This window comes from Sorangiineae bacterium MSr11954 (assembly GCA_037157815.1).
GTDB lineage: Bacteria > Myxococcota_A > Polyangia > Polyangiales > Polyangiaceae > Pendulispora > Pendulispora albinea.
In genome coordinates, this window is record CP089984.1 from 7,195,001 (window position 1) to 7,252,671 (window position 57,671).

General features: G+C 66.4%; 51 protein-coding genes (1 of these 51 cut by a window edge). 20 read left to right on the top strand and 31 right to left on the bottom strand.

What is annotated here, in order from left to right:
- The first annotated feature begins 366 nt into the window (after positions 1-366).
- Entirely contained in the window at positions 367-630 is a 264-nt protein-coding gene (locus LZC94_27870) for a hypothetical protein (protein WXB11664.1), read from the top strand.
- On the top strand, positions 627-989 hold the full coding sequence (locus LZC94_27875) for a nuclear transport factor 2 family protein (GenBank protein WXB11665.1): 363 nt from the start codon (positions 627-629) through the stop codon (positions 987-989). Before LZC94_27870 ends, LZC94_27875 begins: the two co-directional genes overlap by 4 nt.
- Before the next feature lie 19 nt (positions 990-1,008).
- Here LZC94_27875 and LZC94_27880 read toward each other — a convergent pair whose 3' ends face one another.
- Positions 1,009-1,464, bottom strand: a complete 456-nt coding sequence (locus tag LZC94_27880; GenBank protein ID WXB11666.1) for a nuclear transport factor 2 family protein — start codon at positions 1,462-1,464, stop codon at positions 1,009-1,011.
- A 169-nt stretch (positions 1,465-1,633) separates the two neighbouring features.
- Complete coding sequence (locus LZC94_27885; GenBank protein WXB11667.1) at positions 1,634-2,185, bottom strand: N-acetyltransferase; 552 nt, start codon at positions 2,183-2,185, stop codon at positions 1,634-1,636.
- Between the two features lie 507 nt (positions 2,186-2,692).
- Between LZC94_27885 and LZC94_27890 the strand changes: the two genes are divergently transcribed.
- From LZC94_27890 to LZC94_27900, 3 genes are all read left to right on the top strand, one after another.
- Complete coding sequence (locus LZC94_27890; GenBank protein WXB11668.1) at positions 2,693-4,387, top strand: hypothetical protein; 1,695 nt, start codon at positions 2,693-2,695, stop codon at positions 4,385-4,387.
- Positions 4,388-4,608: 221 nt separating this feature from the next.
- Positions 4,609-5,325, top strand: a complete 717-nt coding sequence (locus LZC94_27895) for a hypothetical protein (GenBank protein ID WXB11669.1) — start codon at positions 4,609-4,611, stop codon at positions 5,323-5,325.
- Entirely contained in the window at positions 5,322-6,005 is a 684-nt protein-coding gene (locus LZC94_27900) for a hypothetical protein (GenBank protein ID WXB11670.1), read from the top strand. The genes LZC94_27895 and LZC94_27900 overlap by 4 nt, the downstream gene beginning before the upstream one ends.
- A 10-nt stretch (positions 6,006-6,015) precedes the next feature.
- Here the strand turns inward: LZC94_27900 and LZC94_27905 are convergent, their stop codons facing one another.
- The 3 genes from LZC94_27905 to LZC94_27915 all read right to left on the bottom strand — a co-directional run bounded on the left by LZC94_27905 (position 6,016) and on the right by LZC94_27915 (position 9,171).
- Positions 6,016-7,389, bottom strand: a complete 1,374-nt coding sequence (locus LZC94_27905) for a sugar porter family MFS transporter (GenBank protein WXB11671.1) — start codon at positions 7,387-7,389, stop codon at positions 6,016-6,018.
- Positions 7,386-7,685, bottom strand: coding sequence for a hypothetical protein (locus LZC94_27910; protein WXB11672.1), 300 nt, complete (start codon positions 7,683-7,685; stop codon positions 7,386-7,388). The genes LZC94_27905 and LZC94_27910 overlap by 4 nt, the downstream gene beginning before the upstream one ends.
- Positions 7,686-8,775: 1,090 nt before the next feature.
- A complete protein-coding gene (locus LZC94_27915; protein WXB11673.1) occupies positions 8,776-9,171 on the bottom strand; it encodes a VOC family protein in 396 nt (131 codons plus the stop codon).
- Positions 9,172-9,197: 26 nt separating this feature from the next.
- On the opposite strand from LZC94_27915, the gene LZC94_27920 reads away from it, so the two are divergent.
- The 3 genes from LZC94_27920 (at position 9,198) to LZC94_27930 (ending at position 10,635) form a co-directional block, all read left to right on the top strand.
- On the top strand, positions 9,198-9,614 hold the full coding sequence (locus LZC94_27920; protein ID WXB11674.1) for a nucleotidyltransferase domain-containing protein: 417 nt from the start codon (positions 9,198-9,200) through the stop codon (positions 9,612-9,614).
- Between the two features lie 79 nt (positions 9,615-9,693).
- A complete protein-coding gene (locus tag LZC94_27925) occupies positions 9,694-9,876 on the top strand; it encodes a hypothetical protein (protein WXB11675.1) in 183 nt (60 codons plus the stop codon).
- A gap of 384 nt (positions 9,877-10,260) precedes the next feature.
- Positions 10,261-10,635 carry a nucleotidyltransferase domain-containing protein gene (locus LZC94_27930; GenBank protein WXB11676.1) on the top strand — a complete coding sequence of 125 codons (375 nt, stop codon included), beginning with the start codon at positions 10,261-10,263 and terminating at the stop codon, positions 10,633-10,635.
- Positions 10,636-10,657: 22 nt separating this feature from the next.
- On the opposite strand, the gene LZC94_27935 is transcribed toward LZC94_27930, so the two are convergent.
- The gene (locus LZC94_27935; GenBank protein ID WXB11677.1) at positions 10,658-11,734 is read right to left on the bottom strand and encodes a serine/threonine protein kinase; all 1,077 of its coding nucleotides are present in this window, start codon (positions 11,732-11,734) and stop codon (positions 10,658-10,660) included.
- An 806-nt stretch (positions 11,735-12,540) separates the two neighbouring features.
- On the opposite strand from LZC94_27935, the gene LZC94_27940 reads away from it, so the two are divergent.
- The 3 genes from LZC94_27940 (at position 12,541) to LZC94_27950 (ending at position 15,869) form a co-directional block, all read left to right on the top strand.
- The gene (locus LZC94_27940) at positions 12,541-13,245 is read left to right on the top strand and encodes a hypothetical protein (protein WXB11678.1); all 705 of its coding nucleotides are present in this window, start codon (positions 12,541-12,543) and stop codon (positions 13,243-13,245) included.
- Between the two features lie 12 nt (positions 13,246-13,257).
- Positions 13,258-14,262: a hypothetical protein gene (locus LZC94_27945; protein WXB11679.1), complete on the top strand. Its 1,005-nt coding sequence runs from the start codon at positions 13,258-13,260 to the stop codon at positions 14,260-14,262.
- 1,214 nt (positions 14,263-15,476) lie between these two features.
- Entirely contained in the window at positions 15,477-15,869 is a 393-nt protein-coding gene (locus LZC94_27950) for a hypothetical protein (GenBank protein WXB11680.1), read from the top strand.
- Positions 15,870-16,083: 214 nt separating this feature from the next.
- On the opposite strand, the gene LZC94_27955 is transcribed toward LZC94_27950, so the two are convergent.
- The 4 genes from LZC94_27955 to LZC94_27970 all read right to left on the bottom strand — a co-directional run bounded on the left by LZC94_27955 (position 16,084) and on the right by LZC94_27970 (position 20,670).
- Positions 16,084-16,560 carry an energy transducer TonB gene (locus LZC94_27955; GenBank protein ID WXB11681.1) on the bottom strand — a complete coding sequence of 159 codons (477 nt, stop codon included), beginning with the start codon at positions 16,558-16,560 and terminating at the stop codon, positions 16,084-16,086.
- Positions 16,561-16,710: 150 nt separating this feature from the next.
- Complete coding sequence (locus tag LZC94_27960) at positions 16,711-18,186, bottom strand: hypothetical protein (protein ID WXB20378.1); 1,476 nt, start codon at positions 18,184-18,186, stop codon at positions 16,711-16,713.
- A gap of 21 nt (positions 18,187-18,207) precedes the next feature.
- Positions 18,208-19,284, bottom strand: coding sequence for a hypothetical protein (locus LZC94_27965; protein ID WXB11682.1), 1,077 nt, complete (start codon positions 19,282-19,284; stop codon positions 18,208-18,210).
- Between the two features lie 114 nt (positions 19,285-19,398).
- A complete protein-coding gene (locus tag LZC94_27970; protein ID WXB11683.1) occupies positions 19,399-20,670 on the bottom strand; it encodes a hypothetical protein in 1,272 nt (423 codons plus the stop codon).
- A 139-nt stretch (positions 20,671-20,809) separates the two neighbouring features.
- Here LZC94_27970 and LZC94_27975 point away from each other — a divergent pair, with 139 nt between their 5' ends.
- Both LZC94_27975 and LZC94_27980 read left to right on the top strand, forming a co-directional pair.
- On the top strand, positions 20,810-21,667 hold the full coding sequence (locus tag LZC94_27975; protein WXB11684.1) for a nucleotidyltransferase family protein: 858 nt from the start codon (positions 20,810-20,812) through the stop codon (positions 21,665-21,667).
- A 334-nt stretch (positions 21,668-22,001) separates the two neighbouring features.
- Positions 22,002-23,312, top strand: coding sequence for a UDP-glucose/GDP-mannose dehydrogenase family protein (locus LZC94_27980; GenBank protein ID WXB11685.1), 1,311 nt, complete (start codon positions 22,002-22,004; stop codon positions 23,310-23,312).
- A gap of 99 nt (positions 23,313-23,411) precedes the next feature.
- Here LZC94_27980 and LZC94_27985 read toward each other — a convergent pair whose 3' ends face one another.
- Positions 23,412-24,821 (bottom strand): undecaprenyl/decaprenyl-phosphate alpha-N-acetylglucosaminyl 1-phosphate transferase, encoded by a 1,410-nt coding sequence (locus tag LZC94_27985; protein WXB11686.1) that lies wholly within the window; start codon positions 24,819-24,821, stop codon positions 23,412-23,414.
- Positions 24,822-24,970: 149 nt separating this feature from the next.
- On the bottom strand, positions 24,971-26,248 hold the full coding sequence (locus tag LZC94_27990; GenBank protein ID WXB11687.1) for a glycosyltransferase family 4 protein: 1,278 nt from the start codon (positions 26,246-26,248) through the stop codon (positions 24,971-24,973).
- Positions 26,249-26,494: 246 nt separating this feature from the next.
- Between LZC94_27990 and LZC94_27995 the strand changes: the two genes are divergently transcribed.
- Positions 26,495-27,670 (top strand): acyltransferase, encoded by a 1,176-nt coding sequence (locus tag LZC94_27995; protein WXB11688.1) that lies wholly within the window; start codon positions 26,495-26,497, stop codon positions 27,668-27,670.
- 61 nt (positions 27,671-27,731) lie between these two features.
- Here the strand turns inward: LZC94_27995 and LZC94_28000 are convergent, their stop codons facing one another.
- Genes LZC94_28000 through LZC94_28010 form a run of 3 tightly spaced genes read right to left on the bottom strand, consistent with a single transcriptional unit; the run spans position 27,732 to position 30,730 of the window.
- Positions 27,732-28,697 carry an SDR family oxidoreductase gene (locus LZC94_28000; GenBank protein ID WXB11689.1) on the bottom strand — a complete coding sequence of 322 codons (966 nt, stop codon included), beginning with the start codon at positions 28,695-28,697 and terminating at the stop codon, positions 27,732-27,734.
- A gap of 38 nt (positions 28,698-28,735) precedes the next feature.
- Positions 28,736-29,413, bottom strand: a complete 678-nt coding sequence (locus LZC94_28005) for a hypothetical protein (protein WXB11690.1) — start codon at positions 29,411-29,413, stop codon at positions 28,736-28,738.
- 51 nt (positions 29,414-29,464) lie between these two features.
- Positions 29,465-30,730: an oligosaccharide flippase family protein gene (locus LZC94_28010; GenBank protein WXB11691.1), complete on the bottom strand. Its 1,266-nt coding sequence runs from the start codon at positions 30,728-30,730 to the stop codon at positions 29,465-29,467.
- Positions 30,731-30,929: 199 nt separating this feature from the next.
- Here LZC94_28010 and LZC94_28015 point away from each other — a divergent pair, with 199 nt between their 5' ends.
- From LZC94_28015 to LZC94_28030, 4 genes are read left to right on the top strand one after another with little or no spacing between them, the layout of a single operon-like run.
- Positions 30,930-32,228, top strand: a complete 1,299-nt coding sequence (locus LZC94_28015; protein WXB11692.1) for a glycosyltransferase family 4 protein — start codon at positions 30,930-30,932, stop codon at positions 32,226-32,228.
- An 11-nt stretch (positions 32,229-32,239) separates the two neighbouring features.
- Positions 32,240-33,232 carry a GDP-mannose 4,6-dehydratase gene (gene gmd, locus LZC94_28020; GenBank protein ID WXB11693.1) on the top strand — a complete coding sequence of 331 codons (993 nt, stop codon included), beginning with the start codon at positions 32,240-32,242 and terminating at the stop codon, positions 33,230-33,232.
- A 43-nt stretch (positions 33,233-33,275) separates the two neighbouring features.
- Positions 33,276-34,220 carry a GDP-mannose 4,6-dehydratase gene (locus LZC94_28025; protein ID WXB11694.1) on the top strand — a complete coding sequence of 315 codons (945 nt, stop codon included), beginning with the start codon at positions 33,276-33,278 and terminating at the stop codon, positions 34,218-34,220.
- Positions 34,221-34,241: 21 nt separating this feature from the next.
- Positions 34,242-35,441, top strand: coding sequence for a glycosyltransferase family 4 protein (locus LZC94_28030; protein ID WXB11695.1), 1,200 nt, complete (start codon positions 34,242-34,244; stop codon positions 35,439-35,441).
- Positions 35,442-35,767: 326 nt separating this feature from the next.
- On the opposite strand, the gene LZC94_28035 is transcribed toward LZC94_28030, so the two are convergent.
- The 3 genes from LZC94_28035 to LZC94_28045 form a co-directional block, all read right to left on the bottom strand.
- Positions 35,768-36,943, bottom strand: coding sequence for a glycosyltransferase (locus LZC94_28035; protein ID WXB11696.1), 1,176 nt, complete (start codon positions 36,941-36,943; stop codon positions 35,768-35,770).
- Positions 36,944-36,963: 20 nt separating this feature from the next.
- Positions 36,964-37,941, bottom strand: coding sequence for an FkbM family methyltransferase (locus tag LZC94_28040; GenBank protein WXB11697.1), 978 nt, complete (start codon positions 37,939-37,941; stop codon positions 36,964-36,966).
- A gap of 70 nt (positions 37,942-38,011) precedes the next feature.
- Positions 38,012-39,433 (bottom strand): hypothetical protein, encoded by a 1,422-nt coding sequence (locus LZC94_28045; GenBank protein WXB11698.1) that lies wholly within the window; start codon positions 39,431-39,433, stop codon positions 38,012-38,014.
- Between the two features lie 261 nt (positions 39,434-39,694).
- Between LZC94_28045 and LZC94_28050 the strand changes: the two genes are divergently transcribed.
- Together LZC94_28050 and LZC94_28055 are read left to right on the top strand one after the other, a co-directional pair.
- Entirely contained in the window at positions 39,695-41,938 is a 2,244-nt protein-coding gene (locus tag LZC94_28050) for a polysaccharide biosynthesis tyrosine autokinase (GenBank protein WXB11699.1), read from the top strand.
- 60 nt (positions 41,939-41,998) lie between these two features.
- Positions 41,999-43,180 carry a glycosyltransferase family 4 protein gene (locus LZC94_28055; protein WXB11700.1) on the top strand — a complete coding sequence of 394 codons (1,182 nt, stop codon included), beginning with the start codon at positions 41,999-42,001 and terminating at the stop codon, positions 43,178-43,180.
- On the opposite strand, the gene LZC94_28060 is transcribed toward LZC94_28055, so the two are convergent.
- From LZC94_28060 to LZC94_28120, 13 genes are all read right to left on the bottom strand, one after another.
- A complete protein-coding gene (locus LZC94_28060; protein ID WXB11701.1) occupies positions 43,141-45,663 on the bottom strand; it encodes an O-antigen ligase family protein in 2,523 nt (840 codons plus the stop codon). The two genes, LZC94_28055 and LZC94_28060, sit on opposite strands and share 40 nt — an antisense overlap.
- A gap of 94 nt (positions 45,664-45,757) precedes the next feature.
- On the bottom strand, positions 45,758-47,032 hold the full coding sequence (locus tag LZC94_28065; protein WXB11702.1) for a glycosyltransferase: 1,275 nt from the start codon (positions 47,030-47,032) through the stop codon (positions 45,758-45,760).
- A 114-nt stretch (positions 47,033-47,146) separates the two neighbouring features.
- Positions 47,147-48,646: a carbohydrate-binding family 9-like protein gene (locus LZC94_28070; GenBank protein ID WXB11703.1), complete on the bottom strand. Its 1,500-nt coding sequence runs from the start codon at positions 48,644-48,646 to the stop codon at positions 47,147-47,149.
- Between the two features lie 46 nt (positions 48,647-48,692).
- On the bottom strand, positions 48,693-50,351 hold the full coding sequence (gene ffh / locus LZC94_28075) for a signal recognition particle protein (GenBank protein WXB11704.1): 1,659 nt from the start codon (positions 50,349-50,351) through the stop codon (positions 48,693-48,695).
- A 71-nt stretch (positions 50,352-50,422) separates the two neighbouring features.
- Positions 50,423-51,406: an AAA family ATPase gene (locus LZC94_28080; protein WXB11705.1), complete on the bottom strand. Its 984-nt coding sequence runs from the start codon at positions 51,404-51,406 to the stop codon at positions 50,423-50,425.
- Positions 51,403-51,846, bottom strand: coding sequence for a hypothetical protein (locus LZC94_28085; GenBank protein WXB11706.1), 444 nt, complete (start codon positions 51,844-51,846; stop codon positions 51,403-51,405). Before LZC94_28085 ends, LZC94_28080 begins: the two co-directional genes overlap by 4 nt.
- 3 nt (positions 51,847-51,849) lie before the next feature.
- Positions 51,850-51,987: a hypothetical protein gene (locus LZC94_28090; protein ID WXB11707.1), complete on the bottom strand. Its 138-nt coding sequence runs from the start codon at positions 51,985-51,987 to the stop codon at positions 51,850-51,852.
- 157 nt (positions 51,988-52,144) lie between these two features.
- The gene (locus LZC94_28095) at positions 52,145-52,750 is read right to left on the bottom strand and encodes a class I SAM-dependent methyltransferase (GenBank protein ID WXB11708.1); all 606 of its coding nucleotides are present in this window, start codon (positions 52,748-52,750) and stop codon (positions 52,145-52,147) included.
- 114 nt (positions 52,751-52,864) lie between these two features.
- Positions 52,865-54,073 (bottom strand): methyltransferase domain-containing protein, encoded by a 1,209-nt coding sequence (locus tag LZC94_28100; GenBank protein WXB11709.1) that lies wholly within the window; start codon positions 54,071-54,073, stop codon positions 52,865-52,867.
- 315 nt (positions 54,074-54,388) lie between these two features.
- A complete protein-coding gene (locus tag LZC94_28105; protein WXB11710.1) occupies positions 54,389-54,847 on the bottom strand; it encodes a hypothetical protein in 459 nt (152 codons plus the stop codon).
- Positions 54,840-55,541, bottom strand: a complete 702-nt coding sequence (locus LZC94_28110) for a hypothetical protein (GenBank protein WXB11711.1) — start codon at positions 55,539-55,541, stop codon at positions 54,840-54,842. The genes LZC94_28105 and LZC94_28110 overlap by 8 nt, the downstream gene beginning before the upstream one ends.
- 3 nt (positions 55,542-55,544) lie before the next feature.
- Complete coding sequence (locus LZC94_28115; protein WXB11712.1) at positions 55,545-57,059, bottom strand: NAD(P)-binding protein; 1,515 nt, start codon at positions 57,057-57,059, stop codon at positions 55,545-55,547.
- Positions 57,060-57,065: 6 nt separating this feature from the next.
- Positions 57,066-57,671 carry the 3' portion of a mechanosensitive ion channel family protein gene (locus LZC94_28120; GenBank protein ID WXB11713.1) on the bottom strand. 549 nt of this gene lie beyond the right edge of the window, so 606 of the gene's 1,155 nt are visible here — the last part of the coding sequence; its start codon lies off the right edge, out of view — the gene reads right to left on this strand; it ends in the stop codon at positions 57,066-57,068.

A 57,671-nucleotide genomic window follows, 5' to 3' on the forward strand; every position in this document is an offset into this window, starting at 1 on the left:
ACAAGGATGCAGTGCGCATCACGTCGACGTGCGAGTCGGTGGGGTCGCGCCTTTTACTTCGAGTGCGCGCGCATCGAGAAACATTTCTGCTTCTTTTTTGCGCCCCGTCGTCGTCGGGGAGGCGACTTCTACCCGCGGCCCCCCGACCTTGCAAGGCCTTGGTGATCTTTTTTTCGTCGAGGTGCTTTTAACGGTCGCGTCCGGCAATGCGCGCAGCCAAAATCGGCGCGAATCGTTCTGCAGCGAGCGCGACGATCGCATCCGCGGGGCGTTGGGCTGCGCGATCCCACGGCGTGTGCGCGTCACCATTGCCGGCGTCGGGGCCATCGTCACGCCGCACGTAGGTAGAGGGATCTCGCCGAGACGATGGTGGCCGACTCCAAGGAGAGGACCCGCGCCGGCCATCTTCTGCACGGTGCCGATCCGCTCCTGCACGATGGCGAGCGCGCGGGTCGCCGCTTCGGTGCCGCCTCGGGGAGAATGGGCAGCGCGCTCGGCGCCGAGACCACCGTCGGAGTCGACGAGGAAATCGCCGGGCGCCATGGGGAGCGCCGGGTGCGCCAATCGGTCGCGCATCCCTTGCGGTGGACGGGCGGTGTCTCCATACGAAGGTTCGGAGGAAGTCCATGAATACGCGGGATATCGCCATTCGATTCACGGAGCTGTGTCGTGCACTCAAGCTGGAGGAGGCCGCCGAGGAGTTCTGGTCCGATGACGTGGTCAGCATCGAGCCGCCCATGATGGGCGATATGGCGCGCCTCGAGGGCCGCGAAGCCGTCGCAGCCAAAGGCAAGTGGTGGGCCGAGAACCACGAGGTCCATGCCTTCCGGGTCGAGGGGCCGTTCATCAACGGCGACGAGTTCGCGATCCGCTTCGAGATGGATGTCACGCCGCGGGGCAAGTCGCGCGTGGTCACCACCGAGATTGCGCTCTACACCGTCCGGGGCGGAAAGATCGTCGAGGAGAAGTATTACTACGGAGAGGGCTGACATTCACGCCGCAGGGGGATCAACGCGGCGGTGAGCAGGCCTCGGCGATGGCGGCCGTGTCCCAGTAGAAGGGGCGGACCTCGACGATGCGGTCGCCCTTCATGGTGACGATCTGCAGGATCGGGAACTCCAACTCCTTGCCGGTGGCGCGCGCGCGGGCGCGGATCCGGTTGTCCACGACCACACGGTCGCCGTCGACGAGGAAGTCCTGCCGGAGGATTTCGAAGGACTGCCACGTCTCCGTGAACGCGGCGAAGAAGCGCTCCATGCCGAGATGGCCACGCCATGTGCCCCGGTACGGTAGGCCCTCGGCTTGGTGCAGCTCCACTTCGGGATCCAGGCACGCGGCCATACCCTCGAAGCTGGCGTTGCCCACGCCGCCTGCGACCATGTAGGCGACTTCGGCGGCAAAGAATCGTTCGAGCACGGAGAGAGGATGGGAGGGACCGGGGGATGCGGCGGTGTCTCGTTTCATCGAACGCAACGTGCATTCATGCGGCGCGCGCGGCACTCCGTTTCTTGCTCGACGCAGGCGAAGGTGACGGCGGGCCCGGCGAAGGAGGACGCGGGCATCGCCGTCGCGAGGCGCGCGCACGGTACAAAGCGCGCACGGTACAAAGCGCGCACGTTACAAAGCGCGCACGTTACAAAGAGAGCGGCGGCGCGGGGCTGCGCCCGCACTTGGCGCAGGGGTGCCCGGAGGCGAGGCGAAAGCCGCAGAAGCACACCCAGGCTCTTTGGCGCGCCGGGTTTCCCATGACGAGGGCGTGATCGGGCACGTCGCGCGTGACCACGCTGCCGGCAGCGACCATGGCGTGCGCCCCGATGGTGACGCCGCAGACGATGGTCGCGTTGGCCCCGAGCGAGGCGCCTCGCCGTACGAGGGTGCGCGTCAGGGTCCAACCGTCGTCGGCGGAGCCGCGGGGGACGCGGTCGTTGGTGAATGCGATGTGGGGGCCGATGAAGACGTCGTCCTCGATGGTGACACCTTCGCAGATGACGGTGTAGGCCTTCACCAGGACTCGATTGCCGACGACGGCACCTTTGTCGATGATCGAAAAGTCGTAAAGCTTGCAGTCGGTGCCCACGCGGGCGCCCGGCATGACGTGCGCAAAGGCAAATACGCGGGTGCGGGCGCCGATGTCTTCGGACTCGCAGAGCGCGGTCGAGTGGACGAAAACCGAAGGATCGCGCATCCGAGCAGGTGATCCTGCACGGCCGCGCGCAGAGGCGCCACTCATTTATGAAGCTGCGCATTTTATGAAGCCATGCATCGATGCTTCGTCTTTCCACGATGGCGCGCGTCGATCACCCGAACCGTGTCGTTCGATGACGCCTGCGCACGGCTCGAAGCGCGCAACGACGACCCCGAGCCGCCCCACATTGTGGACACGAGTATCCGAGACGTCGCGTCATGGGGCTGCGTCAATAAGGCTCGGCTCATAAATTAGTGCCACCGCCGGCGCAGACGATGATAACCGTATCGGCGTCGTTCCGGATGGGTGGAGTTGCAGCCGTGCGCGGATTGGCACGCTGCGAGTGCGCTTGCGGAATGCCTGCTTGCGACGAGCCGAGTTGCAACGCCGTTTCCCGGTCGACTTCCTCATGACGTGGTCGAGAGCTACGGGCGCATCACCAGCTGCCGCGCGCAGCCAATCGCAGCCCAGGCGCGAAGCTTGGGACAACTAGAAAGCGGGTGAATCATGCGTTTCACGGTAAAAGCGGAAAAAGCAGAAACTGCAAAAGCTGCCATCGAGAAGAATTCGCGTGCCATCGCGTCCTCCCTGAAGTGGACGACCCTTCCCTTTCTCGCCGCGTATGCGCTCATCGGCTGTGCCGAGCCGGAGCAAGACGCGGCGCTCGAGGAATCATCGCTGCCGGCGGGCGAAATCGCCCAGAACGAGGGCGCGCTCGACCTCGCCGACGTCCCCTACAACGATCCTCTTCAATACAGCGACAGCCCCACCGCCAGCTTGAGTCGGAGCGTGGAGGCGGCCGCCGTCACGCATCGCACGTGGCAAGTGGACGGCCGGACGCAAGCCTACACGGCCACCACCGGCCACTTGACGGCGTTCAATCGCAGGACCAACAAGGCGGATGCGTCGTTCTTTTATATCGGCTACACGGCCGACGGGCCGGACGGAAAGCCCGATCCCGCGCGCCCCGTCACCTTCGTCTACAACGGGGGGCCGGGCTCCAGCACCGTGTGGCTGCTCATGAGCTCCTTCGGCCCCAAACGCAACTTGACGAACTTCCCTCAGCCGACGCCGGCACCGAGCCAAAATCGAATGATCGACAATCCCGAGTCGATCCTGGCAAAGACGGATTTGGTGTTCGTGAACGCGGTGGGCACCGCCTACTCGGAGGCCATCGCGCCCAACACCAATCGGACCTTCTGGGGTGTGGACGCCGACGCGAACGTCTTCGCCCAGTTCATCGATCGGTATTTGACGGTCAACGGCCGCAGGAGCTCTCCCAAGTTCCTACTCGGCGAATCCTACGGGACGCTCCGCTCGGGGGCGCTCTCGTTGATCCTCCAGAACATGGGGGTCCACCTGAACGGAATCACGTTGCACTCGTCGATTCTCGACTACGGCACGTCGGGGAACATCGACGGGCTCTTGCCGACTTACGGCGCTACGGCGTGGTACCACCAAAAGGCGGCCGAGCCTTACAAGTCGATGAACATCCGCGACTACGTGGCGTTCCTGCGGACGTACACGTCCCAAACGTTCCAGCCGGCATACATCAAGCTGCGAAATGGCACCTTGCCGGACAGCGAGCGCCGCACCATCTGCGCCGATCTCCAGGACATGACCGGCATCGCCTCGCAGCGGTGGTACGACGGGCGGTTCGAGATCAGCAACTTCCGCTCGACGTTGATCTCCGGAAGAGTGGTGGGAAGGCTCGACTCGCGCGTGGTGGGCAGCAGCGGGGATCCGTCGGACGCGGCCAACAGCAACACGCCGCTGATGTTTCCTCCGTATTTGAAGGATGACTTGAAGTACGGGACGAGCTCTCCGTTCCGCGCCATGTCCAACGCGATCAGCTACTGGAACTGGTCGCACAACGGCTCCACCGATCCCGACGTCACCGTCGATCTGGCGGAGACGATGAAGAAGAATCCGGACATGAAGGTGTTCTCGGTGAACGGCTACTACGATGTGGCCACCCCCTTCTACCAGGCGGAGCTCGACTTGGCCGGTATGCCGATCACGCCGGACCTGCGTAAGAATATTTCCTACGCGTTTTACACGTCGGGGCATATGGTTTATCTGGACAATTCGCAAAGGACGCTCCAGAGGAACGACTTTTTCACGTTCTACGATCACGCCATGTCCGATCCGGCGCTGCTGCGCAGGGTGACCGAGCGTCAGCTCTTGGTGGCGGGTTTGTAGACCGAAGCCGGGGTTCGGTCGCCGGGGCGGGGTCGCGGGTGCGCGCGCGATCCCGCCTTTTTTGCGTTTGCGGCGGGCGAGCCGTGCGCCGTAGGACGCGTCGGAGCGCGCCGCGGGGTGCCGTTCGCGCGGGTTCTCGCGCTTTTTTGGCGCCCTGCCATGAACGGCATGATCGATCCAGTAGGAACTTCGTGCGCGCCGTATTAGAGACGCTCGGGCCCATGTCTGCACTCAAAGGATCGCTCACCTACGCTCGCTTCTTCGTCGACGGAGAGCTCCCGGACGACTTTCGCGAGCGCTTCATGCGCACCATCCGCCTGCGGTCGATGAAGCCGCTCGAGCCGGACGAAGACGACTTGGAGCGCTCGGGGTGGTGCCGCATCGGAGAGGCGTTCGAGACGGATCTCCACTATGAAGATGTATTCTACAATGAATACATCAACCTGGGATTTCGCACGGATCGCTGGGTGGTGCCGGGACCGATGCTGCGGTCCAAGATGCGCGAGGCGGAGGCCACCTACCTGGCCAAGAAGGGGCGCGAGCGGATCTCGCGCAAGGAGCGCAACGAGCTGAAGGAGCTCATCTCGCGCAAGCTGCGGCGGCAGATCTCGCCCACCATGCGCATGGCGGATCTCTCGTGGTCCACGGTCGATGGGATCGTGCGCTTCTTCACGCACGCGCCAAAGACGGCGGGGTTGATGAGCGAGCTCTTTTACCGGACCTTCGGGCTGAAGCTGGTGCCGGAGTCGCCGTACACGCTGGCGGCGCGCCTGGGTTTGTCGAAGGCGCAAGAGGCCCAGTGGCAGGCACTGGCGATGACGAGCCTCGAGGAAGGCTCCGCCCATGGGGAAAAGGGCCCGAGCGGGCTGGCGAGACCGGCGGGGCGCGATGAGGACGAGCGAGACGAGGACGGCGAGCTGGAACGGGTGAGCGCATGAGCACGGGAATGCAGTTGGTCGACCGCATCGAGAAGCGGCGCTTCGTCGGGCGCGATTTTTTGCTGTGGCTATGGTTCGAGTCGGAGCTGTTCGAGGGCACCTTGGCCACCAAGGAGCACGGCGAGTTCGGGCTCTGGATCGAGCGGCAGATCACGTTCTCCGCCGGCAAGACGGAGACGACGCGCATCAAGGGCAGCTACCCGGCCGGCACGCGCGAGGCCAAAGAGGCGCTGCTTCGAGGGAAGATGCCCGACGCGGCGGGGCTGCACATCTCGTGGCACGAGCACCAGGCCGCGCTGGTGTTCAAGGCGGAGCAGATGGCGCTCTCGGGGCTCTCGCTGCCCACGGTGCTCGGCAAAGAGGGCGAAGACGGGGCCGATCCGGCCATCCCCGTGCCCCGCGCGCCGCGCAAACGCAAGACGTCGCGCGAGCAAGAGGAGATCGCCGAGAGCGACGAATCGCACGAGTCGTTCTACGAGCGCATGCGGCTGACGCGCGAGGTGGAAGAGATCCTCGAGGCGCTGTACCGCGATTTTCTCGCGCTGCGCCTGGGCGCCGCGTGGGACGATTTCGTCTTCCCCGCGCTCTCGGCGTGGACGGATCCCGATGCCGACGTCGACGCCGAGACGTACCGGGCGGCGCGCACGCGTGCGCTGTCGACGCGCAAGGGCTCGCGCTGAGACCCTGCGATCAGCCGTTGACCTGCCACGACGTTCGGATCTCTTCGAGGGAGCGGCCCGACGTTTCGGGGGCGCGCAGGGCGATGAAGGTGAGGGCGACCAGCGCCATGGCCGTGAAGAAGGCGAAGACGAACGCCATGCCCAGCGCGCTGGCCGCCCAGAGGAAGGCGTCCGCCACCACCAGGTTCGCGAGCAGCGCGCTCACCAACATGACCGAGGCGCCGATGGCGCGCAGCCGCACGGGGAACGCTTCGGACGAGTAGACCCACACCACGGAGCCAAAGCCGCCGTTGAAGGCGCAGGTAAAAACGAGGACGGCGGCGAAGCCGGTCCAGGAGCCCGCGCCGCGCGAGCCGCCGCCGAGCCCGAACACCAGCGAAAGGACCAGGGCGCCGGCGGCCATGAAGGCGAGCCCGGACAAGAGCGTGATCCGCCGTCCGAGGCGATCGACGATGGAGAGCGACGCGATCGTGGCCAGCACCGCGCAGAACTGGACGATGGACGGCAGGGCGAGCGATTGCCCGGGCGCGCGAAAGCCCAATTCGGTGAAGATGATGGGGCTATAATAAGTAATCGCGTTGATGCCGGTGATCTGGGCGAAGACGCCGAGGCATACGACGAAGACGGTGGCGCGGCGGTAGGCCGGGCGCACCATGTCGGCGAGCCCCCTGCCCGTCTCGATGCACGCCTCGCGCTCGATCTCGGCGATTTGCAGCTCGAGATCCGCCTCCGGATCCGTGCGCGTGAGGACGCGCTTCGCCTCGTCGAGGTGGCCATTCAGGATCAACCAGCGGGGGCTCTCGGGCAGGACCATCAAGCAGCCCAAGACGATGATGGCGGGGATAGCCGCCAATCCGAGCATGATCCGCCAATGATCGCCGAAGGATAAGAAATAGTTCACCAGGTAGGTGATGAAGATGCCGCCCACGGTCGCGACTTGATAAAGCGCGACGAAGCGGCCGCGCAGGCGGGCCGGCGAGATCTCGGCGACGAAGAGCGGCGCCGAGACCATGGAGACGCCGATGGTGGCGCCGAGCACGAGGCGGACGACGTCGAGCATGACGACGTTCGGGGAGATCGCCTGCAGGAGCGCGACGACGGCGTAGCTGGCGGCGATGGCGATCATCGTCCATCGCCGGCCCAGGGTGTCGTTCAGTTTGCCGGCCGCCAGCGCGCCGGGGATTTGGCTCGAGACGATGACCCCGTTGACCCACCCCGCCTCGAGCTCCGACAAGCCGAACTCGCGCACGATGCTCGGAAGCGCCCCCGCCACGCTGCCGAGATCGTAGCCAAAGATGATCCCAATCGCGCCCCCGGCGAAGGCGACGAGCACGCTCTCGGGCGAAGCGCGGCCTCCGGTCGCGCGGGATGCATGCGCCATCATGGCTCGACCCGAACCTCCCCGCCCGCGGCGCGCGGCACCGGGTCGGACGCGCGCACCACGGCGGGGTCGACGAGCACCGCGTCGGCGCCCGTTTGCATGGCTTGCACCGGGTGGGTCATCGCGTGAATCCGGCGCTCGACGATGACCGGGACGTTCGCACGGTCGATGGCTCTCTGCATGGCCCGCTCGTCCTCGATCCCGCGGGCGCTCCCCACGGGCGACGCCATGCGCCAAGCCAGGGGCGTCCCGTCCGGCGAGAGCACGATGCGGCGGTGCGCGCGATTGAACGTGAGCATGAATACGGCACAGCCGATGGCTGTCACGGCGTCGCCAATTGGGGACGCCGATTCGTATAGTTCGATGCCGAGGATGAGCCTCGATCGAAACGATTTGGATTTGATTACGTGCCAGGGCGAATCGGAGCGGGAGCTTTCGGTGTCCATGGGATAAGACCTTTCGACGTATTCCCCAAAGTGCCGCTCGGCATTCAGAGCTTCAGGCCATTCCAATCGACCGCATCGCCCCGCGGCCACGGTCGGCGTCCGCGGCGATGGGCCGAATAAACATCACCTCGTCCGCCGTGGCGACACTTTCCACATCTCGTCATTCCGGGGGTGCCGCGCTTTGGCATCGATTCGAAGCCAACCATTTTCCACTTCACGACGACGATGTCGCCTTCACGACGATGCATGGCGGCTCCCCACGGTAAATGAAAAGACGGGCGCTCCGTGCGAGGAACGTCGAGACGACTCAACATTGCTGGCGGAATCTCAATTCGACCAGAGGTAATTTCACACCGCCGTGCCGCTCCATTCGAAAGAAATCGCGCCAGATGCTGAACGCCTCGACGGGATGTCGGACGTCACGCGGTGTCGTTGCGACGGGTCGTCGAGGGCGTGGTCGACGAAACCACGCACAAGAGGCGACACGGTCTTCCGAACGATCCGGCCTGCGCGGAGCGCCCGAGCTAAGGCGCGGCGCCGTATGGGCGCGTGGTGAATTCGATGGAGACGTCGTGTTCGGATCGAGCAGGTAAACTCCGAACGATCCGGGCCTACGAAGCGCCCGAGCTAAGGAGCGGCGCCGTACGGGCGCGTGATGAATTCGATGGAGACGTCGTGTTCGGATCGAGCAGGTAAACTCCGAACGATCCGGGCCTGCGCGGAGCGCCCGAGCTAAGGCGCGGCGCCGTATGGGCGCGTGGTGAATTCGATGGAGACGTCTTGTTCGGATCGAGCAGGTAAACTCCGAACGATTCGGGCCTGCGCGGAGCGCCCAAGCCAAGGCGCGGCGCCGTACGGGCGCGTGATGAATTCGATGGAGACGTCGTGTTCGGATCGAGCAGGGTAAACTCCGAACGATCCGGGCCTGTACGAAGCGCCCGAGCTAAGGCGCGGCGCCGTACGGGCGCGTGATGAACTCGATGGAGACGGTCTTGCCCGGGTCGAGCAAGTAAACTCCGCGGCCGCCGTAGTTGTGGTTGATTTTGCCCTCGTGGCGCATCATCGGGTCGGCCCAATAGCGGAGGGAGCGCTCGGAGATGCGTGCGAAAATAGCATCGAACTCCGCGTCGGTGACGAGGAACGCCAGGTGCGACATATTGATCGCGGCGGGAGGGATCATCCCGCTGGCGAAGTCGATGCCGACGCGATTGGAGCTCGTCACCTGCGTAAAGGGACCCCAGTCCAGAGGGGGTTCGGCGCCAAGCAGCTCGCTGAGGAAGCGGGCGGTGGCATGGCGGTCGTGACAGTGGACGATGATGTGGTTCAACTCGTTCGCCATGGTTCTTGGTTGTAGCATGGCGCCCGATGGATCGAAGGCTCCGCTCCCTCGAACATTTGGATGCGCGCACAGTGCAGCTTCCGCACGGGACGGAGGTGGTGACGCGGGTGGAGCGCCCGCTCGGTGAAAAGCGTGTGCCGCAAGGTACGGTGGGGCGCGTGGCGCGATTCGAGGGCGACGTGATCGATGTCGCGATCATGGGAATCGGTGTGGTGCGCGATGCGCGCTCCGAGCTCTCGGCGCGCCGGGTGGGGCAGGCGCTCGTTGCGCAACGCCGCGCAGACGCCTGGGAAGCGCTGCGTCCATGCGTGATGCTCGACGCGACGGTGGGCTCGCGCGTGTGGGGCCTCGCCGATGAAACGTCGGACGAAGATCACCGTGGCGTGTTTGCGCTTCCGTTCACACGGACGATTGGGCTCGTTGCGTCGCCGAGGATCGCGTGAGCGCCGATGGAGCGCGACGTAATGGGCCGCGGGCAAAGCCATCCGACAAGCGCTCCGCGCCGCCCCAAACACCTTGGAGATGCGGTTCGTCCCGAGCGCGCGTCCGTGCGATCCCATCGGGCAAAGGCTGCTCGAGGAGCGCGACGCGTTCGCATCGGTGGAGATTTACGGCACCTTCGGGAGGTATGCGCTCGGGCAGCTCCGGCGGCTCGAACAAGGGCTTCGGCGGGCGGAGCATCGCGCCGTGGTGCTCGATTGTTGAGGGCCGATCCGAACCGCGACGTGGACGAGGTGGCGAAGCGCTTGGCGCGGATCTCGACGTGCGCCATGCCGACCGAGGCCGACGGGGGTCCATGCGGCCAAGGAGTACGTCAACCAGCTCTATCGCTCTTGCACGATCAGGGGCTGCTCGACGCCAATGAGTTTTCGGCCCTCGTCCGTTTCGCGCGCGCCCGCTCGACGAACTTCGATCTGCCCCGCGAGGTGCGCTCGAAGAACGCGTACAACCTCGTTCGCCTGATCGCCACCGCGACCGGATGGCTGCGCGAGGGGAGCCCCGTGTTCGAGGCCAGGGGCCCGCTTCGCGAGCGCCTCATGGCCATCAAGGTCGCGCACGCGTCTCCTCGTTGGCGGAGCTGCGGCCATCGTGAGCCGCTCGCTGAGCCGGCGCGTGCATCGTCACTACCGCGGGTTCGCGCAAAATCAGCTTCGCTTCGCGCAGAAGGAGCCGACCGCGAAAAAGCTGTTGTATGTCCTGCGCACGGCGCTTACCGGCATCCATCTGATCGCGACCGGCGAGCTCGAAGCCGATCTCACGCGGCTGATGGACCGCTACGGACTGGCCGACGCGGCCGCGCTCCTCGAGCGCAACGCGCCGGCGAGCGGGTGTCGCTCGATCCGGAGCTCCTCGATGCGTGGCAGCCGCGGATCGACGAGCTTTTTCGTGCGCTGGATGCGGCGCACGGCACCAACGCGCTGCCCGAGGAACCTCCGAACGCGGCGGAGGTTCGGGCGTGGCTGATGGCGGCGAGGCGGGCGCGGTTTTAGGGCGCCGCGGGGAGCGACGCGCTCACTCTACGCCAGGCGTGTGGAATGGCCGTTTCGCCGGGTTGTAAGGCGAGGTGGCCGGGAGGGCGATCGTGATGTGCGTTGGGGGGGACGCCTTCGCGCGTCAACCGTTCGCGGATGCCTTCCAGCGCATCGAGGATCGCGTCCGTCGACGGACGGTCCGCGGGGCTTTTGCTCAGCGCGCGAAGCAGGATGTCCTCGAGCTCCGGGGGTGCATCGGGACGAAAGCGCGAGGCCGCCGACTCGGCTGTAGGCGTTTGCCGGATGCCCGCCGGCGCTATGAATTGGTGCGCGCACGCGTAACCTCGGAGGTCCGCGGCAACGAAAGGGCCGCGCCAGAGCGCCAGCTCGTAAACGACGAGGGCGAGCGCGTAGTTATCGCCGGCTTCATTCGCCGCGTTGCCTGGGACGAAGCTCTCGGGTGATCCGAACCGGGCCGTTCCCGTGCCGAGGAGCAGTTTATCGCCAGCGCGCGCCGAAATGCCGCAATCGATCAATTTAACGAGCCGGGATCCATCCTCACGCTGGTGCAAAAAGATGTTGCTCGGCTTGATATCGCGATGAATGAAGCCCCTACGGTGCACCGCTTGCACCGCGCGCGCGCAAAGCAGGGACAGGTCGACGACCGTTCTCCACGGCAAGAGCTCGCGCTGTTGCCTTTGGAGCCGGATGATCCTTTCGAAGGTGGTTCCCTGGAGGCGCTCCATCGAATAATACGGCAGATCCAGCTCGTGCCATTTGCCTTGGACCTCGGCCGAAACCCAGATTGTGCCCCCCTGGAAAATCCGCGGAACGAAGTCGTTGTCGACGGCGAGCGTCGCGGCGGTCACCCGTTCGCGCCGCATCAGCTCGCAGAGGTCCAATGCGGGGCAGAAGCGCGGGTGCAGGCCGGGGAGAATGGTCTTCAAGCAGCAGTCGCGCTCTCCTTCCCTGTCCCAGACGCAGAACACATGGCCCATGCCGCCGACTTCGACCCCCTCCTTCACGACGAGGCGTCCATCGATCACGGTGCCGGGGGCAAATGGAAATTCGAGGAGCTCGCGTGTCGTCATGGGTGAGCGCTCGCGAAGATGCGACCATGGTTTCGGTCCTCGCACCGGGCGTCAAGTCACGATTGTGCCCCGGTACTGAAACAGCAAACGGGATGCCATTGGTCGCATTTTTGCTCGTTTACGCAGTCGGCGCGGTTGTGGTGAGCCATCGCGCGAATCGAGCAGTGATGTCGCTCCGCGTACCATGCGGCTTGCGCGCATATGTTGTTCGGAAGACTCGGGGGCTAAGTACACCAAATATTTGCAGATGTCGGACGAGCATTTCGTTTTGGGTGCGCCCGCCGTGACGTGGATGGCTGGATTGGTGCGGGCGCCCCGCGCAAATGGCGTTACCGTCTGAATTGAAATACGTGCGGCGCGAACAGGCGCGCATTGACCGAATGAAAGGTGCCAAGGTGCCAAGGTGCCAAGGTGCCAAGGTGCCGAGGATGCGGAACACGCGTTCGAGTCCTCTTGCGATGGCAGATAGACACGCTCGCGATATGGCTGAGAGGGACGCCTTCTGAAGCACGATTTCGTTGGATTATCCTTCATTGAAATCGAATGGCCGCGTCGAAAATGGCGGTAGCACGAGCCGTTTTGACTCTTGTCGCTGTGCGCCAAGTCCATGCACCGGCAATACGCAAGTCACGAGCGGCGTGTGGCCGCATGTCGAAATGGGTGCGCCGGAAGCGAATAAATTAAGTACATATTTTGACCTCCAAAGCCGAGCTAAGCGCCACCATCCTTTGCAAACTAGCGACACAAATATCGCGTAATGAGTAGCGCCACCAACTCGAGCAGCGTAATAAACGGATGCGAGAGCCATGGCGAAGAACACGACGAACTCGGACAGCTCCGGCGGCGGGGTCGAAGGTGACCCGTTTCGGCCTGGCCTACCGGAGTCACTCACACCATGGAGCGATTACCCTGCGAGGCCCGAGGGCACTGCGTTGGGATTCGTGGATGGCCGGCGTGCGCCGTCGGTGGATGATCGGACACCGCCGCCCATCGCGGACGATCAGGTCGCGTATGCGCGACAGCCGAACATCGTGGGGCATTCGCCGATTGCGCCGCCCCCTTCCTCGGATCGTGCCAATGGCAGCACGGGGTTCGACCCCACGAAGACCGATCCATCGCTGCGGCGCGTAACGCGCGGGCGCCGGCTGGGCGCATTCATCCTGGGCGCGGGGCTCGTGCTCCTGGGGGTCGCGGTGGCGCGCGCGCTGGGTGCGGGATCGCCGGGCGAGAGCCCAACTCCGGTGGCGGCATCGCCCATTGTTGCGAAGGCGGCGCCCGCGCCCGTCGCGAGTGCACCGCTGCCGCGTGCTCAGGGAGTTGGGAGCGCGGATCCAACATCCTCGTCGCAAGAGGACCCCACGACACCGACGCTCGAGTCACCGGGCACATCGAAGCCTCCACCCGCCGCCGCCTCCGCACCTCTTGCGCTGCCCGTGCCCCGGCGCGAACGGCGCGAGGACCTACCGGCCCGCGATCCCGACCTGATCAAACCGAAGCCTTACGATCCTTAGGAGCGTTGACCGATGCTAGGACGCTGCATCCTCTCCATGGCGCTCGCCGCGTCGTTGTTCGCAACACCGGCGTACGCCGACGATTCACGGGCGATGGCCGAATCGCAGAAGAGCCTCGCGACCGGCATCAAACAGTACAAGAACGGCGATCGGGAGGGTGCGGCCATCTCTTTTGCACAGTCATTCGCAGCGTGGCCCTCCGGCGAAGCACTGCGCCGGCTCGCGATCGCGGAGTTCGAGCTCGATCGGCCGGTGGAAGCGCTCAAGCACTTCCGAATGTACGCGCTGGACCGAAACGCCGACGTCGACTTCGTAAAGACGAAGCTGCCGGCGTACCTGGAGCAATCGCGCGCCAGGGTCGGACATCTGCGGGTCCTTGCGGCGCCGGAGGCCATCGTGACCGTCGACAACCGGCGGGTGCAGGAGCGCGGCGAGGATGGCGTCGTCGATGTCGTGCCGGGCGAACATGTGGTGGCGATTCGCGGGCAAGATCCGAGCACCGCGCGATCCGTGCGCGTCGAGGCGACGCGGACCGTCGAGGTCGATCTCCGTCCGAGCCCGGCGACGGGCTCACGCGGCGCGGAGTCGATGTCGACGGCGCGAACGTCCGCGGGTGGCGGGCCCTCGCCGGCGAACGCGGTGGGAAGCGAGAAGATGGCGTGGCCGCCGCCCGTCATGACCATCGCGTTCGCGGGCGTTTCGGCGGTGGCGCTCGGCGTCGGGATTGGCTTTGGCCTCGCGGCGAACGGCAAAGATTCGGAGCGCGAGGAGTTCAGCGCTTCGCACCCGGGGGCGTGCCCCGCGGGCCCGTCGTGCACCGAGTTGCGCGATATGACGTCATCGCAGAATCGAAGCGCGACGATTTCGGATGTCGCGCTGGGGACGGCTGCCGTGGCCGCGGTCGGGGCGGCGGCCTCCTGGTTTTTCTTTCCGAGGGAGAGGGTCTCTCCAAGTACGGCGATGGTTCCGGCGGTCCATCGCGGTGGGGCGGGGATTTCGCTGACGCGGACTTTTTGAGGGGGTACACCATGGTACGGGACATTTCTTGTCTGGTTACGCTTCTTGTGGGGAGCTCGGCCCTCGCCGGCAGTTGCGCGCCGCACGGGGGGGACTGCGATTTCAATGCGTGTGGCTCCGACCTCGTCGATAGGGGTTCCACGTTCGATGGAGGGTCCACGTTCGATGGAGGGTCGGCGTTTGATGGGGGGCGCGATGCAGCGGTTATCCTCCCGCAGGGGTGTGACATGGGCAAGGAGCCGCAGGAAGCGCCGGTGTGTGTGGACGATCGGGTCGGGATCTTTGTTTCGCCGAATGGCGACGATAATGCGCCAGGAACCAAGGCACGGCCCGTCAAGAGCATCGCCAGAGCGCTCGATATCCGAGGAGCAAAGCCGCGCATTTACGTCTGCGAAGGACGCTATGAAGGCCCTGTCGACGTCAGGTCGATACCGGCAAATGGCGGGATCTTCGGCGGATGGGCGTGTGGAGATTGGAGCTTCAATGGGAAGCGAGCGAGGATCACCGCCGCTCCTGACGTGATACCGCTACGGATACGCAATGTTGGGTCCATTACGGTTGCGGACGTCGACGTGAGCGCCCGGAATGCATCGGTCAACGGCGGTTCTAGCGTCGCTGGCGTGATCGCGAATAGTGCGGTCGCGCTCAGGAGGACATCGTTTACCGCGGGGACAGGTCAGGATGGAAGCGATGGGGCGATAATCCGTGAGCGGTTTCAGCCGCCGATGGCGGTCAATGGAATTCCCGGTACCGGGGCGCCTGGCGCGAAGGCGGGCGAGGCGAAGACGAACGATGCATGTACGAGCACGGGGGGAGCCGGCGGGGCACCGGCCCCCGACGGGAAAGCGGGCGCGGACGGCACGCCCAAGTATCCCGAGTCCGTACCGTGGGATGCCACCGGCACGGGTGGAACGGTTGCGCAATGTTCCCAGTCAACAGGTGGATTATCTGGGTCGCATGCTCCTGGCGGTGCTTTCGGGGCAAGCGCGACAACGTTCGGCACCATGAGCGACGTGGGCTTTGCGTCGGCTTCGGGAGACCCCGGCAAGCTGGGAGGCGTTGGGCAGGGCGGTGGTGGTGGAGCGAGCACCGACGAGTACGGGGGCGGCGGTGGTGGCGCCCCTGGAGGATGCCCCGGAGCAGGCGGCGCGGGCGGCGCCGGGGGGGGCGCGAGCATCGCGCTCGGATTGGTGAATGCACAAGTGACGATCCAAATGAGCACGTTCACAGCAAAAGAGGCCGGCCGCGGCGGAAACGGTGGCGTGGGACAAATCGGGCAGTCTGGTGGAAATGGCGGAGGAAACAGCAGCTCTTCTGCCTGCAACGGCGGCAAAGGCGGGGCAGGAGGCTCCGGCGGCGGCGGCGGCGGCGGCGCAGGCGGAATTTCCATCGGCATCCTTTGGATCGACACACCACCTACCCTAGATGGAACACTGGTGCCCGATGCACCAACCTACAAAGGTTTTACCGTCTCAGGATCCGCTGCCGCTGGCGGCCGGCCGGGTACAGGTGGTGCCGCGGTGCTGGCGTCACAGCCTTCGCTAGCGGGCAAGACGGGAACAGACAACGGTAAACTCGGTGTATCATATGCGATCGCCAAGTTGTGATGATGTGCGCAAGGTGCCCTCTCCCGAGGGCGCGGAGTGACAACCGACGGTGCGTGCAATGAGACACGTGCGGAGGTTGGCACGAGCACCCGAGTTGGAGGGGGCAAGCCGAGCGAAGCGAGGCGCAGGGGAGGCAGCATTTCTTCATTCTTCTCTCGCTGACACCTGTGCTCCGGGCCTACTCCCAAGGTCCGGAGCGCGCACAGTGACGCGTTTACCGTGATTCGCGAGGGGACGTCTTCGTCTCCTCGCTCGGTGCAGGCAGCGGGTGAACGGGAGCAGCGCGCACTCCGTCTCCAACGATATGAAACGTAAACGTATAGCCGGTCTTCACGGGACGGCCGTTCATGAGCACCGGATGGTAGTGATGGTTCTCCAGCACCTTCACGGCTTCGACGGTGGCTTGCTCGCACCCCACGATGGGCGGGGTGATAGGGATGCACCCCGAGACGTTGCCGTCGACGTCGAGCGTGCAGTGAAAGCTGACGATACCGGAGCTGCCTGGCGCAATGCAGGGGCTGCCGTCCTCGCGCGAGAAGGTTGGATCCGTGCCCGAGATCCGTATGGGCCGCGTGAGCCCGCGCGCGTTGTAAGACTCGCCGTAGTCGCGCGGCCGCACGGGCGTGGGGCTGCTGCTGCACGCGAGGGTGATCAAGGCCAGGAGCAGGATCAAGGTGCGTTGCGGGTTCATCGCTTACTCGTCATCGAATGCGCGCTTGATGCCTCCATGGAACGCGACATGGAATAACGATAAAAGAGCGCCCCTTGGAGCTCGGCGGAAAGCGGAATGCAGAAGGGGCCCGGCGACTCCCACCGCCCGCCTCCCCTTCCTTCATAGCCGCTACTGCACCTGCAACTCGGCCTGCGCCACCCCTGCCACACCGTCATTCCCAGCGCCACCTGGCCCGAGCGCGCCGGCAGTCCCAAACCTGGCCTGCCCCCGCGTCGCATCATCCAACGTTGGCCGGCCTTCCTTCCAAACGACATCGACGGAAAGACCGCCCGCCCCACCGGCCCCACCGCCGCCGTCTCCCCCGCCACCGCCGCTTCCACCATTGCAACCATTGCCGCTCGGGTCGGCGACTCCGCGATTGCCGCCGGTTGACACCCCGAGATGTTGTCCGGCCGCGCCTTTACCCCCGGCGCCACCATTTGCGACAATTAGCTCACTGCCAACGAGGGTCACGGAAGACTGATACGAAGCCAACGCGATGCTCGAGCCTCCCGCTTGGCCGCCGGGGCCTCCCGTTCCGCCGCATGCACCGGCGCCGCCACCGCCTCCGGTGCCAGTCGTGCCACCGCCGCCACCACCACCGCCCTGGCCCGGTGAACCGTGCTGCCCCTTGCCTCCGGATTGTCCGCTCCAACCCGACGTAGCAAGCGTTCCGACCGATGAAATGCGTGGCGCGTTGTCGCCGGCAAGACCGTTCGCTCCGTTGCCACCACTCGCACCGCCCTTGCACGTTGCAGCTGTTCCCGCCGCACCCGCGCCGGGGCTACCCGCGATGATCGGGAGACCACGAGCGCCGTCCCCATCGCGATCGCCACCCTTCCCGCCGGTGCTCGTCAGGCCATCCTGGCAGCTCACCGTCCTTGGCTCGCCACCGGCTGCGGCGGTGCCGCCCTTGCCTTGAAGCTCGCCGGAGGACAACGGTGGAAACGGCACGAGCGTCCCATTCGCCCCGTTCGCCCCCTTGCCCGCAACAAACTTCACCCTCTCGAACCGCACATCCGTGCTCGCATTCACGAACACCGCAACGCTCGATACCCCTGGATCCGCCGCGTCCTGCGACGACAGCTCCAAATCCTCCACCGTCAGCCGATTCACCCCATTCAAGCTCAGGGCCGTGCCCCCCGCCCCACCCAAAATCTTCGCGCGCTCGCCGGTGTAGCCCCACCCGTCACAAACGAACCCGCCATAGAGCTCGAACCCGCTCTGCGACGCGGTCAGCTCCAATTTTTCGCCGTACTCGCCCGCGCATACGTGCAGACGGAATCGCTGTTTCGTCAGCGCCTCGATACCGCGCTTCACCGTTTTGAACGGATTGTCTTTCGAGCCGTTGCCGGTGTCGTCATGGCCCTTTGCGGATGACACGAAGATGCCAATCGTGTCCGAAATGCATTCCGGCTTCTTCTCCTTTGGCTTCGTGTTCGGGGCACAACCCTGGGGCCACGTCACGGAGGCGTCGCCGCCGGCGTCGAAGGGCTCGCCGCAGGTGGCCGTGAAGGCACAATCCGAGGAGCCGCAGCCCTGGGCTAGAATCGCGGTTCCCAATACCGCATGGGTGATCAGTGCTGCGCACAGCCACGTTCGCATAAGCCTCTCCGTTCCTCGTACTCAAAAGCTACCGACGTAACCGACACCGCCCATGCCCGGGGACACGAGGGGCACGACGCGCCCCGTCGTGCGCTCGGATGAGCGGGTGCGCGAGGGATCTTCGCGCGGGGGCGGACGCCACAAGAAGAAGACGGTGGTCGCGGCTGCGGCGACGACGCCCGCGCCAATGAAGGAGACGGTGGCCCACTTGCGATCGTTGTCGTAGGTGTCGGCCAGCGAGCGAAGCTGGGCGCAGGGGTCGCTGCTGATGCCCGTGCAGGCGCTGGAGCCGCCAGGGGGGAAGTCCCTGCCGCTGCGGATGTTGTCGGCGTCGCTGCTGCGCGCTTCGCCGTGGACGAGGAGGCCCACGCCGATGCCGGCGCCGATCAAGGCCACGCCGTACATCGAGACCAGGGTGATGGTTCGTGCGCTGGACGATCCCGGTTGATCCGGAGGAGGACCTTGGCGCTTGCCTTCGCCGCCCGCGACCGGGTCGGAGGCGCCAAAGCGGACGGGGGCCACCTCGCCAGGACCGACCTTGACGGTTTGACGCATGATCCCGTGGTCGGTGTAGGCCTCGAGGGTGTGCTCGCCCGCCGGGACGTCGATGGTGTCGGTGAAGGGCGCGGTGCCGATCGCGCGGCCTTCGATGAAGAGACGGGCGCCGGCCGGGGCGCTCACCTCGATGTGCCCGCAGCGGACGAAGGCCTCCGTGTACTTCTTTTGAACTTGGGCCACCTGATCGGCGTCCATGCCCGCGGCGGCAGGCCCCGAGGCGCGGACGCTCTGCAGAAACTCGCGCAGGTGGGTCGCGGAGTCGACGAAGCGGCCGAGCTCGAACTCCACGAGGCCCAGGTTCTTCGGGCAGTTGATGGTGCGGTGGACGGCGCAGGCTTGAGAGAACTTCAGGTGGGCTTCGCTGAAGCGGCGCTGGCCGAAGAGGGCTTTGCCCTCCTCGAACCGCTGCTCGGCTTCGCGCAGGGCGGCAGGGCTAGCAAGGTCCGTGGTAGGGCTTTGCGCCGACGCGATCGAAGGGAAAAGAAGCAGGCCCGCGAGGGCGGTAAGCAACGACGTGGGACGCGAGGGAGGACGACGCACGGTCGCCATCTTGATGGATCTGGCCACCCCGGATCGATCGAAATCTTTCCCGGCGGTCCGTCGCTCGGGGGGTCTGCCCGGCCCCTGCGGCGGGGTGAGCCGTCGGGGATATCGTCAGTGGCCCGTCAGAAGCTTGTCCTCCGCCGAAGGCGAAGGTGAGGCGGAGGGCGCGGGCGTGGGCTCCGCCGGTTTGCTCGCCTTCGATGGACGCGGACCATCGTCGAGCGGGTTCGCCTCGAGGCCCGACGTATCCTCGGCGTTGCGCGGGCGCGTGCGCGCGGCGCCGGGACGCGGTCGCACCGTCAACGAGGCCTTGGTGGACGTGGCGGGGTCCGGGGCAGCCGGCATCACCACCGTGGGGGTCGAGGTGATGGCTTGCGATGTCTCGTCGGCCGCGGCCGCAGCGGCACCCGCCTGCGCGGAGTGCGCACCGCCCGTTGCCACCGCGCCCGCGGCGGCGGTGACGACCGGCGCCGCGGGTGACGACGACGGCGCCGGCGATGCGGCGACGGACGCGGACTTGGGGGCGCTCGGAGGGGCCTGCGTGGATCGCGCCACGAAGAAGGCGCCGAGAAGCAGGCACGTCAGGACCATCAAGCCGCCCAGGAGCGGCGTGCGGTTGCGCGCGAGGCCCGCGGGGACCAACGAGCCGGTGCGCGGTGGCTTGGACTTCGCGGCGCGCAGCGCCTCTTGCACGTCGCCCGTTCCGGTGTGGACGGGGCCTTGGCCGGTGAGCGAAGGGAGCGGCGCGCGCCTCGGGCGCTCGGCTTCGTCTTTTTGCCGCCGGCGCTCGGACTTCTTTCGCGGGAGCGAGGCTTCGAACGGCAGACCGTCAATCAACTCGTCGATCGAGTCGTTGGTGTCGTTGTGGTGGTTGCGGGATTCTTCCTCTTTCACGCGCTGCCGAAACCCCGATTCGTCGGGGGCCATCGCCGGTGCGATGCCCGCGAGCAAGAGGTTCGAGTCGAGCTCGCGCTGCGCGGAGCGAACGGCTTCTTCGCGCGCGAGGGCGGCGGGCATGTCTTGCGTGACGGCATCCTTCGGGCTCTTGGCGGACGACTTCGACGGGGTCGACGAGACGATCTTGGACTCGGGCTGCTCGCTCGGGGGCGAGATCTCCACGGAGACCTCCACCGAGCGCTCTTCGGGTTTGACGTTTGCCACGGTTTCGCCGATCAGAAAATTGGGATTCGTTCGGTCGATGCGCGGCGCACCGGAAACATTCAACGAGCCTCGCGTCGAGCCCGGCGCGCGCTCGCCCCAGCGCGCAGGAAAGCTCGGATCCGTCTCGTCCACTTCTTCTTCGGCGAGCTCGAGCGGGCTTTCGTCCGACCGCGCGAGGGCCGTCGGGGACTCGAGCTTGCGGCCGTTCTCGTCTTGTTTCATCGGCTTATGGTTTAATTAGCTACCTCAGTTCGAAGCATTTCGCTCTCCTGTCGGAGCCTCGGCTGCGAAATTGCACCCACATTACACACACGCCACGCACACGTGCCATGGTAGCGACCCACCAACGCGAGCCCCCGCCATGCGCCCCGACGTAGCCGAACGCGCGGCCGTATGGTCGAAACACCACCACGCCCGCGGCGTGCTTCGTCGCGTACTGGAAGTGTGCAGTGTGGCGGGCATAAAGGCGCTGCCGGTAAAAGGCGTGCTCACGGCCCACCGGCTCTATCGCGACCCCAGCGATCGTCCCATTCACGACATCGACCTTCGCGTTCGACCGCGCGATCTCGGTCCCCTCCTGCAAGCCGGCACCGACGCGGGATTCCAGGTCCTGGAGGTGTCGCGCGCCGCGCACAATCTGGCGTTCGGCGTCGACGGGCTCATGGTCGAATTCGAGGCGCATATCGGGCCGCGCGGCTTATGCGACTTGCAGGTCGAAACCCTGTTGGGGCGCGCGATCGCGTGCGAGGATCCTTACGGCTTTCCCCACTTGGAGCCGGAGCTCCACGATCACGTGCTGCTCCTCGCCATCAACGCCTACAAAGACAAGCTGGTGGAGGCCTTCCCCTGGGCCGTCCGCGATCTCGAGCTCGCCGGCGCGCGGGACGATTTCGACCCATGGCGGTTCGCCCAGCTGGCGCGCGCGAGCGGGGTGGCGGCGCTCGTATGGCTCGTCGCCGATTGGCTCGCGACCACGCGCGGGCACGAGGGCTGGGCGCGCGTCAGGACCGCGCTCGACGACGCGCCGAGGGCGCGCTACCGCGCGATGATGCGGCGGGCTTTGATCGATCCGGGCTCGCTCGAGGGGCCGCTGCGGCGCTTGGTGACGCGCGCGTTGGTGCGCGCGGCCTCGGACCGGGCATCGTCGCAGCTCACGGCGGTGGGCGTGACGCTGGCGTGGGCGGTGGAGGGCAAGGTTCGAGCGCTCGCGGGCAGGTGAAGGGTTGCCGCTCGTCGCCATATCGGCCTCGATGCGGAGTGTCGACCGGCGGCGGTGCCGGAGTCATGACCAGCCTCGGTGCGGAGTCATGAGCGACCCGTGCGGATCCGACCAAGAGCTGAGACGGGTTTGAACGGGAGCGCATCGGCGGGCCACTGAGGAAGCGCTTGGAATCGTTCGTTTACTCCACTCTTCGCGGGCGGGGCACATCCGTGGCGAGCGCGCCTGCCGAAAGGATACGGCGGCAGCGGACCGAGCCGGGGTCTACGGCTTGCGGTCCAGGCGGGGCCATTGTAGGAAAACGGGCTGTACTCTTCTGAAAGGACGCTTTTCGATGCGTATTTGCATGGTGGGAACGGGCTATGTGGGGCTCGTGAGCGGCGCCGGATTCGCCGAGATGGGAAACGATGTCGTATGTGTCGATATCGATAAGGCGAAGGTCGAGCGGCTGCGTCAGGGCGAGGTTCCCATCTTCGAGCCGGGCCTCGATGAGCTCATCGCGCGCAACGTGAAAGCGGGCCGCCTCACGTTCTCGGACGATACGGCCGCCTCGGTCGCGTCCGCGCAGGTCGTCTTCGTGGGCGTGGGCACCCCGCCGCGCAGCGATGGCGGCGCCGATCTGAGCGCCGTCGACAAGGTCGCCGAGACGGTGGCCGCCAACGTGAAGCAGGAGACGATCCTGGTGCTCAAGAGCACCGTCCCCGTCGGCACCAACGCCCGCGCGCGGCGCATCGTGGCCAAGGCCGCGCACCCGATTCACGTCGTGTCGAACCCGGAGTTTCTCAAGGAGGGCGAGGCGGTCAACGACTTCCTCCGCCCCGATCGCGTGGTGCTCGGGTGTGACTCGGACGATACGTTCGCGCGCGACATCATGGCGCGCCTCTATCACCCGGTGTGCCTCGACAAGGACCGCATCATCTGGATGGCGCCGGCCAGCGCCGAGCTCACCAAGTACGTGTCGAACACCATGCTCGCCATGCGCATCTCGTTCATCAACGAGGTCGCCACCCTGTGCGAGAAGGTCGGCGCCGACATCCACGAGGTCCGCCATGGCGTCGGCAGCGACGTGCGCATCGGGCCCAAGTTCCTCTACGCGGGCCCCGGCTACGGCGGCTCGTGCTTCCCGAAGGACGTGCAGGCGCTCGTGCAAACGGGGCGCGAGCACGGGGTGGAGATCGATCTCGCCGTCTCCACGCACCGCGTGAACGAGCGGCAGAAGGGGCTGCTCCCGCGCAAGCTCAAGACGCACATGGATGGCGACATCCGCGGCAAGCGCGTGGCCATCTGGGGGCTCACCTTCAAGCCGCGCACCGACGACGTGCGCGAGTCGGCCGCCCTCACCCTCATCGACGTGCTGCTCACCGAGGGCGCCCAGATCGTCGCCCACGATCCCGAGGGCATGCCGAAGATCCGCGAGATCTACGGTGACCGCGTGCAGCTGGTCGAGGACGCCTACGAGGCCGCGCGCGGGGCCGATGCCCTGGTGCTCCTCACCGAGTGGCGCCAGTACCAGAACCCCGACTTCGACAAGCTGAAGTCGCTCATGAAGAGGCCCCTGCTCCTCGATGGACGAAACATCTGGTCCACCTACGGGCTGCGCGGCCAGGGCTTCCACTACGAAGGCGTCGGCGTCCGCAGCGAATAAGCCGCGCCACTTCGCACATCTGCAGCACGTTGCGCCGGCGCTCGCCGGCGCAGCTGTTTCGAGGACCTACGAACCTCGCGCTTACGAACGAACCGCGAGCTACGAAACGGTTCGCAGTCGCCCCGACGCCGTAGCGGCCCGCGCCCGCGCCGTTCGCTGCAGGCGAACCTCGATGGCGTCGGCCACGAGCTGGAGCAGGATCTCCGTCTGCGGCCCCACCACCCCATCGGCGCTGTCCACATAGAACTCCAGCTCGACGGACGCCGACGTGGCGTCGATCAAGCCGAACTTCGTGGAGGCCGCCTCGCGAAGCCCTGCGTGCGCCGTGGTCTCCCATCGAAAGCCCGGCATGCGCGCGCCCGAGGTCGAGCGCACCTCCACCGCGAGCATCCCGTACTCCTCGGCGAACCGCTGGAGCACCTTGGGCAGCTCGTCGAGGTTCGTATGGCCGATGCGCACCAGGATGTCGGGCACGGCGCGGCGCAGCCGCTCGACCAGGGGATCGACGCGGAGCTGCGAGGCCATGCGCGCGTTGATGGTGCCCACGAAGCGGACGGCGCCAAAAACGACGGTGGTCAGAACCAGCATGGCGACGCCGATTTGCCACGAGCGCCCGAAGTGAACGAGCAGCGCCAGCACCGTGAACGAGCCGCTGATCGCGTAGAGGACGAGCACCGCCCGCCGGTGCGTGAGCCCGAGATCGAGCAGGCGGTGGTGGATGTGCCCGCGATCGGCCACGAAGATCGAGCGGCGCAGCACGAAGCGCCGCACGATCGCGAAGAGCATGTCCATGATGGGCAGCCCCAGCGCGATGAGCGGCACCACGATGGCGATGAGGGTCGGCGTCTTTTGCGTCCCCGCCCCCAGCAGTGAAATGGCCGCGAGGGCAAAGCCGAGGAACATGCTCCCCGAATCGCCCATGAAAATCTTGGCCGGGTTGAAGTTGTAGAAGAGGAACCCGAAGATGGCGCCGCCCAAGGCCACGGAGAGAAGCGCGATCGATACGTTGCCGCCCATGAAGGCGACGGTCACATTGGTGACGCACGCAAAGAACGCGACGCCCGCCGCCAGCCCATCGAGCCCGTCGATCAGGTTGAGCGCGTTCACGATGCCGCAGAACCAAAGGACGGTGAGCGGAAATGCCATCCACCCGAACGAGATGACCCCGATCCAGGGCAGATCCATCATCTCGATGCGCAGACCGCTCGCATAGGCCAGGGCCGCCGCGGCCATCTGAAGAGCCAGCTTCCACTTGGCCGCCACGCCGATGATGTCATCGCAAAGGCCAAGGCCCGCGATGATGAGCGACCCCACGACCAAGCCCCCCACGATCCGGGGCTGCAAGAACAAGATGCGCGCACTCTGGGTGTCCAGCGCATAAAGAGCCACCAGTGGGACGAAAAATCCCAGCACGATGGCCATTCCCCCCAGCCGCGGGATGCGGCGGGTGTGCACTCGGCGTGCCGTTGGTTCGTCGACCGCACCGACCGCGAGGGCCAGGCGTCTCACCAGCGGAGTGAGCAGGGCTGCGACAATGGTCGCGAGGAAAAAAGCAAGGAGTGCGCTGAACATCCGTTGGTCCGCAAGGGTGATACAGCGTGACGGCCTGGGAACCTACCACACCGCTCGCTGTTGGTGGCGCGGTGCTTCACGACCATTCATTGGAAAATCTTTGTGAGGCGGGGTCTTTTCAAACCCGTCACCGAGCCGTAACGGGTGAACAGATCCGAATAGATCGCCAGCAGCTCGGCACCCAGGCGCTCACGTGAAAAACGAGACTCTGCCGTAAGGCGCGCGGCCTGGCCGAGCTTTTGCCGCAACGACGCATCTTCGGCGAGGCGCGCGATGCTCTCCGCCAAGCGCGCCGCATCCCCCGGTGGTGCGCCGACGCCATCGACGCCGTCCCGATAAAGCTCGGCCGCACCGCCCGCATGGCTGACAATCACGGGGCGTGCCGTGGCCATGGCCTCGACGATGATCATTCCAAATGGCTCGGGACGCGTGCTCGCGTGCACGACCATATCGAGCGCGCGATAGACGCTCTGGGGATGCTCCTGGAATGGAACGAAGGCCACGCGCGATGCAATGCCCCGCGCCTCGGCGAGCGCGCGAAGCTCCTCGTTCGAATATTGCCCGTGGTTGCCGGTGGCATATACGGGGCCGCCAATGATGTAAAAGCGGATGGGCGGAAGGTCGGTGCGCTCCGCGAGCCGCGCGATGGCGTCGAGAAAAACCTCGTGCCCCTTCCAGCGCGCGTACGTGGCAATGAGCCCGACCCGAAGCGCGCCGGGGCCGAGCCGGTCGAGCGGCTCCATGCCGGCCCATGCATCGAGCGGCGCGCGAGGACCGTCGGGGGAAAACGTGGCCTCGTCGATGCCGTTGTACATGACGCGCACCTCGAGCTCGGGCGCGAGCTTTCGCGTGTCCTCGGCCACCGCGCGCGAGTTGGCGATCGCCAGATCGGCCCGGCGCTGGCCAAGGCGAAAGAAGCGCGCGGAGACGGGGCGGGCGCCGAGGAAGTCGTGGACGTGCCACACCAGCGGCACCGCGCGCGGGCGAACGGCCGCCGCGAGCAGGTGCATCTTGATGCCGTGCGTATGGATGACGCTGGGCTCGAATGTCCGAATGACCTTGCGAAGGCGCGACGCGTAGGCCGCGAGCTCCTTGGCGCCGCGGGCCATGCGCAGTCGCACAAAGGGCGAAGCCGAGCCGAGGTGGCTGTCGCCAAGGCCGGCCAGCCGATCCGGAAGAGGCACCACGTGCACCTCGGCGCCGTGGGCGCGCACGGCGTCGACGAGCGGCCCGGGGGCACCGACGACCAGACCGACGTGCACCTCGGGTGCCAGCGCTCGAACCGAGGCGATCAAATCGAGGAGCACGCGCTCGGCGCCGCCGAGGATCGCACCGGGATTCAAGAAAAGGATGCGAAGCGGCATCTCACGCCATCGGCGAGCATCCGCGCACACGGATACGGCGCGCATGGTTCGAGTTCATTCGACGGCGGCGGGGGATCATCGCGACCCGTTGTATAGCAAGGTTTCGTCGGCGGGATCCACCCCTCGAACCGACCGGCGCGGCCCGGCCGGCGTGCTATATCGACGCTCCAGAACCCTCATATGCACGAGAACACGCTAAGTGGGCACCCGGTCGAAGAGCCAAGCGGATCGCGTTTTCACGCATTCTTGGAAAAATTCTCCCGCCGCACCAACGGCGGTCGCTTCATTCCCGAGATCGACGGCCTTCGCTTCATCGCCATCGCGCTGGTCGTGGTCTATCACGCCGAGATTTACACTCGCGTAAAGCTCGGTACGGCTCCGTCCAATGCGCTCGGCCAGCTGGTGGCGCGCCTGACGGCGCACGGCGGGTTCGGGGTCGCGTTCTTCTTCGTGATCAGCGGATTCATTCTGGGGCTCCCCTTCGCCAAGCACCATTTGCACGGCTCGTCGCCCGTACGGCTGAAGCCGTATTTTTTGCGGCGGCTCACCCGATTGGAGCCTCCTTATATTCTGTCTTTGATCTTCTGCTACCTCGGTATCGTCCTGCTCAAATCGGGTGGGCCGGTGGAGCTGCGGCACTTGGTGGCCAGCATCTTCTATCTCCACAATCCCATCTACGGCCCCGAGGGTGTCGTCAACCCGGTGGCCTGGTCGCTGGAGGTCGAGGTGCAGTTCTACCTGCTGGTGCCTCTCTTGGCGCGCGTTTATGCCATTCGGCAAACGTGGCTGCGCCGGAGCGTCTTCGCCTGGCTCGCGGTGACCGTCCCGTGCCTGCAGCTCTTTCCCTTCGCCGACCCTGCGTGGGTGGGCGGCTCGATTGTAAACTACTTGCAATACTTCATTGCCGGCCTCGTCCTGGCCGATATCTACACGGTCGACTGGCGCGAGGCGCCGCGCGCCCACCCTGTGTGGGACGTGGTTTGGATCGCCGGCTGGTGCTTTCTGGGCGCGCTGACCGAGCACACCCCGCTGGCCAAGCTCTCGTACCCGGTGGTGACGTTCGTGCTCTACATCGCGGCGTTTCGCGGGACCGTGGTGCGGACGATCCTCCGCTCGCCCCTGCTCACCGCCATCGGCGGCATGTGCTACACGATTTACCTGCTGCACTACCCGCTCATCTCGATCGTCGGGCGCGTCACCGCGCGGCTGGCCGTGCGCGGCGCGTACCTGACGACCCTCGCGGTGCAGCTCCCGATTTACGTCGGCGCGATCCTGTTCGTGAGCGCGCTGTACTTCCGCGCGATCGAGCAGCCTTGCATGCGCAGCGATTGGCCGTCCCGGCTGAAGGACCGTATCTTGGCGATGTTTGGGCTGGGGCCCGAGAGCTCTTCGTCGCGGGCGGTCCCACCCGACCTGGGCTAGCGCGCCCGGCGAGCGTACTTGGCGAGCGTACTTGGCTAGCGCGCTCGGCTAGCGTGCCCGGCTAGCGTGAGCGACGGCGGGCGATGCGGCCCTCGAAGTCGTCGTACGTTCGCCGGATGCCGTCCTCGAGCGACACCTTGGGCTGAAGGCCGAGGTACTTCTTCGCCTTGGTGATATCCGGGCAGCGGCGCTTGGGATCGTCGGCCGGCAGCGGATGGCGCACGAGCTCCAGGTTCTTGCCGGACACCTTCATGACGATTTGCGCGAGCTCGGCCACCGTGCACTCCTTGGGGTTGCCGATGTTGATGGGCGGATCGAACTCGGACACCGTGCCCGCCGCGAAGAGCCCCTCGAGCAGGTCGGACACGTAGCAGAACGAGCGCGTCTGCGATCCGTCGCCGTAGAGGGTGATGGGCTTGTCCTCGAGCACCTGGGTGATGAAATTCGAGACGACGCGACCATCGTTCAAGGCCATGCGCGGGCCGTAGGTGTTGAAGATGCGAACGATGCGCACGTCGGCCCCATGGGTGCGGCGCGCATCCATGAGAATCGTCTCGGCGACCCGCTTGCCCTCGTCGTAGCAGGCGCGCTCGCCGGCGCAGTTGACATTGCCCCAGTACTCTTCCTTCTGCGGGTGCTCCAGCGGATCGCCGTACACCTCGGAGGTGCTGGCGTGCACGATGCGGCAACGGCTGCGCCGCGTGTGCTCGACCAGCCGGATCGCGCCCAGCGCGCTGGTGGTCACCGTGGCGTACGGGTCCGCCTGGTAGTGCACGGGCGAGGCCGGGCACGCCATGTTGAAGATGATCTCGGCGTAGGCCGGCAACGGCTCGCGCACGTCGCCGATCTCCAGGTGAAAGTGCGGATCGCGCCGGGCGTTCTCCAGGTTCGTCAGATCGCCCGTCATGAGGTTGTCGAGCCCCACGACCTCGTAACCCTCTGCCAACAAACGATCGACCAAGTGCGAGCCGATGAACCCGGCGGCACCTGTGACCAGTACGGTTTGACGGATGGAACCTAGACCCATGGCACGCTCCTACGAAGCAAAGATCCGACTGTTTTACATCAGTGCGAGTGGCCCGTCACCCTGCGCATGACGGAGGAGACCAAATCCTTCGCAGGTTCGGCGGCCTCGAAGAGCGCGCGTTTCGCCCGGCGCACGGGCGATGGACTGAAAATCGGACGCAGGCGCCGGACGGCGTCGGGGGTGCCGAGGAAGACGATGTGGCTCGCGCGGTCGGCCACGCTGAAGCCCGATCCGAGGGCCAGAAGCTCATCCGGTGTCCACTCCCCGATATGGGCTTCGTGCTCGTTCTCGAACGTCGTTCCCTGGTGGCCGATGTCCTTGGGGACGGACACGACCACGTTCTTTGCACGCGCGAGCAGCGCCCGCAGCAACGCCTCGCCGTCCTTCTTCTCGAAGTGCTCGAGCACGTCGATGAGCAGCGCGAGATCGTAGGTTCGCTCGAGCTTGTTGGGCACCACGTCGAGTGCGTTCCCGATGTACACCTCGTCGTAAACGTACTTGTGCACGGGGGTCAGATACTCGGGAAAGACCTCCACGCCATCGATGCGCCGCGTGAAGCTCCGATAGTCTTCGCGACCGTCCCACAGCTCCAAATACTCGCGGCAGAGGAGGCCGTATTTGCCGAAGCCCACTCCAATGTCCAAAACCGACATGGGATTGAGCTGGACGACGATATCGATGATCTTCGTGAGTTGATGATGTTGGCTGGTAGGCATGGAAGTTCGGCTCCTGGCGGAAGCTAGCACACTGGCCCGCGGCGGGCCGACTCAGACGAATTTCTCGCGCCGCATGCCCCACCACAGCGCAATGTAGATGACGACGAGGCCCAAGACATTCATGACCAACGTGGCGCCCACGGCCCCCGCGGCGCCCCAGCGCGGGATCCACAGGAGATCGAGCGCCAGGTCGACCGCGAGCTGCGCGAGGTTCAAAAACGCCAAAAGACGGGTCCAGCCCCAGGCGTACACCACGATGCCCACGGGGTTGACGAGGAGCATGATGGTGTTCGACACGATCTGCAGCCGGATGAGCGACGAGATGCCCGCGTAGTGCGGACCGGCGAGCCAGATGAGGACCGGCGGCGCCAGCCAGCACGCCAGGGAGGTGACGGCCAGGAACGGCACGACGAACAGCTTCATGCGCCCCAAGTAGAACTCGAACTCGCTGCGATCTTTGGCCGCGCTGAGCCGGGGCATCAAGGTGGTCTGGAGCGCCACGGCCGCGAATTGGAGCGGCAATGTCAAGCGCGACGCGGCGGCGAAGGAGCTGAGCGTCTCGTTCGCGTGGTAGTAGGCCAGCACGTGCGAGTCGATGTTGCTCGTGACATTGGTCGTGAAGAACGACAGGAGGAGCCACCCGTTGTAGCTCTTCATCTCCCGGATCAAGCCGGGATCCAGGGGCGCGCGCGGCTCGGTGCCCCCGCGGGTTCGCGTATCGACCACGCAGAAGCCGATGAAGGCGGCCGTCACCAGGAGGTAGATGGCCACCGTCTGCGGGAGCCCGAGGACGCCCAATGGAATGGCGACGGCCACGCAGAGCAGTCGGGCCGCGTTGGAGCCGACTTGCGTGATGACATAGCGGTTGAAGTCCTGGCGCGCGCGGTAATCGCTCTGAAAGAACGTGAAGACGCACATCAGAAACCCCGTGAGCACCGCGGCCCGAAAATAAGGCGTGAAGGGCGGGCGATGGTACAGGTGCTGCGAGACGAAGGAGCCCGCGGCGGCGGCGAGCAGCCCCACCCCGGCGGAGGCGACGAGCGTCTTGCGAAGGAGGTACGAGCGGAGCGCGTCGAACTGCGGAGCCCCTAGGAATTTGGCCCCGAACCGAACGAACGTCTCGATCCATCCCATGTGCATGAAGCCCATGAGGAGCAGCTGCGTGGAGAGGAACAGAGAAAATAGTCCGTACTCGTCGACACTCAAACAACGCAGCAAAAGAACATTGATGCCAAAGCCGGCGGCGGCCGTGGCAATTTGACCGAAGAAGACCAGCTGCGTGTGCCGCCCCGTCTTGGTCCTGAGCGCGGCCCTCATGGCTGAAAGAGCCGTGGCGACACGTAACATGGCGCCCCCGTCTAACATTCTTCAACATGAAAGTGGTAGCCTCCGCGCCCGTCCATGTGTTTCCGTGCGGGCGTCCGTCGATTCTTTTGGGCGGCTGAACACGGCGCGGTGAACGCGCATCCAAGGGGCTCGAGGTGATCCGCGAGCGCGATGCGATGGAGAGAGTAAGTTGGGCTGGCTAGACGCAACGGAGGAACGAGACACCCGCGGGCTCGGAGGCCTTGCCAAGCGCGCTCTGCGCCAAGCCAAGGGCGCCGCTCGAACCCGCGCGCGCGTACGGCCGGCCGACCCGGCCGAGCGTTCGTGGCATATCGTCGTGGGCGAGTACCCGCCCATGCGCGGTGGCGTTTCCGACTATACGCGCGAGCTCGCGTGCGCGCTGGCCAAGGCGGGCGACGAGGTCCACGTGTGGGCGCCCGCCGCGCGCGGGCCGTTGGTGGAGGATCCGGGCGTGGTGCTCCATCCGCTGGTGGATGGCTTTGGCCCCAAGGGCATGGTGGCGCTCGCGCGGGGCCTCGGCGCGCCCGATCCAAAGAAGCGCCTGCTCGTTCAATACGTGGCGCAGTCGTTTGGCTACAAAGGTCTGAACCTCCCCTTCTGCCTCGCGCTGGCGAGCCGTCGCGAAGATTTCTCCGTGATGTTTCACGAGGTGGCGCACCCCTTCGAACGGGGCCAGCCGCTGCGGCACAAAGTGCTCGCGGGGGTCACCCATGCAATGGCCGCCGTGCTGGCCTATCGCGCCAATCGGATCTTCGTCTCCACCTCCACGTGGGACGAATACCTTCGCGCCTTCGTCCCCGGCGTGCAGCGCGCGCGATGGCTCCCCGTTCCATCGGGCATCCCGCGCGACCCTTCGCCGAGCCGGATCGCGGAGGTTCGCGCGGCCGTGTCGGAGGGTGGACGGTTCGGCATCGTCGGTCACTTCGGCACCTACGGCTCGGTGATCGTGCCGCTGCTCGAGCAATCGTTGCTCGCGTTGTTCGCCCGCCATGCCACGTGCAAAGCCTTGCTCGCGGGCGGACGAGGGATTGAATTTGCCGAGCAGCTGTCGAAAAAACATCCCTCGATGCGATCGCGCATCGTCGCCATCGGGCACCAGCCGGGCGAGGAAGCGGCGGCCCATTTGGCCGCGTGCGATGTGGCGATCCAGCCCTACCCCGATGGCATCACCAGCCGGCGCACCACCGCCATGGCGCACCTCGCGCTGGGCGTTCCGCTCGTCGCCAACGAGGGCACGTACTCGGAGTCGATCTGGCGCGACGAGCTCGCCGTGGAGCTCGTCCGCGGCGCGACGGCCGAGGCGATGGGTCAAATGGCCGATCGCGCGTGCGCGCTGCTCGCCGATCCGGGCCGCGCAAAAGCGCTCGGCGCGCGGGGCCTCGGCCTTTACGACCGTCTTTTTGCTCTGGAAAGAACCGTGGAGATATTACGAAGCCAAGCTCCCTTCGAACGGCGGACTGGCGTATAGAGGCAAACGCGATGAAGCGACGGGCACTCATTACCGGCATCACGGGTCAAGACGGCAGCTACCTGGCCGAGTTCCTTCTGGCGAAGGGCTACGAAGTTCACGGCATGGTGCGGCGTTCGTCCGAAGAAAAATTCGAGCGCATCGCCCACATTCGGGATCGAATCACCTTGCATCAGGGCGATCTGCTGGACCAGTTCTCACTGGCATCGCTCTTGCGCATCATCGATCCGCAGGAGGTCTACAATCTGGCGGCGCAGTCGTTCGTTCCCACCAGCTGGAATCAGCCGGTGCTGACGGGCGAGTTCACCGCGCTGGGCGTCACCAAAGTGCTGGAGGCCATCCGCCACACGGCACCCGGCGCGCGCTTCTACCAGGCGTCGTCGTCCGAGATGTTCGGCCGGGTCCTCGAGACCCCGCAGACGGAGCAGACGCCGTTCTACCCGCGCTCGCCGTATGGCGTGGCCAAGGCCTACGGCCACTTCATCACCATCAACTACCGCGAGTCGTTCGGGCTCTTCGCCTCGAGCGGCATCCTCTTCAACCACGAGTCCCCCCGCCGCGGGCTGGAGTTCGTGACCCGCAAGGTCACCCACGGCGCGGCGCGCATCAAGCTCGGGCTCGAGCGCGGTCCGGTTGCAAAGCTGGGCCTCGGCAACCTCGACGCGCGCCGGGATTGGGGCTTCGCCGGCGACTATGTCGAGGCCATGTGGCTGATGCTGCAGCAGGAGAAGGCGGACGACTACGTCATCGCCACCAACGAGACGCACACCGTTCAAGAGCTGGTGGAGATCGCCTTTGCGCGCGTGGGGCTCGATTGGAAAGAGCACGTCACGATCGATCCGGCGTTCATCCGGCCGGCGGAGGTCGATCTGCTCATCGGAGATCCGAGCAAGGCGAAGAAGAAGCTCGGCTGGCAGCCGAAGGTGGGCTTCCGCGAGCTGGTGCACATGATGGTCGACGCCGACCTCGAACGGTTGAAGCGTCTTCCGGAAGCGAGCCTCTGAGAGACTCCCCAAGAAAGCGACTAGGCACGGAGAGGCTACGTCGATGCGCGTTCTCGTCACCGGTGCAGATGGATTCGTAGGGAAGCACCTCGGGCGGCATCTGCGCGCGGGGGGCGACGAGGTGCTCGAGGTGCGCGGGCCCGATCCAGGTGCGCCACCTGCCGCGGGCGGCGCCGGCGCGCAGGGCCTGGAGGCCCTCGATGTGCTCGACGCGGCGGCGGTCGCGCGGGTGGTCCGCGCGGGCGCACCGGAGGGGATCATCCACCTGGCGGGGTGGAGCTCGGTGGCGCAGAGCCACGTCGATCCGGGCAAGGCGTTTGCCGTCAATGCGCTGGGCACCGTGCACCTGCTCGAGGCGGTGCGAAAGCATGCGCCCAACGCGCGGGTGCTCCTCGTTTCGTCCGGGGAGGTGTACGGCAACGCGGCGGGCGAGGGCCCGGCCAGCGAGCGAACCGAGGTGGCCCCGGTGAGCCCGTACGCCGTGTCGAAGCTGGCGGCGGAGCTCGCGGGCAGCCAGTATTTTCGGAGCTACGGGGTCGAGGTCCTCTGCGCGCGTCCGTTCAACCACCTGGGCGCGGGGCAGGCCGCGCACTTCGTGGTCCCTTCGTTTGCGCGGCAGCTCCAGGCCATTCGCCGCGGCGAAGCGCACGCGCGGCTCGAGGTCGGCAACCTGGAGCCGGTGCGCGATTTCTCCCACGTGACGGACGTGGTGGAGGCGTACCGGCTGCTGCTTCGCTCCGGGATCGCCGGCGAGGTGTACAACATCGCGAGCGGCGCCGGGCGGACCATCCGCAGCATCGTCGACGAGCTCGGGGCGCTGCTCGGGCTGGCGGTGGAGCCCACGGTGGTGCCCGAGCGCTTTCGCCCGGCCGAGATCCAGAGCCTCGTGGGCGATCCAAGCAAGCTCCGCGCGCTCGGCTGGGCGCCGCGCCACACGGTGACAGAAGCCCTCCGCGACGTGCTCCTCGAGGTCGCCGCGGTCGCGTAGGCGCCGGAAAACGAGATGCCCATGCACGTGGTCTTCGATGCACGACAGCTCGCGCAGCCCGCGCTGCGCGGCGCCGATCGTTATCTCCTGGGGCTCGCCGGCGCGCTGGTGCGCCGGGGGGTGCGCGTATCCTTGGCGTATGTCGAGGGCTCCCCCCCGAATCGTGCGCACGATCCCGCGCTCTTTTCGCGCTTCGAGGAGCTCCCCATCGCGGGCCCCAACGGACCGCGCTGGGAGCAGCTCGCCGTGCCGCGGGCGCTCGCGCGCGTGGGGGCGGACATTTACCATCCGCCGAGCGAATACGGGGTGCCGATGCTGGCGCCTTGCCCGGTGGTCTTCGCCATTCATAGCGCCACCGTCCACAGCTACCGCGATCTGGTCGCGCGCGGCCTTCTGCAGGGCACCACCAACGATTACATCGACGATGGCTCCCGCCTTCGGGCGCGCGCGCGCCACTATGTCGACGCGCAGCCCTACTGGGCCGACCGCATCGTGGCCCCCTCGGAGTTCGCGCGCGAGGAGATCGTGCGCTACATGAAGGTCGATCCCGCGGCCGTCACCACCACGCCGCTGGCCACGAGCGAGGCCTTCCGCGCCCCCGTCTCGCCGCGCCAGGAGGAGACGCTCGCCCGCCTTGGCGTGCGGCGCCCGTACGTGCTGTATGTCGGGGGCTACGAGCGCCACAAGAACGTGGCCGGCGTGCTCGGCACGTACGGGAAGCTGCGGCAAACGCACCCCGAGCTCGCGCTGGTGCTCGTGGGAACGGGCCGCGTCCCGGAGGCGACCCAGCGCGACGCCACGGCGCTCGGTGCTATCTGCCTCTCGGACGTGACCCACGATCTGGTGGACCTCTACGACGGCGCGTCCGTCTTTCTCTCGATGTCGTGGCGCGAGACGTTCGGTCTGCCGAGCCTCGAGGCGATGACCCGCGGCGTGCCCGCGGTGGTGAGCGGCTGGGGCGCCAGCCCCGAGGTCGTCGGCGACGCGGGCCTCCTGGTCGATCCCCGCCGCGAGGACGAAGCCGCGGCCGCCGTGCGCACCATCTTGGCGGAGCGGCCCGCATTTTCGTCGCGCGCACGCGAGCGCGCCAAGCGCTTCTCCTGGGATGCCACCGCCGCGATCACCCTCGACGTGTACACGGAGGCGCGCGCGCTCACGCGCCGCAGGCCCAAACGGGTGCAGCGCTGGATGGCACACCTCGCGTCGCGCGACGCGCATTGAGTCGCGCCACCCGCGCAGTCGCAACTCGCGTCGCGCGGCGACGCGCATCGAGTCGCGACACCCGCGCAGTCGCGACTCGCGTTGAGCGGCGACGCGCATCGAGTCGCGACGCGCCCGCCGTCTGCGCGCATTGAGTCGCGACGCGCCCGCCGTCTGCGCGCATTGAGTCGCGACGCGCCCGCCGTCTGCGCACATGAGTCGCGACGCGCCCGCAGTCTGCGCACATGAGTCGCTACGCGCGCGCCGTCATGCGCGCATCATGGCTACGCGCCCGCCGTCTGCGCGCATTGCGTCGCGACGCGCGCGCCGTCATGCGCGCATCATGGCTACGCGCCCGCCGTCATGCGCGCATAGATCGCTTCGATTTCGTCGACGGTGCGCGACGGTCCGCAATACGTCTCGAGCAACCGGCGCGCCGATTCCCGCTGCGCGTTCTGGCGCGCGGGTGACGCGAGCAGCGCCACGGTGCGCTCGATGAGCGCCTCGTCGTCGTCGGCGATGGCGGCGTGCACCCCATCCACGGCGGCCAACCCCTCCACCCCCTCGGTGGTCGTGACCACCGGGATGCCGTAGCCCATGGCCTCCAGCACCTTCATCTTCATGCCGCTCCCCCGGCTGGGCGCGTAGAGAAGAACGGACGCGCGCTCGAAGTACGGCCGCGTGCTCGGCACGTTCTCCTCGATGTTGACGCGATCCATCCCCACGTAGCGGCCGAGAACGCGCTTGGCCTCCCAGCCCACGATGTCGACCTGCGCATCGGGCACCCGCCGGGAGATCTCCGGCCAGAGCCGCTCGAGCAGACGGATCGCCGCCGACGACGAGGGATGCCAGCCCATGCTCCCCGTCAAAAGGATCCGCGGCGCCTCTCCGCGCTTCTCCGCCGGGACGTAGTCGTACAGGCTGGCGTCGATGCCAAAGGGCACCGTGTCCACCACCGACCGAGGATTGAGCCGCTCGATCTCGGTCGCGATCCGCGATGAGCACGAGCGAAAGCGACGAAAGGTCCGCACCAGCCGGCGCTCCGCCCAAAAATTGAGCTGCCGCCGGCTCCACGCGCGCGGATCCCGATCGCGGATCTCGGCTTGATCGATGAATGAGAAATAGTGGACGTTCACCAACGTCTTCTCGACGTGCTTCAAGGCCAGCCAGGCCGCCCAAAGCTGCTCGAGGTGGATGACGTCGCAACCCCGGGCCACCTCGGCCTCGAAATCGAAGGCGAGCTCCTCGCTCCACATATACGAGTAAGGCCGCCTCAATGTATCGAGCTTGGCGCGCGCGCCGCCCCGCTCCGGGAATCCATACAGACGAAGATCGTATCGATCGGAGGGGAAATACTCGCGCGTCCGGCCGAAGTCGGCCGGGTTGCTGCAACACGCAAACGCCGTGACCCGGTGACCGCGGCGAACGAGCTCCCGCAGGAGAACGTAATACCAACGCCCCGCGGCGTTGCCGAGGGGCAGCGGGGGCTCGATCATGGCCATGACGATTCGGAGACCGGACATGCTGGCGGCGCCGATGCTTATCACGAGGCTGGGAACATGGAGACGCCCTTCCGCACGAACACGAAGTGCTCCCAGTTGCGCTCGCCTCGAACGTGCTGCTCTTCGAATCGTGGAACGGCGCGCAGGAACTCGTCCTTCCACGTCATGCGATAATAGTCGGGGGTCTTGTCGACCCAGCGGCCGCCCGTGTCGAAGGGCGGGAGCTGGTGCACCTCGTAGTGAACGAGGAGCCCGTTGAGGATGCCCAGGATCTTCTCCATGCGCTCGGGCGTATCGAACGCCCAGGGATGAAGCTCGAGCAAAATGCGCTCGTACGCGCCCTCGGCGATCCCCTCTTGCATGCCTTGGAGGACCGCGCCCTCGGCGCCCTCCACGTCGATCTTCACCAGGCTGATCTTGGAGAGGCCGCGCTCTCTTCGGAAGATGTCCAGGGTCGTCGAGGGGACGTCGATGAGCTCCGAGCCCAGATCCTTCGCAGGGCCTCCGGCCTCGCCGGGCACGAACTGAATGCGCGAAAAGATGGTGAAGCCTTCGCGCGGCTTCTCGAATTTCACCGTCCCCCGCGCGTCGCACACGGCCTCGGCGATGGGATCGACGTTGATGCCCGGGTTGAGCGCGATGTTGCGCAAAAGCCACGCGTGGTTGCGCGGATCGGGCTCGAAGGCGAACGTCCGGAGGCGGCGGTTGGAATAGCGATCGGCGAGCATCGGGAAATAACCGAACTCCGCGCCGACGTCGATGAACGCGCCGCTGGCGTTCTCGCAATAGCGGCGAAACCAGACGGTGGTCTCGCGCTCGTAGAAACCACAATAAGCAACCATGATCGACGCCAGATCACCCGGGCGGACCTCGAATCGCCCGCCGGTGAAGTTGACGATATAAGGTGCTTTCGGCTCGAACAATTTACCGAGCCAATGATAAGCCTGATACCGGCGTACGGGTAACGATGAACAGAATCGACGCAAAAGCTCCGCACGCAGGTTGACGGTCTGCTCCATCTATCGCGCTCCTCCCTTCCCCCTGACGCAAAACGATTCGAGACGATAAAACGACGAAACCGCTATTGGGTCAAGCTGGGCCAGGAGAATTTACGGTTGGCGCATTGCGCTCGATGCGCATGGCGAGGACGAAAAACATTGCATTCAACATCCAAAATTCGAGGCCGGCGGTCGCGAGGAATGGAAGCCCGTCGAACGTGAACGCCAGGATGCCCAGATCGTAGCCGAACATCACGCCACCCCAGATCGCGAGATCGCTCCAGCCGGCCCCGAGCCGGTAGAACGCGGCCTTCGCCGCGATCCACATGCAGAGCAACATGGCCAAGGGATAGGCGAGGAGCATGGGGACGCCGCCGTCGAGCAGCCACGCCGTCCATTGGAGCTCCGCGTAAATGGGGCTCGAGTGGGAGAAGTCGCCGAAGTAGTTCGCCATCATTCCCCAGCGCGCGAGCCCGGCCCCCAGAGGATACTTCGGCAGGAGCACGTCGAAGGTGTGCTCGAGGAAGCGCCCGCGGTTGGAGTAGTAAACCTCGTTCATGCTCGAAGCGGTCAGCGAGCCGACGCGGGCTCGAACGTTGTCGCCGCCCACGTCGACGGCGAAGAACCACGCCGCGAGGAAGATGCCGACGATCAGCATGCCGAAGAGCAGCGACTTGCCGACCTTGCCGCGCATGCTGAGCATGATGGCGTTGCCGAAGAAGCAGATGATGCTCATGACCAAGAGCACCCGGACGTAACTGAGATAAATGATGAATATCCCGATGAGCATTCCGCCGAACACCAGGGCGCGCCACCACCATTTCGACTTGTCCAAGAGCAGCCCGGTCCCGATGACGCACGAGTAGAAACCGGCGGTGGCCGCGCCGCCTGCGGCGTCGGTCAGGCCCATGGGGCGGAAGATGCGCGCGCCGCTGGCCAAGGTGATCTTCAGCTCCTCGGCCAAGTCGTTGTGCTCCAGCGCGTGCGAGTCGACCTCGAACTTGCCGGGGAAATACACTTGGAGCATGCCGACGAACGCGCTGGCCGTGCAGAACACCCAGAAGAGCGTGACGATCCGTCGAAAGTCGTCGGGGTCGATTTTGAGCCGGCTGACCCAGAACACCGGGGCGAGGGTGGCGAGGTAGACGAACGCATGCGCCGCCCCGCCGGGTATACCCGCCGTCTCGGGGTGAAAGATCTCGAGGCCCGCGAGCGCGAGGATGAAGATGACCAGCGGCTTCGCGGGGTGACGCTCGACCGCCCGCGCCGGAACGATGACCAGGCACACGAGGCTCGCGGCGAGGGCGACCGAGCGAATGATGGATCGGTGCATGCCGAGGCTCGTGAGGAGCAACAGCTGAGCTACGAACTGAAAGGCGATGATGCCCAGAAGCCAACGACTGGAGGCCATCGGCTCCGGCGGCGGGAGCGGTCGGGCATCGCGCGACGTCGGCAGGCGCCGCTCGCGCGGGGGACGTGGCGTGCGCCGTGAAAGATCAGCTGCGGTCGTCATGGTTCAAAGGGGCCGCGGACCGGTGCAAAGGCATTCTTCCACGGCGGCCGCGCGGGAGCATAGCGCCACCCACGCCCGTTTGGCACCCGCACGGCGACGCAGACAGCAACTGGAACGGAGCGCGAATGAAACGGCCGGGCGGTGCACCGAAGGTCCGAACAGCTGGTGCTCGCGCCGGCTACGACCATGTGGTAGCACTAGCACGACGAACGGGCGCTCCGGAAAATTTATCAATAATTTCGAATACTTACCGCAAGCAAGATGATCGAAACGTCGAATCCAGCGATGTCGCACAAGGGCCGGGAGGACAGCCTTGCTCCCCTCCTGAACGTGCTGACGATGGTCCGCAAACAATGGGCCATCATCGCGGCCTGCCTGCTATTGGGTACCGGGCTTAGCCTCGTCTACTCGAAGACCTTGCCGCGGATCTATCAAGCACAGAGCATGGTCGAACTCGATCCGAATGCCTTTCGGCCGCTCGGCGAGAAAATGAATTCGGCCATGCCGCTCGGCGCCGACGATTTCTGGAACAACCAGGAATATTACGAGACGCAATATCGCATCATCACGTCGACCAAAGTGCTGGAGCGGGCGGTCCGCGATCTGGGGCTGCAGAACGATTACGACTTTTTCGGCCTGAAGGCGGCGCCCGAGAAGCCGATCACCGTGGAGGAGACGGCGCAGACCCTGCGCGCGCACATCACGGTCGAGCCGGTGAAAAATAGCCGCCTCGCGCTCATCAAGGTGGAGGACATCCAACCGAAGCGCGCCAAGCGCATCTGCGACGCGGTGGCCACGGCGTTCATCGACCAAAACCTGGAGAAGGCCATCAGCGCCACCAGCGACTCGCTCGCGTGGCTGGGCAGCCAGGTCGACGCGGTCAAGAAGGACCTGGAGCACAACGAAAATACGCTCTACGAGTTCAAGCGGAGCAACGATCTGCCCAGCACCTCGATCAACGAGTCGTCGAACATGATCCGGCTCGAGATGCAGGACTTGAACTCCGCGCTCACGCGGACGCGCACGCGCAAGCAGGAGCTCCTGGCGCGGCACGCGGAGCTGGCGAAGATCACGACGGAGAACGCGGAGAGCTTGCCCGCGTCGGAGCTCTTGGCGAGCACCTTCTTGCAGTCGATGCGCACCCAGTACGTCGAGGGCCTGCGCGCCAAGAGGATGCTCCTGGCCGAGGGCAAAGGCGAGAATCACCCGGCGGTGAAGTCGCTCGACATGAAGATCCTCGAGAGCAGGACGGCGCTCCTGGCCGAGGTGAAGAACATCCAAGGGGCCGTCGAGCGCGATCTCGCGGTGATCCAGCGCGAAGAGGCGGGCGAGGCCGCGCTCTACGAGGCGGCGCACAAGCGCGCAGTCGATCTCAACATGAAGGAGATCGAGTACCACCGGCTCGATCGCTCGCGCGAGCAGAACGAGAAGCTCTACGCCATGCTCCTCGAGCACATGAAGGACGCGGATCTGGCGCGGAACAACAAGGCGAACAACATCCACCTCATCGAGGTGGCGGTCGAGCCCACGGCCCCCATCCGGCCGCGCGTTCCTTTGAACATCGCCATCGGCGCGGTGATCGGTCTGGTGTTCGGCGTCGGGCTCGGCTGGCTCCGCGGGAGCCTCGACAACAGCATCAAGACGCCCGAGCAAATCGAGAAGGATCTGGGCATCACCTTCATCGGCATGCTGCCCGCGGTGGAGGAGCCCAACGCCGGCAAGGCCAAAGGCCGGCGCGTGCCGACGCGGCGCACGTTGCAGTCGTCGTCTCCAGCGCTCATCGTCCACGACGATCCGCACAGCGGCCTCGCGGAGGCGGCCCGCAGCATCCGCACGAACCTCATGTTCACCAACCCGGACCGGCCTTACCGCAGGCTGCTCGTCTCGAGCGCGGCGCCCGGCGAAGGGAAGACCACGATCGCGTGCAGCATCGCCATCGCGCTGGCGCAGAGCGGGCAGCGCGTCTGCATCATCGACTGCGATCTACGCCGCCCGCAGCTGCACCGCATCTTCGAGCGATCGGGCGATCGCGGGGTGACCAATGTCCTGGTGGGCGAGGCGGCCATCGAGGACGTGGCGCGGCCCACCAAGGTGGAGAACCTCTGGAGCATCCCGGCCGGTCCCATCCCGCCGAACCCGGCGGATCTGTTTCACTCGGACCGGTTCAAGAAGTTCTTGGACGACGCCAGCGAGAGCTTCGATCGCATCATCATCGACAGCCCGCCGCTGGTCGCCGTCACCGACTCGGCCATCATTTCGACCTTGATGGATGGCACCGTGTTCGTGCTGCGCGCGTTCCGCACCACGCGCCCGCTCGCGCGCCAGGGCCTGCGCGCCTTGGCCGACGTCGACGCGCCGGTGATCGGTGCCGTGCTGAACGACATGGATCTGAACCGGCACGAGTACTCGTATTACCACTATTATTATTACAAGCGCGAAGGCTACGCCCCCACGCAGACGGCGAGCGATGGCCCGCCGGTCGATCCGGACGCGGCGTCCGTTTGAGCGGATCGCGTCGCGCGACGGTGCGTCGCGCGGCGCAGGCGAACCAGAAAACGAGGAACGATGAAGCGAAAGCGACGACTTCTCACGCTCGGGCACTCGTATGGCGTCGGGGTCAATCGCCGCCTGGCGCACGAGATGGCGCGGGCGGGTGAAGGCGAGTGGGACGTCACCACGGCCGCGCCCACGTTTTTTCACGGCGCCAATGATTTGCGTCCGGTGCGGCTCGAGCTCGGCCCCGGCGAGGAGGGCTCGGTGCTGCCGCTCGGCACCCTCTTCACACGCCGCGTTCACGTCTTTCTGTACGAGCCCAAGCTGCGCTCGGTGCTCACGAAGGACTGGGACTTCATTCATTGCTGGGAGGAGCCCTACATCTTCGCCGGGTGGCAGGTGGCCACCTTGGCGCCCAAGCGCACGCCGCTGGTGTTCCACACCTGCCAGAACCTGAGCAAACACTACCCGCCCCCGTTCTCGTTCATCGAGCGCTACTCCATGGGGCGCGCGGCGGGGCTGCTTTGCTGCGGCGAGACGGTGGTGCAGACCTTGAAGGATCGCCACGGGTACGAGAACAAGCCGATGCGGCCCATTCCGTTCGGCGTCGATCCGGAGAAGTTCTTTCCCGATGCGGCGTCGCGAAAGGCCACCTTGCAGACCTTGGGGTGGGACGACGCAGGGCCGCCCGTGGTGGGCTATTTGGGTCGGTTTTTACCGGACAAAGGGCTCTCGGTGCTCATGGGCGCGCTCGATACGGTGCGCGCGCCGTGGAGGGCGCTGTTCGTGGGGGCGGGCGCCATGGAGCCCGAGCTCCGGAGGTGGGCGAGCCGCTACCCGGACAAGGTGCGCATTTGCAACGACGTGAAGCACGACGCCGTGCCCGCGTACTTGCGCGCCATGGACATGCTCTGCGCGCCCAGCCAGACCACGCCGCGCTGGCGGGAGCAGTTCGGGCGGATGCTGGTCGAAGGTTTCGCCAGCGGGGTTCCGGTGGTGGGCAGCGACAGCGGGGAGATCCCGCACGTCGTGGGCAAGGCGGGATCGATCGTGGCCGAGGGCGACGTGGGCGCCTGGGCGAAGACCATCGAGGAGCTCTTGGAGAGCCCCGCCCGGCGCGCGACCATGCGCGAAGAGGGCCTGGAGGTGGCGGCCAAGAAGTACGCATGGCCGGTGGTCGCGCGAAAGCACCTCGACTTCTTCGAGGCGATCCTTCAGGGCGGCGGCGGCGGCGGGCGCGGCGCCGACAATTGAACGAGGGCCTGCCGCTCCTCGGTGATGCGGGCGGGCCACTGCGTGTTCTCCGGGTGGCGCTTGGCGAGCTCCACGTACTCATCCAGCGCCTCGGCGTGGAGCCCGAGCTTGGCCGCGGCCACCGCCCTCGCCGCGAGCACGTCGTCGCGGTTCGGGTAGCGATCGCGGGCGCGGCGTAAGAACGAGAGGGCGCGGAGCGGGTTGCCGCGGTCGTCCTCGATGGCCGCCGCGCGAAACAGCTGGGCGACGCAGTGAAGATCGTCGCTACAGCCCGCGCGCGCCAGCTTGTCGACCACGCTCGAGATCGAGGCATAGCGGCCGGTGCGCTTGGCGATTTGCACGATGCCCTCGAAGCAGGTCGCGGCGTCGTCGACCCGATCGGCCCTGGACTCGAGCTGCCCGAGCGCGCGATCCACGTCGCCTGCGGCCGCGCGGACCTCCGCCTCGAGCGCATAGCCCTCGCACATCGAGGGGCGGAGCTGCTGCAGGCGCTGCGCGGTGGCGATGGCCTGCTCGACGCATTGGCTCCTTCGCGTGCCCGAGCACCACGGGGTGACGGCTTCGTCCACCACGTCGGCCGCTTGCGCGCGGGCGCGGCGGGCGATGGCGGGGGCCGAGTCCGGCCTGCGGCGCAGGATTTCGTCGTCGAGCACGAGCTGCGTGGAGGGATGGGAGTCGGCCAAACGATCGGCCAGGGACTCCAGCATCGAGAGCCCGGCGCCGCCCTCGGGGACCAGCTCCATGGCCTCGTTCGGCCCCGTGACCAGCGGCGCGCTCTCGGCGGCGATCTGCGCGAAGAAGCCCGGCGCCTGCTCCACCGCCAGGCGGTACTCGAGCCGCGCCTGCGACGAGGAGCGCCGAAAGAGGCTGCGCGCCAGGATCCAATGCGCGGGACCGTAGACGGGCGCGAGCTCCAGGGTGCGCCCTGCCCACGGCAGCACCGAGTCGTCTTTGGTGCCGATGGCGCGGATGGCGCCCGTGAAGGGCAAATACGGCTCCGCGGGGTGCCGGCTCATGGTGGCGCGCGCCAGCTCGTGAAAAGCCTCGCGGGGCATGGGCGCGAGCGCCGCTTGGCGCATGGCCATGCGATCGCTGTACAGATCGCGGTCGGCGTTCGGCAGCACCAGCGCGATGGCCGCCAGCACACCGACGGGCGCCCCGAACGCGATCAGGCGCGGGCGCTTGGCCCAAATGTCGCTCCGGCGGAAGGTCCCTACCCCGGTTCCGCCGACGATCATCCCCGCGCAGACGCAGAGGGCCAGCATCACGGCCGGGAACTCGGAGTTCAGATCGACCTGGTTGTGCAGGAGGGTCGCGATCAGGGCCACCCAAGCCCCGACCGAAGGGCGCGATCGGGAGAACAGGATCGACGGATGGAGCGCCCAGGCGACGGCGCCGAACCCCGCGAGGGCGACGGGCAATCCCCACTCGCTCGCCCACTGGAGGAGCACGTTCTCGGGGTGCGTGTACACGATATGGCCCGTGCCCTCGCGAAAGACCGGGAACGTGCTCTCGAAGCTGCCGCGGCCCGCACCCCAAAGGGGGTAATGGCGAATCATCCGCGTCACTTGTTCGAAGATGCGTACCTTCGATACATCGGTATCCGCCAGCTCTTTCCAAGCTTCGTCGGAGGACGCGAAGACCCACATGGCGACCCCCGCCACCACGACGACGATGGCCATGGCCGAGGCCAGCCGCCCGAGGCCGGGGTGGCGATGGACGCGCGTGGAAACACGGGTCATCCAGCCGACCATGCCGGAGCCGATCAGCATGGTGATGACGGCGCCGCGCGAGGCGAGCCAGAACTGAATGGCCATCAGCACGCCGGCCAGCGCCCATGCGATGGGACGCGGAACGGTCGGTCTGGACGTGATCCCTTCCGCCAATACAATGAAAAATCCGATATTGACGTACGCGGCCAGCGCATTGACATTGAGGATCGGCGCAATGTGGCGCGCTTCGATGTACGTGGTCGGGCGATACAGGCCGAATACGCGCTCGGCGCCCATGGCGGGGTGCAGCAAGCCGGCAATCCCCACCACCGTGGCCGAGACGACCAGAACCGCGGAGCAGAAGAACGTGCCCTCGCGGCGGGAGGAGATGCGCACGACCGCGAGAAACGCGGCGAGGTAGAGCATCCCGCGGAGCACCTCGACCCCGGTGGCCACGGGATCGAGCGAGATGGGCGCGAAGCTCGGGCCGGGCAAATGAAGCGGGGTGAGGGCCCGCGACCAGACGTCGGCGTTGTTCGGCGCGAGGACGCGGAGCACCCCCATGGGCAGCGGAACGAGCTGAAACGCGGTGAACGCGGTGAGCCCCACGCAGGTGGTCAGCAGAAGATTGGCGGCCGCGCGGGGGCGGGCGACGGGCGCGAAGAACCACGCGCACGCCGCGCTCGCCCCGACCACGAGGGCGGTGATCCAAAGGACGGTCGTGTGAATGGCGCCGAGCGCCAGCGCCGAAAAGACGATGGCCGAGGCCAAAAGCCAACGCGCTACCCGAAGCGCTCGTCCATCCTCCGAGGAGAGATGGGTCCTGGAACGCGAACTTCGATCGCGCGCGTGCTCCACGCGGGTTTCAGTTGCCTGAAAGGCCTTCGATTGTCAAAGGGTGCGATTTATCGCCTGAACCGGAGTGCGGAACGCCCACGCCGGGGTGCCTGGGACCGTGCGCGTGCTCCGCGCTGCCCATCGCCTCACGGTACAGCGAGAGGCTTCGCTCGCCCATGATGCGTTGGTCGAACTCACCCTCCGCGCGCGCGCGGGCGCCGCGGGCGAGCCGCTGATGCAGCGCTTCATCGTCGAGCAAGCGGCGGGCGGCTTGGGCGAGCGCGCCGGGATCGCCGATGGGAACCGTGATGCCGCTCACGTCGTCCAGGGAGACCCAGGCCACGCCGGAGTGGGGCACGCGCGTGTTGAGGACCGGGCAGCCGCTGGCCATGGCCTCGACCTGCGCGAGGCCAAAGCCCTCGGCGCGCGCGTTGCTCGGGAACCAGAGCGCTCTTGCGGCGCGGTAGGCGCCCACCAGCTCTTCGTCCTCCAGGTTTCCGGCCCAGATCACGCGATCCTCCACCCCACGGCGCGCCGCGTGCGCGCGAACCTCGGCCTCCATGGGACCGCGCCCGACGATGACGAGCTTTCCTGGAACGTGCGCCAGCGCGTCGACCGCCGTGAGGAGCCCCTTGTAGTAAACGACCCGGCCCACCGAGAGCCACAAGGGCGCGCCGTGCTTGGCGCGCAGCTCGTCGGCGATGGCGAGCGCGCGGGCGCTGGGGCGAAGAAAGGGCGCGAGGTCGATCCCGAGGGGCAAGGTTTTGACCTTGCTGCCGAGCCGGAGGAGCGGCTCGCTGCCCCCGATGTAGCTGTCGCTGTCGCTCAAGACCAGGGCCGCGCGCGCATGGACGAAGCGCTCGACGGGCTGGTACGCGTGGCGAAGCACGCGCTGCTTGACCACGTCGGCGTGGTGCGTGACCACCAAGGTGCCAAACGACGGCAGGAGCGAGAGCGCCGTGAACATGGTCGGGTTCGGCGCGTGGAGGTGAAGGATGTCGACCCCCTCGCGGCGCACGCGCCACAGGGCCGAGAAGATCGACGGGCACACATCGAAGCGCGAGACGGACGCGTGGCGGCCGACGCGGACCACGCGAACGCCCTCGTCGTTCTCCTCCACCGAGGGCGTGGAGCCGACGATGCGCCAGGTGGCGTCGATGCCGCCCATGTCGTGGTTGACGCAGACGACCTGCACCTCGGCGCCGAGGGCCACTTGCGCCCGCGCGAGGGACTGCACGTGCGATTCGATGCCGCCGCGCGCGGGCGGATAAAACTTACCCAGGTGACAAATACGGAGGGTCATACCAAGCGTGCTCGCCTATGGTTACTGTCCGACACGGCCCCCTCCCGTCCCGCACGGATTGCAGATGGGTGGCAAGGTTGGTTGCGAGCCATGGTGAGCCATTCACCCGCCGCGCTACTTCGGGGGTGCAGGTTTGCGCGCCTTATCCACGGTCGCGCCCGTCGTCTTGACGCCCGCGTCCTTTCCGCCATGCACCGCGGTGGCAACATCGCCGCCGTCCGGCCCGGTCCCAGCTGCTTGACCTGCTTGACCTGCCGCCAGCGAGCCGGGTGAGCCGGGTGAAGACGGCGCTACGCCCCAGGTGACCCGCCCAAAGCGCGTTGCCTTGTGGAAATTTCCTTGCCCGAGGATCGCCGACCAGGCCACGCCGCCGTTGTTCTTCATGGCGTAGAAGTTCATGCGCCAGGTGTCGCCCAGCTTGGGCGGGTGGTGCGCGGCCTTGGAGAAGGCCGCCCACGGGATGGCCATCTCCACCGTGTAGCCTTCGTCTTTGTCGTCGGGCTTGTCGATCGTGCCCTGGACGGTGACGGCGCTCTTCAACTTGGGATCCCAATCTTCGTGACCGAAGGGCCCCTCGTCGCCGCCGCCTTTTGGCGCGTTGTACGTATCGAATTGCGAGTGAAAGACTTTGTTCTGCGGATTGATCTGCAGCTCGTAATAATCTTTGTTGTCGCCGTCCCCGTCGGGATCGGTCATGATTTCCACGGTGTCTTTGGTCCACAGCTTGGGCAAGCCGGTGGCCGTGAAATCGGACTTTTGCTTGTCCTTGTCGGTGAAATAACCGACGACATCGGGATCGCTCACCTGGAAGAGGACGTACATGTTCGTATCGTCCCACGTGAGCCTGGCCGCGCCGTTCACGGGGAACGAGGTGTTCGGCTTCCCCGTTCCCACGTCAACGAAAGGGCCGACCAGCGCGGCGCTCCCCCAGCCTTTGTCGTCGGCTTTGCCGTCGATGACGATTTTGTCGCCCGCCGCCAGCTTGTTCACCGTGACGCTGGGGAGATCGGTGCCGCGCGTGTGCGGCTCCTCGGCTGCCGCCACCCCCGTCTTGATCTTGCCGATGACGGCCCCGTTGTCGCCGTCGGTGGGGCCGCTGATGATGTGCAGCCGCGCGTTCTGCTTCCATACGCCGGTGAGCACCGTGAGCTCGGGGGATTTGATGTCGGCCGGCACCTTGTAGGTCTGCTGGTCGACGTAGATCTTCCCCTTTTCCCATTTGTCGGGGCTCAAGATTTGTTTGTTGTTCTTGAGCTCCCGCAGCGGGCCATCGTTGTCCAGGTTGTCGCGGTGATCGGTGGCGGGATCCAAGACGATATGCGTGAACAGGCCCCAGCCTTCGTCGACGCGATCGTCGCAGCGCCAGTAATACGTCAGCTTGACGTCCTGGCCCGGCTTCGCGTTCACCGGGTCGATGTTGTAGCCGATGATATGGACTCGGTTCTCGAAGTTGATATCGACTTTGTGCGCGATGTCCGGCGGCTCCGACTCGAGGATGTACGACTTGAGGCGCTCCTTGTCCTCCGCCGAGATGCTCTTGGAGCCGCCCACACAGGCGGCCTGCAAGGCCAACCCCGCCACCGCTGCCAGCATCCACCACCGCTTCGCGCGCACTGTATCCTCCGTGAAGTCCGTTGAACCAAAGTCTGGGCGGACGATTCTATTTGCGACCCTTGCGGCGCGCGTCTTTTTCGCGCTTCCGCTGCGCTTTCTTGGCGTTGCGCTCGGAGGTCGACAGGGGCTTCATCTTGGTCAGGCTGGCGTCTTGACCGCCGGCGCCGCCCATACCGGGAAAGCCGCCGAGGCCCCCGAGACCGCCCAACCCACCGAGCCCCGGAAAGCCGCCCATGCCTGGAAAGCCGCCCATGCCCGGCATCCCCCCCATGCCCGGCATGCCGGGGAAACCGCCGGGGAAGCCGCCCTTGGCCATGTTCTTGAGGTTCTTGGCCATCTGCAGCTGCTTGAGCCCCGGGATATTTCCGAGCAGCCCCATGTTCTGCCCCAGGCCCTGCATCATCTGGCGCATGAAGAGGAACTTTTGAACGAGCTCGCTCACCGCCTGCTCGGGGCTCCCCGAGCCTTTGGCGATGCGCTTGACGCGGGAGGGATCGCGGACGAGCGAGTACGGATCGTTCTTTTCGAACTTGGTGAAGCTCTGGATGATGGCCTCGATCTTCACGAGCTCGCGATCGTCGAGGTTGGCGTCGGGCGGGATCATCCCATCCATCCCCGGCATTTTGCCGACGATGTCCTTGAGGGAGCCCATCTTCTGGATCATGCGGATCTGGCTGAGGAAGTCGTCCAAGGTAAACTGCCCTTGGAGCATCTTCATCGCGTCCTCGGCGGCCTTTTGCTCGTCGACGACCGACTGGAAATCCTTCATGAGGCCGACCACGTCGCCCATGCCCAGCACGCGGCTGGCCATGCCCTCGGGGCGGAACTCCTCGAACTTGTCGGCGCCCTCGCCCACACCGATGAAGCGCACGGGCGCGCCGGTCACCTCTTTGACGCTGAGCGCTGCGCCGCCGCGGGCGTCGCCGTCGAGCTTCGTGAGGACCACGCCCGTGAGCTCGAGCCGGTCGTGAAAGCCCTTGGAGACCTTGACGGCGTCCTGGCCGATCATCGAGTCGACCACGAGGAAGATGTTCTCGGGCTTGACCGCATCTTTGATCGCCCCGAGCTCGTCCATGAGGGGCGCGTCGATGGCGAGGCGGCCGGCGGTGTCGTAGATGATGACGTCGTAGCCCTTGGCGCGGGCCTCTTCACGCGCCTTTTTGCAGATCTCGAGCGGCGTCTCGCCCGGGATGTTGAACACCGGGATTTTCAGGCTCCTGCCGAGGACCTGGAGCTGCTCGACGGCGGCGGGGCGCTGCATGTCCGCGGCGACGAGGAGGGGCTTCTTCTTCTCCTCGCGCGTGAGGTAGTGCGCCAGCTTGGAGGTGGTGGTCGTCTTTCCGGAGCCTTGGAGGCCGACCATCATGATGCCGGTGGGGCCCTTCTCCGCGAACGTGATCGCGGGGCCTTCGGCCGTCATGAAGGCGACGAGCTCGTCGTGGCAGATCTTGATGAACTGATCGCCCGCGCTCACCTTGACGGTGCTGCCATCGGCCGACTTGGTCTTGACCCGGACGACTTCGCCCAGGGCCTTTTCCTTGACGCGGGCAAGAAATGCTTTGACGACGCCGAGCTCGACGTCGGCCTCCAACAGCGACAGTCGCACCTCGCGGAGTGCCGTATCGATATTCTGCTCGTTGAGCTCCGTGAGACCCGCAAGGCGGTTTTTTGCCTGCCGAAAGCCGTTGGCCAATGCGTCGAACATGGGCCCTGGGCTTAGCATGTTTTGCCATCCGGCCCCAGCCCAAGCCCCATTCCCGTCGGTATTTTTGAAGGCTACGCTTGGAGGCGCTCCAGGAGGGTGTCCGTGAAGGCGGAGAACTGCTTTCTCGCATGGGCGACCGATTGGATCTGCCCCCCTCCGATTCCATCGGCCTGTTTGAGCGCAAAAATCGGCTTGCGCGCCGCTTGAGCGAGCGGGACTAGGCTGGCGTAGTGTTTGAGAAGACCAAGGCAAAGTGGGTCGGTCTGGATGGTTACTGTTGGGTCGACATCTACGCGCCCCTGGACGAACCGCGCAAAGGAATCGGGGATGCGATCTGCCCAGGCGTGGTAGCCCGCGACCGGCCGATCCGCGCGCGCGAGATGCTGCTGGACGACATATCCGAGGACCGTGCCCTGATGCGGTGGTACGTGCTTTCCCGCAGGAGGACGGACCTCCTTCCACTGTTCGTTCCAGTCCCGAAGCGTCGGCCCTACGTTCTGTAGCCCGCGAAGGCTGAACAAGTCGGGTGCGACGGGAACGACGACCGCATCGCACGCGGCATGCACGGCGCGGTTCAACGCCCCCAAGCTTGGTCCCACGTCCAGGAGCACGATGTCCGCCGAGGTCACCGCTCCTGCACGTTCGACCACCCTCGCGACCGATGACGCCACCAAAATGGCAGCCTTGTCACGCCGGAAATCTCGGCCCCAACCATCCGCGGCCAACGTCTGTTCGAGCTGGCTCAGAAGGAGATCGCCCGGTAGCAACGACAACCCCGCCGAGGAAACGGTGATGCATCGAGGTTCGCAAATGTCACCCGTCCGCTGATGAATTCCGCGCAGACAGTTCTCGACCGTCACCCCCGTTCCACCTTCCGCGCTCCACAGCTCGTCGAGCTTTTCGTCGTCCAAAATCGACGCGGACAGGTTGCACTGCGGATCGCAATCGACCATCGTCACACGCTTTCCCTTGTTGACGAGCATGTGCGCGACGTTGAAGAGCAGCGTGGTCTTCCCTACCCCCCCCTGGCTATTGAAGAACGTAAGGACCTTCACGGCCGCCCTCGCACCACCAGCGTGGTAAAGCCGTTCGTTTCCACCTCGAGGGGTGGATGCCCCTCGCGGGCGAGGTACTTTTTGACGAGCTTCACACCTCGCCCCAGTCGCTGCACATAACCAAGCTCCGCGAGGCGCTCCGTCAGGCCTGGATTGCGGTAGTCGGAGTGCTCACCGAACTCGGATTCGCTCGCCGCGCCAAAGGGTCCTCCCGGATTCGAGAACTCGACGCGATCGTCGAACCAGGTAATCCGCGAGGGCGCATTCGTCTTCTGGTAGCTGCGATGCTGCACGAGGTTTCGTACGATTTCCTTGAGCGCCTCCGAAGGATACTCGCGCAGAAATGCTTGCCGGACGCCCTCATGTGGCCCGATATGCTCCGAGTTCCACTGATCGACGAGGGACCAGGCACCGTCGAGCTGGCGAGTGAGCGGTCCCATGATTCACTTTCCAGAGCCCTCGAGATCGTTGGCGAGGGCACTCACGGCGCGCAAGACCTTCTTGGCATCCGTCCCCGTCTCTTTCCACTCGACACGGGACGATTCGCCGGACAGCAGGTCATCGAGCAGCGGGTCGATCATGGCTCCCACAAGTCTACGCTGAACGCGCAGACCGTCACCACGCGCCGTTGGCGAACATGGGCCCTGGGCTTAGCATGTTTTGCCATCCGGCCCCAGCCAAAGTGGGCGGAAGTCGCAGGATCCGAGGTCGGCGCCGCCGGGTCCGACCTGGGCTGTTTCAGATGCCGGACGAGAGGGGTTTCTCCCAGACCGTGGTCTGCGTCATCACGTTCCGGCTTTGATGCACGATGGGATACGAGGAGGGAACGCCCCACTCGTCCAGCGGCATCCAGTCGGTGTTGTCGATGAGGAGGAGGCCTCCCGCGCGAAGCTTGGGCAGCACGGCCAGGACGCACGCTTGCCGGTAGTGGCCATCGACCACGGCGAAGTCCAAGGAGCCATCCTCGAAGTCGTTCACGACGGCCACGTAGCGAGGCTGCGGATCGTAGCGGGGTACGGTGGGCTGCTTCTCGGGGTGGTCGAGCGCGACGAACCGGTAATCGACATTGCGGAGCGCCTCCAGCTTGCGGCTTACGATGGCGTGCCACTCGAAGGAGTGCTCGACGCTCACCAGGTGCCCCAAACGCTGCGCAAACCAAGCGGTGCTTCGCCCGCTCCCCCACTCCACGCCGCGCATCCCTCGATGAAGGTGCGCATCACAGAACCGCACCGCGCCTTGGGAGATCCAAGGCTCGTCGGGGTGACGCATTTCGTACGCTTTGTAGGCGATGCGGCGCATGAGGTACCAAGGCCGACCTACGAGAAGAAGAGATTGCAGGTTCAAATTTGTCCCTCCGAGGCTAAAGCGTAACGACCCGAACAGCTCGGGAAACACCTACTACACGGATTGATTGCCCGTCTACCAGCGAGCTCATCCGCCCACGGTGTGGGCTGCAGACTAGGACTTTCTGCCAAATGCCACGCCGAGACCGCCCATCCATCGGACGAGCGGGAGCCGCGGCGCCATCTGCTCCAAGCGAAACTTCCGGAGCGCGGTGAAGCGGGTGGTCTTGACCTGGGCGTCGGGGAAGACCTCGCGAAAGAGATCGCGGTACTCGTCGACCGCCATGCCGTAGTGCACGAGCCGCAGGGGCGTGAGCGGCGCGTACAAATTGTGGAAGCGGGGCAGCACCTTGGGAACGAGGGGCGCCGCGGCGACCGCCGCATACGTCAGGGGGTTGGGGCAATAGATCGAGGCGCCCTTCATGGGCGCGCTCACGCAGAAGATCCCGCCGGGGCGGAGGACGCGATGGATCTCGCGCACGAGAACGGCGGGCCTCCGCAGGTGCTCGATGACCTCCGTGGAGAGGACGATGTCTTGGGAGCAATCCGGGACCTCGATCCGCTCGGCGGCGCAATAGAGCGCCGTGATTTGGTGCTTCGCGAGCTCAGTGCGTTGCTCGCTCGAGAACTCGAAGATCGAGGTGCCCGTCAAGGTCGCGCCCGGCGAGCTCTGGGCGAACCGCTTGAGCAGCCGGCCGTACCCGCAGCCCACGTCGAGCACCCTCGGGGCGGGCGCCGTGATCCCGAGCTGCTGCACCAGGGCGAGGATCTCGTCGTCCGAGTCGTCGAAGACGACGTGGTGCCCTCCCGATGTGTGCTGGTAGAGCGCTTGATAGAACGGCGTGAGGGCGATCTCCTCGTCGAGGATGTCCTTCTGCGTGAGGTCCTCGAAGAACGCGTGGGTGCGCCCGGCGACCTCCTCGTGGTACCAGCGCCAGCGCAGCCAATCGCGAAGCGCGCGCCAGGAGTGACTGCCACCTTGCCGCTTTTGGCGGAGCGCGGGGTTGCGGACGGGCTCGTCGCGCAAGGTGATGAGCCCCTCGAGCAGACGCAAACGCCGGTCGTGCTCGCTGAGCCCAAGACAGGGCGAGAGCCACGACTCGATCACGTGCGAGGGCACGTCCTCGAGGGTGTACGGCCCAGCCGCGACCACGGTTTGAAGCAGGTGGTGCAGCATGAACTCGACCTTCGACCGTTCCCTCGCCGAGAGCGCCACCCGATCGCAAATGTCCGATGTGCGGCCAAGCCACTTCAAGCAACTCCGCCGCTGCGCAGCTGCTACGTCGGTTCGCTCGATCGCGCCATTGGCGATTGCGTCGTGCATCGCTCACCTCACCTTCCTCGGTCGTGGTCGTTCGGGGCGGGGCACACATTCACGTGCACCTCGCCGTTGCCGTCGCTCGACGTTGCAACAGCTCGACCCGTGCGGGCAAGGGTGCATTGAGGATTGAGGCTCGAAGCGCTCAGCTCGACGATCGATCGAGCTTCACCTCGGTGCGCAGGATCTCCGCAGATGAGCCACATTCAGCTTCGCTTCGGTGCATTGCGCGACAGGCTCTTCAGCTGAGCGCACCGCCGCGTGGCGCTAAGCGCCGCAAGGGCACCGAATGCCGCAAGGGCACTAAATGCCGCAAGGGCACTAAATGCCGTAATGGCGCTTCATCGCGCGGAGCTTGTCGTCGCACTCGGAGAGCGCCGCGTGGCCTCGTTCGAGCAGCCGAGCGGCTTCGTCGAGCTTGTCGGGAAGGGCGCGGGCCTCGGGGGCGTCGGGGGCGAGCTTTCCGGTGTGCACACTGGCCAGGCCGCGCTCCACTTCGTTTTTGAGGGCGAGGCCGCGCGCGGTGGGATCGCTGACGGCGACGCAGAGGCGCTTGGTCTCGCATACGTCGGTCACGGTGCAGGGGGTCTTGTCCAGCGCCTCGGCCATCGAGCCTTTCAGCGCGTTGTCCGCGGTGCGGTAGCGCTCGATGGCGGTGGAGAGCGACTCGGCTTCGGCCTTTCCGGCGTTGGTGCACGCGGGCAGGGACGCGAGCGCGATGCCGCCGAGCCACGCAACGACCGGCACGGTCCGCGGGCGCGCGCGCGCCGGCTTACACATCGGGCCGATCGCTCCAAAGGGCGCCGCTGGCGGCCAGGGCTTTGACATCGCCCAGCACCACGTACAAGCCGTCGGGGCTCGGCTCGATGTGAAAGCCGTTTGGACCGCTGCGGCGCGCGATGCCGACGATGCTGACGTCGTCGCCCGGGAGGATGGCCTCCTCGAAGGTGCGGAGATCCACGCGCGCTTTGTCCTCGACCAGGGCGTCTTTGAGCTCGTCGGGGTGCTGGCGGAAGAGCGGGAGCAGGCGCGGATCGATGGGCTCTTCCTCGGGGGTGTAGCTTCGCGCGATGCGCTCGGGGGCGAAGGCGACGCGGGCGTTCTCGGTCGCCACGTCGAAGCGGCCGCCCGAGGCCTCGACGGTGAAGGCGCGGCCCTGAACGTCGCGGAGCAAGGTGGTGAAGCGCAAAAGGCCCGGGCGAGCGACCTCGCCGCGGACGGTGGTGCGCATCCAGATGGCGCTCTTGCTGGTGATGAGCGTGGTGACGGAGGGCTCGCCGCGCGCCTTGCCCTGCACGATGACCAGCTCTCCATCGCGCGCGTCGGCCACGGTGGCCAGGCGGGCGCCGAGGACGCGGCTACGGCGCGCTCGGCCCTTGAGCGCGCGCGCGGCCGAGATGAGCAGGGTGAGGACGATGCTCAGCCCGATGACGATCCAGATGGCGTTTCCGTCGAAGAGAGTCAATGTCGGCACTTGTCACCCGAGCTCCACTTTGCTCCACATGTCGCGACGCATTCTCTCTTTGCGGCGGTCGGTTCGGGTAATAATTCGTGCGACCCCCCACGCGGCCAGGAGCTCACCCTCTTGCCCCAAGGCCGGTAGGGTCGTCCGGCCCAGCACGAAGGCGCCGGAAAGTGGGGTGCGCAAGGGCTCCCCGGCCAAGCCGTATAGCTGCAGCGGGTCGACGTCCCACTGGACCAAGGTCGGTTCGGCCTCGAGCGAGCCGCCGGTGGCGCGCACGCGGGTGCGGTCGACCGCCTTGCGCTCGCCGCTGCGGAAATCCCAGAGCGGGCGGCCATCGTGCGGGGAGTCGACCAGCAGGTAATGGCGCTCCACGAACGGGAGGAACTGCTCCACGGTGGCGAGGACGCGCTCGCGGGCGGCGGCGACCTTGCCGCGGGAGTCGCTCTCGAGGAACGTTTCGGCCACGAGGAGGGTGGTGTCGCCCGGGCCTTTGATGCGCTGCAGGTGCACCGTGTACATGGGCGGATCGGGGATGAGGAACGATTCGGCGGCCAGCGGCTGCGGGATGCCGCGATCGTTCGCCAGGATCGAGACCACGAAGCGCCAGGTGCGCGGGTGCACGGCGGGCAGCTGGCTCATGGCGCGCCGCGAGGGGGCGAAGCCGGGGGCCAGATCGAGCAGCGCGGTGGTCGGGAGATCCGAGACGATGAAGGGCGCGCCGGTGGGGACGTCGTCGCCGTCGACCAGGACGCCGGTCACCTTGCCGCCGCGGTGGGCGATGCTCGTGGCGCGCTCGCCGAGGTTGACGTCGCCGCCGTGGGCGCGGACCCGCTCGACCAGAAACTCGGTGAGCTCCTCTTCGCCGCGCCCGAGGCGCACGGCGCGGATCCAGGAGCCGTGCAGGCGGGCCAGCGCGAACGGCGGCAGGCTGTCGGCCGCCAAGTCGGAGGCGAAGCGGGCGGTGAGCTCGATGACGCCGCGGTAGGGGTGGTCGCGCGAGAACTCGGCGAGCAGATCGCCCGTCTCGCGCAGGTGCGGGAGCAGCGCCAAGGTGCGCTCGGTCTCTCGGCGCTCCCAGAAGCCGCCGGGGGGTAGCACGATGTCGCGCTCGAAGCCGGAGTCCGCCAGGGCGCAGGTGCGCGCCAGCTCCGTGTAGAACTCGTCGACCACGCGGCGGATGCCGGGAAACTCACGGTCGATTTCGCGGCCGAAGAGGGCGTCGTCGGTGGGGATCTCCAGCCTTCGTCCGGGGCTGAGCACCGCCAGCACCGGATCGAGCGGCGTGAGCCTGCGGCGAAAGGTCTGCGACTGCGCCAGCTCCACGATGACCCGGCCCCACGCCGGCGAGTGCGATGCGTGAAAGTTGAAGGCGCGCCGGGCGAGCGGCAGGCCCTCGTACGTGTACGTGGACGGCCGGTAGCCCTGTCCGAGCACCAGCACACGCCACGAGCGACGCGCCAGAAGCGCTGCCGCCGACAGCGCACCGATCCCCGCCCCGAGGACGACCACATCGTAGTGTTTGGCCATGGTGCGCTAAGGGGATTCCTCTTTCACCACCGCGCCGCTGGAGCTCGCGGCGCTCGCGCCCGCCGGCGGTACCGGGGGAACCTCGAGGGCCTCGGGCGCTGGCGCGGGATCCGGCGGAGGCGGTGCGGGGGACTCGGCAGGGCGCGGTGCAGGGACAGGGACAGCGACGGGCGGCTCGACCGCGCGCGCCGCGAGGGGCTCGACCGCGCGCGCCGCGAGGGGCTCGACCGGGCGCGGTGCAGGGACGGACGGCGGGGTGGTTTGGCGCACGAACTCGTACGCATTGATGGTGCTGAGGGAGCGCGGACGCGAGACCATGTGCGTGATGAGGCCCGACTGCGCCACGGCATTGGGGATGACGACCTCGCGGTTCTCCTCGGTGCGAAGTCGGGTGGTGAGCGCGCCCAAGGTGAGCACCTCGCCCGTGGTCTCACCGATGCGCACGCGATCGCCGGTGCGGTACGCGCGCGAATAGGTGAGCACCAGCCCGGCGAGCAGGTTCGAGGTGACGCTGCGCGCGCCCACGGCCAAGAGCACGCCCACCATGATGGCCACGCCGAGAAAAGCCTTCGATTCGCTCCCGGGGAGGTACGGCCCCGACATGACCAGCGC

Coding starts and splice junctions, on each gene's coding strand:
- LZC94_28115 (WXB11712.1), bottom strand. CDS start 57,059: ATGGCCAAACACTACGATGTGGTCGTCCTCGGGGCGGGGATCGGTGCG.
- LZC94_28090 (WXB11707.1), bottom strand. CDS start 51,987: ATGATCGACCCGCTGCTCGATGACCTGCTGTCCGGCGAATCGTCCCGT.
- LZC94_27900 (WXB11670.1), top strand. CDS start 5,322: ATGAGCACGGGAATGCAGTTGGTCGACCGCATCGAGAAGCGGCGCTTC.
- LZC94_27970 (WXB11683.1), bottom strand. CDS start 20,670: ATGAAACAAGACGAGAACGGCCGCAAGCTCGAGTCCCCGACGGCCCTC.
- gmd (WXB11693.1), top strand. CDS start 32,240: ATGAAGCGACGGGCACTCATTACCGGCATCACGGGTCAAGACGGCAGC.
- LZC94_28100 (WXB11709.1), bottom strand. CDS start 54,073: ATGCACGACGCAATCGCCAATGGCGCGATCGAGCGAACCGACGTAGCA.
- LZC94_27910 (WXB11672.1), bottom strand. CDS start 7,685: ATGCTCACGTTCAATCGCGCGCACCGCCGCATCGTGCTCTCGCCGGAC.
- LZC94_27895 (WXB11669.1), top strand. CDS start 4,609: ATGTCTGCACTCAAAGGATCGCTCACCTACGCTCGCTTCTTCGTCGAC.
- LZC94_28035 (WXB11696.1), bottom strand. CDS start 36,943: ATGTCCGGTCTCCGAATCGTCATGGCCATGATCGAGCCCCCGCTGCCC.
- LZC94_27980 (WXB11685.1), top strand. CDS start 22,002: ATGCGTATTTGCATGGTGGGAACGGGCTATGTGGGGCTCGTGAGCGGC.
- LZC94_28010 (WXB11691.1), bottom strand. CDS start 30,730: ATGAGGGCCGCGCTCAGGACCAAGACGGGGCGGCACACGCAGCTGGTC.
- LZC94_27875 (WXB11665.1), top strand. CDS start 627: ATGAATACGCGGGATATCGCCATTCGATTCACGGAGCTGTGTCGTGCA.
- LZC94_27890 (WXB11668.1), top strand. CDS start 2,693: ATGCGTTTCACGGTAAAAGCGGAAAAAGCAGAAACTGCAAAAGCTGCC.
- LZC94_27935 (WXB11677.1), bottom strand. CDS start 11,734: ATGACGACACGCGAGCTCCTCGAATTTCCATTTGCCCCCGGCACCGTG.
- LZC94_27940 (WXB11678.1), top strand. CDS start 12,541: ATGGCGAAGAACACGACGAACTCGGACAGCTCCGGCGGCGGGGTCGAA.
- LZC94_28055 (WXB11700.1), top strand. CDS start 41,999: ATGAAGCGAAAGCGACGACTTCTCACGCTCGGGCACTCGTATGGCGTC.
- LZC94_28045 (WXB11698.1), bottom strand. CDS start 39,433: ATGACGACCGCAGCTGATCTTTCACGGCGCACGCCACGTCCCCCGCGC.
- ffh (WXB11704.1), bottom strand. CDS start 50,351: ATGTTCGACGCATTGGCCAACGGCTTTCGGCAGGCAAAAAACCGCCTT.
- LZC94_28005 (WXB11690.1), bottom strand. CDS start 29,413: ATGCCTACCAGCCAACATCATCAACTCACGAAGATCATCGATATCGTC.
- LZC94_27975 (WXB11684.1), top strand. CDS start 20,810: ATGCGCCCCGACGTAGCCGAACGCGCGGCCGTATGGTCGAAACACCAC.
- LZC94_28065 (WXB11702.1), bottom strand. CDS start 47,032: ATGACCCTCCGTATTTGTCACCTGGGTAAGTTTTATCCGCCCGCGCGC.
- LZC94_28030 (WXB11695.1), top strand. CDS start 34,242: ATGCACGTGGTCTTCGATGCACGACAGCTCGCGCAGCCCGCGCTGCGC.
- LZC94_27920 (WXB11674.1), top strand. CDS start 9,198: ATGGATCGAAGGCTCCGCTCCCTCGAACATTTGGATGCGCGCACAGTG.
- LZC94_28040 (WXB11697.1), bottom strand. CDS start 37,941: ATGGAGCAGACCGTCAACCTGCGTGCGGAGCTTTTGCGTCGATTCTGT.
- LZC94_27870 (WXB11664.1), top strand. CDS start 367: ATGGTGGCCGACTCCAAGGAGAGGACCCGCGCCGGCCATCTTCTGCAC.
- LZC94_28025 (WXB11694.1), top strand. CDS start 33,276: ATGCGCGTTCTCGTCACCGGTGCAGATGGATTCGTAGGGAAGCACCTC.
- LZC94_27955 (WXB11681.1), bottom strand. CDS start 16,560: ATGAACCCGCAACGCACCTTGATCCTGCTCCTGGCCTTGATCACCCTC.
- LZC94_27905 (WXB11671.1), bottom strand. CDS start 7,389: ATGATGGCGCATGCATCCCGCGCGACCGGAGGCCGCGCTTCGCCCGAG.
- LZC94_27885 (WXB11667.1), bottom strand. CDS start 2,185: ATGCGCGATCCTTCGGTTTTCGTCCACTCGACCGCGCTCTGCGAGTCC.
- LZC94_27950 (WXB11680.1), top strand. CDS start 15,477: ATGAGCACGTTCACAGCAAAAGAGGCCGGCCGCGGCGGAAACGGTGGC.
- LZC94_27990 (WXB11687.1), bottom strand. CDS start 26,248: ATGCCGCTTCGCATCCTTTTCTTGAATCCCGGTGCGATCCTCGGCGGC.
- LZC94_28000 (WXB11689.1), bottom strand. CDS start 28,697: ATGGGTCTAGGTTCCATCCGTCAAACCGTACTGGTCACAGGTGCCGCC.
- LZC94_28105 (WXB11710.1), bottom strand. CDS start 54,847: ATGTGTAAGCCGGCGCGCGCGCGCCCGCGGACCGTGCCGGTCGTTGCG.
- LZC94_27880 (WXB11666.1), bottom strand. CDS start 1,464: ATGAAACGAGACACCGCCGCATCCCCCGGTCCCTCCCATCCTCTCTCC.
- LZC94_28050 (WXB11699.1), top strand. CDS start 39,695: ATGATCGAAACGTCGAATCCAGCGATGTCGCACAAGGGCCGGGAGGAC.
- LZC94_27960 (WXB20378.1), bottom strand. CDS start 18,186: ATGCGAACGTGGCTGTGCGCAGCACTGATCACCCATGCGGTATTGGGA.
- LZC94_27925 (WXB11675.1), top strand. CDS start 9,694: ATGCGGTTCGTCCCGAGCGCGCGTCCGTGCGATCCCATCGGGCAAAGG.
- LZC94_27945 (WXB11679.1), top strand. CDS start 13,258: ATGCTAGGACGCTGCATCCTCTCCATGGCGCTCGCCGCGTCGTTGTTC.
- LZC94_27915 (WXB11673.1), bottom strand. CDS start 9,171: ATGGCGAACGAGTTGAACCACATCATCGTCCACTGTCACGACCGCCAT.
- LZC94_28085 (WXB11706.1), bottom strand. CDS start 51,846: ATGGGACCGCTCACTCGCCAGCTCGACGGTGCCTGGTCCCTCGTCGAT.